The organism is Streptomyces sp. NBC_00536, assembly GCF_036346295.1.
Lineage (GTDB): Bacteria > Actinomycetota > Actinomycetes > Streptomycetales > Streptomycetaceae > Streptomyces.
In genome coordinates this window covers 7488637-7543931 of the sequence record NZ_CP107819.1, presented here as the reverse complement: position 1 = coordinate 7543931, position 55295 = coordinate 7488637, and the positions used below count along the sequence as shown (strand labels likewise).

Sequence of the window (55295 nt, the reverse complement as noted above, 5' to 3'; positions counted from 1 at the left end):
GCGCGGGGCGGTGCGCAGGCCCTTGCCGGTCCGGTCCAGCGCGAGCACCGCGCCGATGGCGGGGAGGGTGTGCGCGAGCAGGAGCAGCGGCTTGCAGAGCGCGGAGAGGCCGTAGCCGAGTCCGGCGAGCAGTTTGTGGCGGCGGAAGCGGTCGCCGAGGTGGCCGCCGGCGAGCCGGACGAGGGCGCTGACCCCGTTGTAGATGCCGTCGAGCAGGCCGAACCCGAGCGGGGAGAGGCCGAGTCCGGCGACGAGGTAGAGCGGCAGGACGGCCGTGACCATCTCCGAGGAGACGTCGGTGATCAGGCTGACCGTGCCGAGGGCGATGACCGTGGGGGCGAGCGCGGCGCGCCGCCCCGGGCTGATGCCCGGGGCGACGGCCGGTTCGGTGGTCACGGCGGGCGCGGGGGTACCGCGGCTGTCCGCAACGTACATCGTCAGCTCGCCCAGATCCCCGTGATGTCATGGGCGGAGGCGGCGTTGCCGGCGTGGGTGGTCAGGCCCGCCAGGCCCTCCAGGGTGCGCAGCACGTCGTAGTGGTTGTAGGTGGTGGCGGAGGTGGAACCGGGGGTCACGGGCTGCCCGTAGAGCACGGTCGGGATCTTGTTGCCCGCGAGGCGGTTGTCCTCGTCGAAGGTGACGACGAGCAGGCTGTTGTGGGTCTTGGCCCAGTCGGCGTAGGCCTTGATGTTGTTCTTGAGCCAGGTGTCACCGGTGCCGACCGAGCAGTCGTGCATGTCGCTGCACAGGTTCGGGACGACGAAGGAGACCTTGGGCAGGGTGGTGTAGTCCGTCGGGAACTGGGCCATCGTCTTGGCCGTGCTCGTCGGGACGTTGGAGAAGCCGAACCAGGGGTTGTGCTTGCGGGCGTACTTGCCGCTGCTGCAGCTGGTGGAGCCCTGGCTGGGGAGGGTCTCGTTGTAGCTGCCCCAGGTCTTGCCGGCGGCTATGAGTTCGGAGGCCAGGTTGGGCGCGGAGCTGAAGCCGGGGGTGTAGCAGCTGTCGTCGGTGATGCCCTGGTTGGAGCCCGAGAAGAGCTGCATGTAGTTGGGCTGGCTGGGGTGGGTGACGCCGAACGACTGGGTGAGGTTGGCACCGCCCGTCGCCAGCGAGTTGATGTAGGGGGCGCTGGAGCTGCCGATGACCTGGTTGTACGCGTGGTTCTCGAACACCACGACGACGACGTGGTCGGGGGCGGGCAGCCCGGCCGCGTGGGCGGGCTGGGCCGCTCCGAGCGAGGTCCACAGGGCGGCGACGGCCGCGGTGAGGCCGATCGCGGACGCGAGGGCGGTGGTGCGGCGGGGCCTTGACAAGGTCATGCCGAACACGGGGGGTACCTCCGACTGAGGGGGGAGTTCTGGGGGCGGCGCGGACGCACCATACCGACGGGCATGTGCAGGGGCCAGAGATCGTGGGCCAACGGAAAACGAACGTGCGCTGCACGCTGGGGGCCGGGTAAGGAAGTGCTCTAGGCGAGATCAAGAAAGTGAAAAATTAGGAACCTGGGGCCTCTGTCGTTCATCCTTCGAACGGAAGAAGACCTCCCCCGCCCCGAGCGGGGCCGCATCAGCCGGAGAGCCCCGCACATGTCGTATTCGCCCGACGGGCAGTACCAGCCGTACCAGCCGTACCCGCCCGAGGGGCAGCGACCCGACGGGCCCTACCAGCAGCAGCAGTCGCAGCAGACCCAGCCGTTGCCGCGCCAGCAGTACCCGCGCCAGGACCAGTACGGGAACCTGGGCCAGCAGAGCCCGTACCCGGGCCAGCAGCAGGGCCAGCAGGGCCAGCGCCAGGACCGCCACCAGAGCGTGGCCCCCGGTGAACTGTGCCCGACCTGCGGGCACGTGGCCCCGGAGGACGGGGGCGAGCGGCGCCGTCCGTCGCGGGTCAAGCGCTGGGTCATCGCCGGCGGCTCGGTGCTCGCGGTGGCGGGCATCGCGGCGGGCGTGATGACGTACTTCGAGATACCCCCGTTCACGGACAAGGGCAGCGCGGTGTCCTTCGGGAAGCCCGAGGGCGGCGACGGCCAGGCGGGCGGCACCCAGCAGGCGGCCAACGCCAAGGCCCTGATGCCGACGGGCCCCAAGGCCGACTTCGCGAACTCGATGACCCTGGACGACGGCACGCACGTGGCCGTCACCACCATCACGGGCAAGAAGTCCGGCTTCAAGGGCAAGGTCTGGGTCTGGGCCCCGAAGGAGTACTTCGACCCGAAGTACGCCAAGAGCGGCTTCCCGGTGATGATCGCCCTGCCCGGTGGCGCCGGATACCCGAACAACTACTGGATGGGCACCGACCTCGGCCTCCAGAAGAGCATCAGCAAGTGGTCCGCGGAGGGCAAGGGCAAGCCCTTCATCCTCGCCATGCCCGTGCTGAACCCGGCGCCCGATGACAACGGGACCTACTGGGACGGATCCGACATTCCGGGTCAGCCCAAGATGGGCACCTGGCTGACCGACGACGTCCCGGACCTGATGCGGGAGAACTTCCGCACCATCAAGTCGCGCGACGGCTGGGCGTTCATGGGCTCCTCCACCGGCGGTTTCGCCGGCCTGAAGGCGGTCCTGAAGTACCCCGAGAAGTTCAAGGCCGTGATCGCCTCCGGCCCGGACATCGTGCCGGACTCGCTGCTCTGGAAGGGGCACGAGCAGGAGAAGGCCGCGAACAACCCGGAGCTCCTGGCCAAGGAACTCATCGCCAAGAAGGGCCCGGACGTCTACCTGGCCTTCCAGGTGGGTGACAACGAGAGCAACAAGAAGACCCTGCCGGATGTGCAGAAGTTCATCGCCACCTACACCAAGGGCCCGATCCACACGAGCCTGCGGGTCATCCCGGGCGGCCAGCACAACGCCAAGACCTATGTGCCGAACATGGGCGAGGGCCCGATCCAGTACATCAGCAAGGTCATGGAAGGACCAGTGGAGTAGCGGCTTCCCGCCGCGCCCGGGCTTCGCCCGCTCCACCCGCTTCACCCATTCCGTCCGCTCCATCCGCTCCACCCGCGCTCTCGTGCTCCGGCCCGCCGAACACCTTCGGCGGGCCGCTGCCGTCCCAGGGGTCCCAGCCCGGGCTGCCGGTGACCGCGAAGCGCACCCAGGCCGCGTGCATCTCGTCGGCGAGCGCCTGCGGCGCGTCGGGTCCGGCCAGCCACGCGGTCTCCGCCACGCCGAGGGTGTCGAAGACGAAGCCCAGCTCCAGCGCGTGGCAGGCGCCGAGCCCGGGCAGGCCGGACGGCCAGGCGAACTCGTAGAGGTAGCTGGGCGCCGCCCGGCGGGCCCCGGCCAGGCGCCGCAGCGGATCGCGCAGCAGCTGGTCGGTGAGGAGCCGGCCCACCAGGTCCGCCGGACTCACCCCGGGCAGCGTCTCCCGCAGTTCCCGCACGGCAAGCCGGTCCTTGCCGCTGCGGTGCCGGGCCAGCGCCACGGCGAGCGGGCCCAGCTGGTCGAAGAGCCGCATCGCGCCGCTGGGGGCCAGCCACAGCCGGTGTTCCTGCGCGGTCCAGCCCACGAGGAGGGGTATCTCCCGCGCCGCCCCTCCGTCGGCGACCGCGTCGAGGGGGTGCTCGGGCAGCGTGTCCGGGTCGGGGACCAGGAAGAAGGCGGGGCCGCCGAGCAGCGGGCTGGAGCGGCGCAGTACGGCGGCCTGGGCGGCGAGCAGCGCCTCGGGTTCCACGGCGGCGAAGGCCGCCGCGGTGGCGGGCACCTTGAGCAGGGAGGCCATCCGGCGGACCATCGGGCGGACCCGGTCGCGGGGGTAGACCTCGGGGGCGCCGCTCTGCAGGACGGCCTGCGCGAAGAGCCCGGCGGCGCGGGGCGCGGCGAGCAGGGCCCCGATGCTGATGGCCCCGGCCGATTCGCCGAAGACCGTGACCCGGTCCGGGTCGCCGCCGAACTCCGCGATGTTGTCCCGCACCCATTCCAGGGCGGCGATCTGGTCCAGCAGGCCCCGGTTGGCGGGGGCGTCGGGGAAGAGCCCGTAGCCGAGAACGCCGAGCCGGTAGTTGGCCGTGACCAGGACCACGCCGTCACGGGCGAAGGCGGAGCCGTCGTAGACGGGCACGGCGCCGGACCCGCGGGTCAGGGCGCCGCCGTGCAGCCACACCATGACGGGCAGCCGCTCGGCCGCCGAGGCTCCGGGCGTCCAGACGTTGAGGTTCAGGCAGTCGTCACCGGGGACCTCGGGATCCGCGAGCAGCGCCGCGAACCGCTGCGGGTAGGGGACCTTGGGCGCGGTCGGTCCGTACGTCCCCGCGTCCCGTACGCCGTCCCAGGCGCCCGGGGGCCGCGGCGCGGCGAACCGCAGGGCTCCGACGGGCGGAGCGGCGTAGGGGATGCCCCGGAAGACCGAGAGGCCGCCCTCGGCCCGCCCTTCGACCACGCCGTGCCTGGTCATCGCCCTGGGGCGGGCTCCCGCTGCGCTCATCGCGTCCTCCTGTATCCGCTCCTGGGCGCACCGTCGCACAGCCACCTACGGGTGACAAGGCGTGACCCGGGGCGGGTCCGGGCGGGTTGGACCCCGGACGGGTGCACCCGCACCGGCCGTTTCCACACGTTCCACACGTTCCCCGAGGGGCGAGACCTCCATGAGCATCCACCACACCATCCGGGCGGCCATCGGGCCAGTGCTGCTGCTGGCCGGAGCCGCCGCCGCGGCGGCGGGAGCCGCGGGCACGGCGCAGGCCGCCGGGAAGGAGTTCCAGTACATCGGCCAGGACGACAAGCCCCACGCGGTACCGGCGCACGCGGGGTGCCACGCGGCGGTGGGCGGCGGGTCCCGGGGCGTGGTCAACAAGACCGGGATGCGGGTCGCGCTGTACCGGGAGCCGGGCTGCAAGGGCGAGCCGGCGGCCTATGTCCTGCCCGGGACGAGCGCGCCCGTAACCGTCTATTTCGCCTCCGTACGGCTGTCCGGGTAGTGCGGACCCCACCAGGTGGCCGCACCGGCCGTGACTCCGGGGCGGTCTTCGCGTTGTACGCCATGTCAAATGCCGCAGATTCTGCGGCGCCCCATTTCTCACTAGGAGATCTTGATGTCGCGTATCGCGAAGGCACTCGTCGTCACCGCTGCCGCCGGTAGCGCCCTGGCCGCCGGCGCCGGTCTGGCAGCGGCCGATGCCAATGCGCACGGTGCGGCGGTCGGCTCCCCCGGTGTCCTCTCGGGCAACCTGCTCCAGGTTCCGGTTCACGTTCCGGTCAACGTCTGCGGCAACACCGTCAACGTGATCGCCCTGCTGAACCCGGCGTTCGGCACCACCTGCGTCAACGCGTCGGGTGGCGGCCACCACACCGAGGGTGGCTACGGCGGCTGACCGCTGCCCACCGCATGACCGATGTGCTGTGAGGAGGGCCCCCGCCGACCGGCGGGGGCCCTTCCTTGCGTCTGCGTCTGCCGAGTGCTGTGGCCGTCAGGTCTCGTAACGGTAGAGGCCGGTGTGCCCCAGCATCTCGCGCGGCGGGATCCCCCAGGGCGGCATCGGCTCGTCCAGGGCGATCACCCGGCCGTGCTGGAGGTCGTACTCCGGCGGCGGGGTCGCGGGCAGGTAGCCGGACGCCGGGTGGCGTTGCTGCCAGCGGTCCCAGACCAGGTCGATGAAGGCGTGGTGCAGCCAGAACACCGGGTCGTTGGGGGCCGTGCCGCCCGTCATGTGGCCGCCGACCCACTGGTGGACCTTGTTGTGGTTGCGCCAGCGCTCGCTCTTGGGCGCGGCCCAGCCCTCCAGCTTGTTGCGGAAGCCGCCCGCCCGGGCGGTGGAGTCCCAGGGGTCGGTGTCGTAGACCGGGTCGTCGAGCGCCGTCATCAGCTCGGCCGCGGTGGGCAGGCCGATGGGGTTCTGCGGGCGGCCGAGGTTGCGGGTGAGGAAGCGGGACTCGGTGACGCCGACGGAGACCGTCCAGTTGCCCCGCGCGTAGGCGAAGGGGCCGGTCATCACCTGGTGGTCGCCGTCCCGGCCGGTGCCGCCGAGGAAGTCCTCCGCCCAGAGCGAGGAGACGGGGCTGGCGTCGGTGGTCCAGTCCCAGTACGGGATGGAGACCCCGGGATCCAGGGCCCGCAGCTGCTTCTCGAACTCCAGCAGGTAGCGCCGGTGCCACGGGAAGAACGACGGTGACATGTGACCGACCCGCAGTTTGCGGTCCCGGTCCGGCACGAAGTACTTGTCGTGGGTCCGCACGAACCCGTCGTAGGTGCCGTTGCGCTTGAGCTCCAGCACGGCGGCCGTGAACCGCTTCTTCTGCGCGCTGGTGAGGTTCTTCTGGTTCTGCCGGGTGTACACGCGGCTTTCCTCCCCTTTCCCGTGGTCCCGATGCGGCTTGTCCCTATGCGGCAGGGTCAGCCGTGGTGCGGGGCGCCCGCCGCGAGCGCCAGCCGGGCGGTACCCAGCTCGTCCACGGCCGCGCGGGCCAGTTCGAGGGGCGTCGCGAAGGACTCGAAGTGGTTGACCCCGCTGAGGTAGCTGCCGTCGGCGCGCCGCATCACGTGCAGGGGCCGCCCGTCGATGTGGACCCCGGCCGGGCCGACGGCGATGTGCCGGCCGCGGTACGTCTCCTCCGTGAGCGGGGCCGGGGTCAGCGTCTGCACGGGACGCCGGGCCCACAGTACGGGCGTCAGCGCGGCCGCGGTGACGGCGGTCACCGCGGCCGTGAAGACCGCGCGCAAGACCGTACGGCGGGACGGTGGGGCGATCGGGCCGGTGGCCGCGTGCATGCGTTCTCCCTCGCTCGGTGGCAGCGCTACAGGGGTCTAACGCCGTGCGGCGGGCGAGGTCACCGCCACCCGGTCCGGGCGGCGGGTCCGGGCGGGTCAGGCGTCGGCGCGCTGGAGCCGGGGCAGGTGGAGGTCACCGAAGACGGCGGCCATCCGCAGGGCGAAGACCAGGCCTGCCGAGACCACGGTCGCCACGGTGGACGGGGCCCCGGTCCAGTGCAGCAGGAGGTAGCAGCCGGCTCCGGCGAGGGCGGCCGTCGCGTAGACCTCCTCGCGCAGCAGCAGCGGCGGGAACTCCCCGCACAGCACGTCGCGCACCACCTCGCCGGTGACCCCGGTCAGGACGGCGAGGATCAGCACGGCGACGGGGGTGACATGGGCGTCGATGGCGGCGCGCGCCCCGATGACCGTGACCACGGCGAGGCCGACGGCGTCGACCACCATCAGCGTGCGCTGCGGCAGTTCCCACCGCCGCAGGTAGAGCATGGTGGCCACGGCGACCGAGGCGATGAGGACCAGGAGCACCCAGTCGTGGGTCCAGTAGAGGGGGTGCCGGTCGAGGATCAGGTCGCGTAGGGTGCCGCCCGAGATGCTGGCGGCGAAGGCGAGTACGAAGCCGCCGAAGGGGTCCATGTTGGCGCGGTGCGCGGCGAGGACGCCGGAGGCCGCGAAGGCGGATATGCCGAGCAGGTAGAGGGCGTGCAGCATGGCGCCTCCTTCACGGGGCGGGCGGGGGCGGTACGGGGGCCGGGGTGATCCGTCGAGGATGCCGGAGCCGCCCGCGGGTCCGCATCGGCCGTTCGGCCACCCCTGGACAGATAGTCTGCGCGCAGATAGTCTGCGTACAGGCAATGACGGCGCACCAGTGGGCACCGATGGACAGCAACCGAGGAGACACCATGTGGGACTACGAGCACACCGTGGAGACCGACGCCCCCGCCGCGGCGATCTGGGCGCTCTGGGCCGACGTACCGAACTGGGGAACCTGGAACGGTGAGATAGAGCGGATCGACTTCGAGGGCCCCTTCGCCGTCGGCGCCGGCATCACCATGACGCCGCCCGGGGACTGCCCCGTGGAGCTGCGCGTCACCGATCTCGTCCCCGGCGAGTCCTTCACCGACGAGGCCCGCGTCGGCGGACTCGTCCTGCGGACCGCGCACACCCTCGCGCCGCTCCCCGAGGGCCGGACCCGTATCGTCTACAGGATGGAGATCACCGGTACGGGCGCCGACGAGGTCGGCCCGCAGATCGGCCCCGGCATCACCGCCGACTGGCCCGACACGATGGCCGCGCTCACCGCGCTGGCCGCCCGGGGCTGAGGCCGGTGCAGCCCGGCGAGAGCCCCGGATTCCTGCTCTGGCACGCCACGCTGCGCTGGCAGCGCGGCATCGCGGCGGCCCTGGCCCCGCTGGGCCTGACACACGTCCAGTTCGTCCTGCTCGCCTGCACCTGGTGGATGAACGGCCAGGGCGAGCGCCCCAACCAGCAGGCCCTCGCCCGGCAGGCGGGCACCGACGTGAAGATGACCTCGCAGGTGCTGCGCACGCTGGAACAGAAGAACCTGATCGCCCGCGAGGTCGACCCGGCCGACACCCGGGCGAAGCGGCTGCACGTGACGGGCCCGGGCGCCGAGCTGGCCCCGCGCGCGATCGCCGCCGTCGAGGAGGTCGACGCGCGGTTCTTCGGCCCGGTCCCGCTCGACGACACCCTCAACCTGCTGGGCCGCCTCGCCCACCCGGCCGGGACCTCCTAGCCCTCCGCGGCCGTCGGCAGCGTCGGCAGCCGTCCGCGACGGTCAGGCCGGGTGCAGCACGGCCGTCGCGATCTCGCGCACGCGGTCGAGGGTGATCCCGGTGCGCTGCTCGACGGCGAGCGGGTGGTCGGTGGGCTCCAGCTCGATGGCGGGGCGGTGGCCGACCGGCCGGGTGTGGGCGTTCGTCTTCAGGTCGATCGTGCCCTCGGAGTACAGCGCGAGTTCGGTGCTGAGCCAGCCGAAGTACGGCTTCTCGGCCTCGCGGCCCTCGGTGTGCCACACCTCCAGCGCGCGGGAGTAGTTGTCCCGGCTCAGCGAGACCCACACGCCCCACGAGAACACGTCGCGGCTGCCGATCACCGGTATTTCGATCAGGCCCTTGACGAAGAAGTGCTGGCCCTTGATAACGCAGTGGTCGGCGGACAGCGTGCTGTCCGGATCGGTCTCGAAGCCGGGGTCCCAGGCATCGGGGGCCGGGGCCGAGTAGCTCAGGGGAAGTTCCGCGTGGTGGTCTCCGCAAGCCGTGCACGTGAAACCGAGATCGTTTGCCATGGCGAGAGCGTAGCGACCATCCCGGCCGGCCCCGTCACCCGATGGCGCCGGCCGTCGTGATCGTCCACCGTCAGACACGGTCAGACGCGATCGGCCGCGATCAGCACGTACTGGAAGGAGCCGTCCTTGTACGAGTTGATGAACGCCTCCTCGATCCCGGTGACCAGGGAGGACGTGGCCCGCAGCTCCCAGTAGGGCAGGGTCTCGGGCGTCAGGTCGATGACCGCCTGCGGTACCAGCCGGTTGTCGGCCATCGCCCGCAGGTACTCCCGGCGCGAGTGGATGTTGCACTCGAAGTGGGCGTTGATCTGGGAGACCCACTTCGAGGGCTGGCCGTAACGCGGGTTCCAGCAGCCGGTGATGGTCACATAGCGGCCGCCGACCTCAAGGATGCGGGAGTGCTCGGCGAAGAGGTCGTGGAGATCGACGTACATGCTCGACTCGTTGTTCCACGAGGCGGCGGCCCGTCCGGTTTCGAAGGGCGTGCCGAGCATGTTGCAGACCCGGGCGCGGACATGGTCCTGGATGCCGAGTTCGCGGGCGCGCTGGTTGCCGAACTCCGCCTGCTTCGCCGACAGGGTGTCGTCACGCCCGATGGTGCCGAGGTGGTCCAGGAGGAGTTCGGCCTGCGCCGATTCCAGCCGGTGCAGTTCGGCGATCAGCCTCTTCTCGTACGCGCTGTCCCCGGTGTCACCGAGGGCGCCGTGGTCGACGTCGCCGAGTAGTGGTTGCCGTCGACCCACACGGCGACGCCGCGCAGGAAGCGCAGCACGCTGGGAACGGGCAGGCGAGGGCCAGGGCGGCGGCTTCGGCTTCGAACTCGTGCATGAGGTCGTTGTGGACCTCGACCGCCTTCAGGTACCCCTCCCGCACGGAGGTGTGCTCCCGGTCGGCGATCACCACGGGCAGGTTCAAGTGCAGTCCGGGACTGGCGAGTTCCTTGGTGTACGAATAAAGGTCGTTGACGATGGTGGTGGCGTTCCCGGCGAGCGCGATGACCCGCTGCATGGCGGGCTGCGCGTGGAGGTCCGCGGGCAGTTCGTAGCCGCCGACCGTGTCGGTGATGGTGGGGCAGGGCCGGAAGTTGTTGAACTGGCGCATCGCCAGGTACTCCCACACCTCGGGCACGTGGTCCGTCTGGGCCCACGCCGCCTCCGCGAGGTAACCGAGGTGCAACCGGGCCATGTCGTGCCGGAACCGGTCGGCCTGGGAGGGCGTGGACTGGCCGAGGAGGTACTCCATCGCGGAGCGGTAAGCGCGCCGCGGAGCGTCCGACTGCAGGGACTCCGCCCACTGCGGCTGGTACTCCTTCGTGGTGTGGAGGGGGTCGAGGGCCGTGTGGGCCAGCAGGAGCCGCCCGCCGAGGCCGATGGGCGAGCCGCCGTGGTCCTCGCAGTAGTAGTCGTCGACCGCGTTCTCGGCGACCATCAGCCGGGTGGCGATCATCAGGTGCTCGACCGTGGGGGCGTCCGGATGGCAGGCGACCATGTAGCGCCCGACGGAGAAGCCGTCGAACTGGTCCTCCCAGTCGTCCGGGTACAGCTCGACCTCGTCCAGCGCCCAGTCCTTGATCCTGCGGCTGACCTCCGCGACGCGCACCGGATCGGGCTCGGGCACCGGGTGGTGGTAGAGGCCGGGGATCGGACGGCCCGCGGCCGGTTCCGGGACGACCGCCGATGCCGGGGGCGCCGGCGGGACGGGCTCCGGGCGCCGGGTCAGGTACAGGCCCGAGGTGCCCACACCGCTCGGGCCGCGCAGGAGCCGTTCCAGGACGGAGGCGGCTCCATCGGGCGCCGGTGCGGGTGCCGGGACGTCCACGGCGAGGGAGTGGAAGCGGGCGCCTGCGAGCACGTGGGCACCGAAGTGAGCCGCGGCGGTGGGCAGGCTCGACTGCAAGGGGGAAGGCCCGGGGTCGGGCATCCGTGACTCCTCGGTGGGGTGGGTGGGTTCAGCCGCTGCTAGTGGTGCCTGCGCGCGATCTGTACGTTCTCCAGCACCCCGAGCGCGTCGGGGACCAGGATCGCGGCGGAGAAGTAGGTGGCGACCAGGTAGGAGATGATCGACCGCTCGTCGATGCCCATGAAGCGGACCGACAGCCCAGGCTCGTACTCCTCCGCCAGGCCCGTTTGGCGCGGTCCGATGACGCCCTGGTTGTCCGCGCCGGTGCGCATGCAGAGGATCGAGCTGGTGTTCTCCTTGGTGATGGGGATCTTGCTGCACGGCAGGATCGGCACCCCGCGCCAGGCGGGAACCTGCTGCCCGCCGAGATCGACGTGGTCCGGGTAGAGCCCGCGGGCGTTGAACTCCCGTCCCACCGCCGCGATCGTCCGCGGGTGGGCGAGGAAGAACTTGGAGCCGCGGCGGCGGCAGAGCAGGTCGTCGAGGTCGTCCGGGGTGGGCGGGCCGGAGTGGGTCTGGATCCGCTGCTTGAAGGAGGCGTTGTGGAGCAGACCGAACTCCCGGTTGCTGATCAGCTCGTGCTCCTGGCGCTCGCGCAGCGCCTCGATGGTGAGCCGGAGTTGCTCCTCGGTCTGGTTCATCGGCTCGTTGTAGAGGTCCGCGACCCTCGTGTGCACCCGCAGCACGGTCTGCGCGAGGGAGAGTTCGTACTCGCGCGGCTCGGGCTCGTAGTCGACGTAGGTGCCGGGCAGTTCGGCTTCAGCAGGGCTTCCTCACCGAACTGTTCGCCGTCGGCCAGTACCGCGACGGCCACCTCGTCCCCGTACTTGCCGACGGAGGTCCGGCTCACCCGGCCGTGGGCGATCAGGTGGACCTGCTCCGCGGCGGCGCCGCGCTCGGCCAGCACCTCGCCGGACCGGAAGTCGCGCTGGACGCACCGGTGCGCGAGCGCGGTCAGCACCTCCACGTCGTCGAAGCCCTTGAGCAGGGCCAGTTCGCCGAGTTCGGCGGGGATCACCCGGACGCGCGCACCGTCCTGGACGAACTCGAAGATTTTTACCTCGATGCAGTGATCTTGGGCCCCGGGGTGTTTGGCCGCCCCGCGGGGGTGTGCGGGAAGCGGGGCGGCCCGGTCCGCGGGGGCCGTCAGTAGGCCATTCCCATCGCAGCCCGCACCTCGGACAGGGTCGCTTCGGCCCGTTCGCCGGCCCGTTCGTTCCCGGCCCGGAGTACGGCTCGTACGTGTGCGCGGTCGCGGGCCAGCTCGATGCGGCGGGCCCGCAGCGGTGCGAGGTGTTCGTTGACGGCCTCGGTGACGGTGCGCTTCAGCGCGGCCGCTCCCCCGCCGCCGATCTCCTCGGCGACCTCGCGCGGGTCGCGGTCCTGGCACAGGGCCGCGAGGAGCAGGAGGCTGGACACCTCCGGCCGACCGTCGGGGTTGTAGGTGATGTGCCGTTCCCCGTCCGTCCTGGCGCCCTTGATCAGCCGGGCGGTCTCGTCCGCGGTCGCGGCCAGGGCGATGGCGTTGCCGCGGGACTTGCTCATCTTGGTGCCGTCGGTTCCCAGCAGGACGGGTGCGGCCGACAGCAGGGCCGCCGGTTCGGGGAACACGGCGCCGTAGCGGTCGTTGAAGCGCCGGGCCACGGTCCGGGTCAGTTCCAGGTGCGGGAGCTGGTCGCGGCCGACGGGGACCAGGTTGGCCTTGCAGAAGAGGATGTCGGCGGCCTGGTGCACGGGGTAGGTGAACATCAGCCCGCTGACCGCCGCTTGCCTCGAATGCGCGATCTCGTCCTTCACGGTGGGGTTGCGGCCGAGTTCGGCGACAGAGACCAGCGACAGGAACGGCAGCATCAGCTGGTTGAGGGCTGGGACGGCGCTGTGGGCGAAGATGGTGGAGCGCCGCGGGTCGATCCCGGCCGCGAGGTAGTCCAGTACCAGGTCCTCGACGTGTTCCTGGAGCCGTTCGGCGACGTCCCGGTCGGTGAGGACCTGGTAGTCGGCGACGATCACGAAGGTTTCCACCCCGAGGTCCTGGAGTTCCACCCGGCCCTTGAGCGTCCCGAAGTAGTGCCCCAGATGCAGCCGGCCCGTCGGCCGGTCTCCCGTCAGCACCCGGAACCCTGCGGGGTTCCGCCGGATCTCCTCGCCCGGTCCCACCGGTGTCGCCTGTGTCGCGTCTGTCGCCTGCGTCGTCGTGTCTGTCACGGTCTGCTCCTGCCGCTCGGTACGGGATCTCGGTACGGGCTCTCCCCAAGGGACCCGGCCGGCTCCGCACACCGCGCGTCACGCGCCGCACATGCGAAAGGGCCGTCCCATGGACGGCCCTCGGAATGTGTCCTGTCAGTGGCCGTCCCTATACGGGACGCCACCAGCACTGACGGGACACGGAAGTGGTCATGCCCCCAACATAGCCCGTCACCCCTGCATTGATCCAGGGCTTTGTGCCCCTTCGAAGGGGACGTCCGACCTCCGCGTCACGAAGTGGGACTGGCGCGGGCCGGTCAGCGCTGGTTCGTGTCCCCGCCCTCCCCGCGCCGGCGGTTGCGGCGGCTGAGGGACCCCACCAGAGCGATCAGGCCGCCGGTGAGGGCCCCGGACACGAGGACGCGCAGCAGGTTTTCCATCGGGTTGCTCCCCTCCGAGCCGGTTCCACCGTCGCTCGGTTCGATGTCTGTATGGCTGAATGGCCGTGCACGGGGACGCTATCGACGGACCGGCACTCTGGCTTGGAAAAATCTGACCTCCGGCCGCCCGCTCACAGGGTGAGGGCGCCCTCCGCCACGCGGGCGGCGGCCAGCAGGCCGGGGGTGGTCCCGGCCAGGGCGCGGAACTCGCGGTTGAGGTGGGCCTGGTCGTAGAAGCCGCAGGCGGCGCTGACCGCGGTGGGGTTCGCCCCCTCGCGGGTGAGTAGTCGCACGGCCCGGTCGAAGCGCAGCACCCGGGCGGACATCTTGGGTGTCAGGCCCGTCTGTTCGGTGAACCGGCGGGTCAAGTAGCCCTGGCTCCAGCCCACTTCGGCCGCGATCCGGGACACCGGGATCGTCCCGTGGGTGCGGGACAACAGCCGCCAGGCGTGCGCCACTTCGGGCGAGGGGCGCGGGCCGCGGTCGAGCCGGACCGACAGCGCGAGGTCCAGCAGGTCGAAGCGGGCCGCCCAGTCGCTGGTGGCCGCCATCTGTTCCACCAGGACGCCGGCCTCGGGGCCGAGGACGTCGCGGAGTTCGACGACCCGGTCGGTCAGCTCGCTCATCGGCAGCGCGAACAGCCGGAACGCACCGAGCGGGGTGAGCTCCAGACGGATCGCCTCCTGCCCGCCGGGGTGGTCACACACCCGGGGGCCGCTCTCCAGACCCGCGACGAGCGAGCCGGTCACCTGGCTGTACGGGCCCGCGTGCCCCAGTCGGCGGATCCCGGCGAACGGCTCCCCCAGGCTGATCAGCACGACGGCCCGGCCCGTGGGCACCAGCCGCACCCGGTAGGGCGAGAGCGCCGCCTCCCAGTAACCGGCATAGCTGTGCACGATCGGACGCAGGTGGGCCGGCCACGGCCGGGTCACCCGCCACCGGCCGCCGCTGCCCACCCGGGACACCACGACTCCCCGGCGGGCAACGCCCGCGCCGACACCCGCGCCCACACCTGCCCTCGTGATCACCGGCACGCCCTCTCCCTCCCGTGGCAACGCGCGTACGGGCATACGGGCTCCAGTGTCACCCCGCCTCCGGGGGGCCGGTGGCGGGCATGGCCGATACCGGTCGATCAGCTGCCGGTCCCTCCCGGGGCGGGCTTGGCGTGCGTCAGGAGGAACTCCGTCGCCCGCGCGATGGCCTCGGTGGAGGTGGCGTGGACGGCCTCGGACTCCTCGTCCTGCCGGTCGGCGCCGGTGGCGGTGTACCACCAGGCGTCGCCGTCCGGGTCGTGGTGGATGACGGCCTCGCCGCCCGCGTACCGCAGCGGGATGGACTCGCTGGTGGCCCGCTTGGCCACCGCGTGGGGCCACTTGAGGCGGGCGGACTGGCGCTTGATGCCGCCCCAGGCCGCACCCAGCTGGGCATAGCTGGCGCCGCTGCGGCCGGCGACGGTGGCGGCGCTCTCCGCCAGCCGGTCGACGGCCCGCTTGGCCTCGTACAGCGAGCGCAGCAAGGAGAGTTGTACGTCGGGCGCGGCGATGAGCGCGGGGTCGAAGGGCTTGCCCGCGGTGCGGTAGGCCAGCGCGCGCGTCGAGATCCGTTCGGCCAGGGGCCGGACCGCGTCGAGCACTTGGTCCTCCATGGCGAACACGTCGTCCTCGGTGGGCTCGCGCCAGGCGGGGTCCACCAGAGTCATGACGGTGCTCCAGAAGCTCTCGTCGTCCTTGTCGGGGGTAGGGATCACTGTCACATCATCCATACGACAAGCCTAACTGCCGAAGCTCCGATCGACAAGGAAAACTGTCACAGGCGATGCAGGGCAGCTGGTCCTGTCGGCAGACCCGCGCCCGGGACCCGTGCGGGGGAGGGATCCGCGAATCGGCAGCGGAGGTGCGGTCCGGTCGCCAGGATGGGGGCATGGACCATGGGGATGTGGGACGGGGCGGGGCACGGCCGATCGTGGTGCGGGTTCCCGTGGAGCCGGTGGAAGCCGCGATGGAGGCCGACGCGGTCGACGCCGTGGCCAGGGTCGGCGAGGTGGTCGTACGCGGCCCGCTGTTCGGGGTGGTGGCGCAGTATCCCGGGGACGCGTCACGGTGGCACGTGGTCGTCGCCATCGTGGACCCCTGCCCCCAGGTGGCGCGCGACGGCCTGAACTCGAAGCTCTGGTTCCGCGCGAAGGACGAGGCGAAGGACCGGGCGGAGCGGCGTGCGCTCCTGGCCGCGGTCGCCCGGCTGGAGAGCGAGCGGGTCGACGAGCTCGATGTGGCCGGGACCCGGTACCGGGTCGTCCGCGCCGAGGAGTACGCGGGCTCGGGCGCGGACGGCATCGAGCCGCCGCGGCCCACCGATCCGGAGCCGCTGGTCCCCGACTGGGTCCGCGGCGCCAGGGCGCCGGAGATCGACGACGCCTTGGTCCTGGACCCGGACGAGCCCGTCCCGCCGACCCAGGCCCTCGAACAGCTGGCCCTGCGCGGCCTGCGCTACACCGGTGCGCGGTTCCCCCAGGGCGTGCTCGCCGACTCGCGGCGGGCGCTGGAGACCCACCCGGACATCCTGGTGCTGCCCCCGACGTTCACCGTGGTGGAGCAGACGAGCGCGCGGAACTGGGAGCCGGTCAGCGGTCCGCACGTCACCGCCCATGAGGCCCGCAAGTCACTGGACTTCAGCCTGACCTGGGCGTGGCCGCGGATGCGCGGGCTCATCTCCACCGACGCCGACATGGGCGCGGACGCCCGTACCCTGACCGCCGGGGCCGAGGCCGAGGCAGGCGCCGCGCGGGGTGCGCGGGGCGCGGAGCTGGCCGTCTACTCGGACGCCGCCGACGCCCTGCGGGCCGGGCGGGTCAACCGGCTGGAGTTCCAGGGCACCGTCTACCGGATCGCCCGCACCCGGCGCCTGCTCCGCTGGGGACCCGACGGCCCCGAGGGTCCCCGCCCCTCCGACGTCAACAGCCAGGAGCCCACCCGGATCCACCTCGCCCTCGACGAGGACGGCAACGTCGTTCCCGAGGAGTGACCCGCCCGGCACTAGTGCTGTGCGAGCAGCGTGCGGCAGTCCGACCAGGCGGGTGGGCTCAGCAGCGGCCGGAGCCGGGTGAACAGGGTGAGGAGTCCGGCGCCCCATGCCTCGCGGAAGGCGGGGTCGATCCGGGCGAGGTCGAGTTCGTTGGCGGCGGTCAGCTCGGCGAAGTCCCGCCGCAGGCGCGGCTGCGGGATGTGGAGGCGGCCGGTGAACCGGTCGCGGAAGGGCCCGTCGCTCTCGGCGAGCGTCGGGTACGTCGCCTGCCGGTCGCACGACGCGTAGAGGTGGACGATGGCTTCGGCCTCCGCGCCGATCACCTCCGCGAGTCCGGCGCGGCGGTCCGGCGGCAGCAGGGCGGTGGGAAACCCGTCGGTGCCGTAGAAGGCGTGGCACAGGCCCGCGAGCTGGAGGGCGGGGCGGGCGCCCCATGCGATGAGCTGTTCCCGGACGCGCTGGAGGTGGACGAGGAGCGTGCCGCCGGGATGGGCGATGTCCGCGGCTCCGAGCGTGCGCAGGAGTGCGAGGGCCCGCTCGGCGGCGGCGTCACCGTCGGGGACAGCGGGTGGAACCGGGGGATCGGGCACGGGAGGGTGTCCTTTCGGCCTGTCAGCGGGGACGGCGGGCGTTGAGGCGGGCGGCCTGGCGCGTCAGGTGGTCGCGTTCCGCGAGGTTGGGTGCCTGGAGGGCCGCTTCGGCGTACAGCCGGGCCGCCGTCGCAAGGTCGCCGTCGCGCTCGTGGAGGTACGCCGCCACCGCGGTGCGGCGGGGCAGCGGGCCCCGGCGGGCGGAGTCGTCCAGCGCGGCGAGCGCCGCCAGCCCGGCGCGCGGGCCGTCGGCCTCGCCGACGGCCACCGCCCGGTTGAGCCGGACGACCGGGCTGTCGGTCAGACCCACCAGCTCGTCGTACCACTCGACGATCTGCACCCAGTCGGTCTCCCCGGCGCTGCGCGCGTCGGCGTGCAGCGCCGCGATGGCGGCCTGGGCCTGGAATTCGCCCAGCCGGTCGCGGGCGAGGGCCGCCTGGAGGATCCCGACGCCCTCGGCGATCATCGCGTTGTCCCACCGGCCGCGGTCCTGCTCGGCGAGCGGCACCAGGCTGCCGTCGGCCGCGGTGCGGCCGGCCCGCCGGGCGTGGTGGAGCAGCATGAGGGCGAGCAGCCCCGCCACCTCGGGGTGGTCGATCACGGCCGCGAGCTGCCGGGTGAGCCGGATCGCCTCTGCGGCGAGATCGAGGTCGCCGGAGTAGCCCTCGTTGAAGACCAGGTAGAGGACGCGCAGCACGGTGGCGACATCGCCGGGCTCGTTGAGCCTGACGCCGGAGACGGTGCGCTTGGCCCGGCTGATCCGCTGCGCCATGGTCGCCTCGGGCACCAGGTAGGCCCGGGCGATCTGGCGGGTGGTGAGCCCGCCCACGGCGCGCAGGGTGAGCGCGACCGCGGACGACGGCGTCAGCGAGGGGTGGGCGCACAGGAAGTAGAGCTGGAGCGTGTCGTCCCGCTCGGGTGCGGGACCGGGCTCCGGCTGCACCTCGACGAGGTCCTCGCGGCGGCGGCGGGCGGTGTCCGCCCGGGTCGCGTCGAGGAACCGCCGCCAGGCGACGGTGACCAGCCAGCCCTTCGGGTCCCGCGGGCTGTCGGCCGGCCACACCCGGACGGCCTCGACCAGCGCGTCCTGTACGGCGTCCTCGGCCGCCGCGAAATCGGCTCCGCGGCGGACGAGGATCCCGAGCACGCCCGGTGTGAGGCTCCGGAGCAGGGCCGCCTCGTTGTTCATTGGAGGGGGCATCGGAGAGGGCACGGGAGGGGTCACGGGAGGCGTCACTCCGTGATGGTGGGCGGCGCGGCCAGGAACGGGCGCACCTCCAGCCACTCGTGGATCGGCTTGCCGCCCGCCCCGGGGGCGGCCGAGAGTTCACCGGCCAGCTCGACGGCGCGGTCGTAGCTGTCGACGTCGATCACCATCCAGCCCGCGATCAGGTCCTTGGTCTCGGCGAACGGGCCGTCGGTGACCGGCGGGCGGCCCTCGCCGTCGTACCGGACGAACGTCCCCTCCGGGGCCAGCGCCTGGCCGTCGACGAACTCTCCGGTGCCTTCGAGCCGGGCCGCGAAGTCCTGCATGTACCGCACGTGGTCCGTGATCTCCTGCGGGGTCCACTGGTTCATGGGGACGTCGTTGACGGCGGCCGGGGCGCCGCGGTAGTGCTTGAGAAGCAGGTACTTGGCCATGGCGTTCTCCTCGGTGCTGGTGCGACCCATTGTGGGCGCCTTCACCACGGGGACGGAGCGGGCCGCGGGTTCTCGACATCGCCGGGCGGAATTTTTTCGCCCCCGGGCTCCCGCCGGGGGCGGGGCCCGGTCACGGTCACAGCGGCAGTTTGAATCCGTCGTGGCTCGCGGCGAAGCCGAGCGATCCGTACAGGCGGTGGGCCTCGGCGCGCCGCTTGTTGCTGGTGAGCTGCACCAGGGTGCAGCCGCGGGAGCGTGCCCGGTCGATGGCCCAGGTGAGCAGGGAGCGGCCGAGACCGGCGCCGCGCCGGTCGGCCCGTACCCGTACCGCCTCGATGAGCGCGCGCTCCTGGCCGTGGCGCCCCAGACCGGGGATGTAGGTGAGCTGGAGACAGCCGACGACCGTGCCGTCGCCCTCGTCCAGGACCACCATCTCGTTGCGTCCGTCGGCGTCCACGGCCGCGAAGGCCCGCTCGTACGCCGCGTCGACCTCGACGGTCCGCGGATCCACCACGGCGTCCTCGTCGGACAGGAGCGCGATGATCGCGGGCAGGTCCTGCCGCGTGGCCGTACGGAAGATCATGACGGAAGCATGCCAGGGGTCCGGGCTCCTGCCGGGGGCGGGGCCCGGTCACGGCGCCAGGTGCCACCACTGGTCGTCGTACTCCTCGCCGCAGGACGTCTGGGCCGCGGGGCGGGATGCCTCCCGCCCCTGCACCATCAGGCACTTGGCGTTGCCGTCCGCGCGCAGCGCGAAGAGGCCCGCGCGGTCGCCGGTGCCCCACAGGAGTTTCCAGCGCTGTCCGTCCCCCTGGGCGGTGCAGGCGAGCAGGCGGACGGGCGCGAAGTTCTCGGAGCCCGTCACGGTCAGGCACCGGCCGCCGAGGCCATCGCGCAGGGTGCGGGTGGCGCCGCCGTCGCGGGTGGCCAGCGTCCAGCTCCGGTCGGCGTCGCCGGTGCAGGTGTCCTGCACCGGTACGGGGTCCTGCGCGGCGCCCGGATCCCGCAGGCACAGCGCGCTGCCGTGGTTGACCAGCCGCCCGGTCAGCACCGACGGATCCGGGCCGGTCGGGTCCGGGCGCGGGGCGGGCGCCGGTGCCGTGTGGACGTCCGGGGTCCCGGTCGGCGCCGCCGCGGACCCGGCGCCCGGGTCGCCGCCGAGGCGGACGGCGATCACGGTGACCGCGCACACCAGGGCGACCGCGCAGGCCGAGAGGATGCCCGTACGGTGCTCGTGGAAGTTGACCTGGAGGTTCCCGCTGCCGCGCTGGACCCCGGCCGGACCGTGGAAGGCGTCCCCGCCGGAGTCCCCGTCCTCGCCGCCCCCGCTCACGGGCGGGAGTCGAACCGGTTCACCTGGACGTTGCGGTCCCCCGACTGGACCGCCGCCGGGCCGTGGAACACGTTGTGCGCGACGCCCCCGGCGGCCGGACGCACCGCCTGCGCCGCCCCGTCGAGGAGCGCGCGGAGTTCCGCCGCGAGCACGGCACGCTCGTCCGGTTCCAGCTCCTCCAGCAGGTCCTCGGTCCGGGTCCGCCAGGCCGCGACGTGCCGCGCCCGCTGCTCGGCGGCGGTGTCCCGCGACCCGCCCCCGTCTCCCCCGGCCGCCGCCAGTTCGGCCGCGGTCCGGTCCAGGCGCGCTAGCTGGGCGGTCTCCGCCTGCCCGGCCCGCTCCCCGTCCCGGCGCCCGTCGCCGCGGCCGAGCAGCCGGGCCAGCCGGTCCCGGAACGCCGTCCAGGCGTCCGTCCCGGCGGCCTGTACGACGGCCGAACCCACCGACGCCGCCAGCGCTGCCATCGCTCCGTCCAGCATGCCGCTCCCCCTCCGCCGTCCCCGCGCAGTGCCGCAACGGTAACCGCGCCCGGCGGCCTGTGTCATCGGCCGGAACGGGGAAACGGTGATCACCGTGCCCGCGATCCGCAACCGCCTGACCCGCCGTCACGGGCCCCGTAAGGTGCGGTGTAGTGATCACAGCGACCACCGAAAGACGGGAGCGGTCGGTATGGGGGGCGAACGCGGTCGGCGGAGCGGGATCGTGGGGTACTGGCGCGCGGTCGAGCTGTTCAGTCCGCAGAAGGTCCCCGGGCTGTCCGTCCGGGAGCGGGTGTACGCGGCCGAGGCGGACCGGCCCATGCCGTGGGAGGCCGGGCACGCGCTGCGGTCCGTGCCCGTGGAGCCGGGGTACGGGTGGCAGCACGTCGTGTACGGCGGGACCTATCCGCTCAGCGCGGTGCGCGACACCCTGCTCGACGTCTTCGGGGAGAGCGACGAGGACCACGACGGCCGGATGGACGGCGAGAGCGCGCTGTTCGCGCTGACCGTGACCGACGAGGGACGGCTGCTGCTGGACTCCCCCGTCTTCTCCACTTGTGCCTGGGCCACCGGCCGCGCCGTCACCCCCGGGCCGGGCGGGCCCGGCTGGCTCGACGGGTTCGCCGAGGAGGCCGAAGCGTGGACCGCACGGGCGGGTGCACTCGGCGAGGCGCACGCCGAGACCCACCCTGATGAGGGCAATGGCGAGGACGACGACGGCTCCGGCCTCGCCGCCGCGGTCGTGAGCGCCCGCGGCCTGCTCGCCTTCACCGACGAACTGGCGCGCGCCTGGGGGGTTTCCGTGGCCCTGGCCCCCGCCGGGGTGCGCGTGCGCAGCGTTCCCGTACGGCTGGACCGGGCGGGCGGCGGCGCGGCCGACGGGGCGGGCTCCGGGGCCGAACAGCAGGACTTCCTCAACAGTTTCATAGCCGCCGACCTCGACCGGGTCGCCCGCGGCCTCGCCTCGCGGGACCCCGGCCGGGGCCTGGCCTCCTACCTCACCCCCGGCTCCGCCTTCGACCGCTCCCGCCGTGTGGACCTGCGGCTGTACCCCGAGGCGGCGCTGGCCGGGGTCACTCCCGAGCGGACACCGGCGGGCCGGTGGCCCGCCGACCCCGGGCACGCGCTCGCGCTGAGCCAGCAGTTCGCCGTCAACGCCATCCACGCCGACCTGGCCGCCGCGGGCGGGGAGACACCCGGGGCCGGGTCCGGGATCTTCGCCGTCAACGGGCCCCCGGGCACCGGCAAGACCACCATGCTGCGCGACTGCTTCGCCGCGGCCGTCGTCGAGCGCGCCCGGCTGCTGGCGGCCCTGCGTCTGCCCTCGCAGGCCTTCGCCGAGCAGGCGCCGTACGTCTGGAAGAGCGGTGACTACACCCGTACGGTCACCCCCCTGCGCCCGGAGTTCACCGGCTTCGAGATGGTCGTCGCCTCCGCCAACAACGGCGCGGTGGAGAACATCTCCACCGAGATCCCCGCCCGCGCCGCGCTCGGCGAGCGGTGGCGGGACGACGCCGACCACTTCGCCGAACAGGCCACCCGTCTGCTGAAGGGCGAGCCCGCCTGGGGCGCGGTCGCCGCGCGCCTGGGCAGCAAGCGCAACCGCCTGGAGTTCGTCAACCGCTTCTGGCACGGCAAGTACCGCCAGAGCGACACCGGCGCCCCGCCGCCGCCCCCGCCGCCCGTCCCCCCGGCGGCCGGACGGCCCCCGCACCCGCGCCCCCGCAATGCCTGGATCGACAGCGGCAGCGGTCTCTCCCACCTCCTGCGGCAGTGGCGCGACACCCCGCAGACCGGCGTGTGGCGCGAGGGCAGGCAGCGTTTCGAGGCCGCGCTCGCCGAGGTCGAGCGGCTGCGCGACGAGCGCGCGGCGGCCGCCGCGGCGCACGCCGGCCGGGACGCGGTCTACGAGGCGCTGCGCCGGGCGCAGGGCGCGGTGGGCCAGGACACCACCGCGGTGGCCCGTGCGCGGGGCGAACTCCCGGCGGCCGAGGCCGCCCTGGCGCGCGTACGGCAGTCCCTGGCGGAGGCCGAGCAGGCGCACGGGGCGCAGCTGGCCCGCCGTCCCGGCTTCACCGTCAGCCTCTTCACGCTGGGGCGGGCCGCGCGCGAGTGGCACGCGGGCGAGGCGGAGGCCGCGCGGACGGTCGCCGCCGCACGGCAGGCGTGCGAAGCGGCGCAGGAGCGGCGCGACGGCGTACGGGCGGCCGTGGAAGCGGCGGCGGAGCGCCTGCGCGCCCGGCAGGAGGCGGCGGACGCGGCGCGCGCCCACGTCGAGCGCGTCGAGCGGACCCTCGGCGCGGCCCGCGCCCGGTGGGCGGGGTTCGTGCCGGAGGAGGCCTGGCTCACCGACGACCAGGTGCGCGAGCGCGCCGCCCCCTGGTCGGACCCGGAGATCACCGCGGCCCGTACCGAGCTGTTCCTCGCCGCGCTGCACCTGCACCGGGCGTTCCTGCGCTGCACCGCCCGCACGATGTACGCCAATCTGATGGCCGCCATGGACGCGGTCACCGGCGCGGTGCCGAAGACGGTGCCCGAGGCGCACCTGCGGGCGGCCTGGCAGAGCCTGTTCCTGCTGGTCCCGGTCGTTTCGACGACCTTCGCCTCGCTCGACCGGGTCTTCGGGCGGCTCGGACCGGAGGCGCTGGGCTGGCTGTTCGTCGACGAGGCCGGGCAGGCGACCCCGCAGATGGCGGTGGGCGGGATGTGGCGGGCCCGGCGCACGGTCGTCGTCGGCGACCCGCTCCAGCTGGAGCCGGTCACGGTCCTGCCGTGGACGGCGCAGCGCGCGCTGCGCGACGACTTCGGGGTGGCGGAGGAGTGGGCGCCGGGGCGCACGTCGGTGCAGCGGCTGGCCGACCGGGCCAACCGCTACGGCACCCTGCTGCCCGCGGAACTGCCCGACGGCGGCCACGAGGTGTGGGTCGGCTCGCCGCTGCGGGTGCACCGGCGGTGCGACGATCCGATGTTCTCCATCAGCAACGCCATCGCCTACGACGGCCTGATGGTCCAGGGGACGGCCGCGGGCGACCGCAAGCCGTACGTCTACCGGCCCGCCAGCAGCTGGGTGAACGTCGTCTCGACGGAGGCGACCGAAACGGACGGGCACTGGGTCCCGGAGGAGGGCCGGGCGCTGCGCCGCGTCCTGGAGCGGCTGCGCGACGAGGGCGGAGTGGACCTGGCCCGGGACGTGTTCGTCATCAGCCCGTTCCGCCAGGTCGTCGCGGGCGCGAAGCGGGCCTGCCGCGACCTGATGCCGCCCGAGCGGGTGGGTACGGTGCACACGACCCAGGGCAAGGAGGCGGACGTCGTCATCCTGGTCCTGGGCACGGATCCGCGCCGCCCGGGCGCGCGGGCCTGGGCGGCCTCCCGGCCGAACCTCCTCAATGTCGCGGTCAGCCGCGCCAAACGCCGACTGTTCGTGATCGGCGACCTCGACGCGTGGCGCGACCAGCGGTTCTTCGCGACCCTGGCGCAGTCCCTGCCGTCCCACACCTGGTAGCCGGGCAGGACGAACCCTCCCTAAGGCGCCGGGAGTTCGGCGAATTCGGCGACCAGGGCGCGGTGGTGGCCCGCCGTGCCCAGGGCCAGCGAGTCGGCCTTGGCCCGCTTGAGGTAGAGGTGGGCGGGGTGTTCCCAGGTCATCCCGATGCCGCCGTGCAGCTGGACGCACTCCTCGGCGGCGCGCACGGCGACCCCGGAGCAGAAGGCCTGTGCGACGGCCACGGCGAGCGGCGCGTCCGGGGCCGAGGTGGCCAGGGCGTCGGCGGCGCCCCGGGCGGCCGCGCGGGCCGAGGCGACATCGAGCCACAGCCGGGCGAGGCGGTGCTTGAGGGCCTGGAAGGAGCCGATGGGCCGGTTGAACTGGTGCCGGGTGCGGACGTGGGCCATGGTCTCCTCCAGGCACCACTGCGCGAGCCCGAGCTGTTCCGAGGCCAGCAGCCCCGCCCCGGAGAGCAGCGCCCCGGCGATCGCGGCGCGCGCGGTGGCGGGGTCCGCGAGCCGGGTGCCGCGGGCCCCGTCCAGGGTGACGGCGGCGAGCGGCCGGGTCAGGTCCAGCGGAACCTGCGGTGCGATACGGGCCTCCGCGGCCGGGACGGCGTACAGCCCGGTGTCCGCGAGCACCAGCAGGACGTCGGCGGCGACCGCGTCGGCGACCGCGGTGACGGTACCGGTGAGCACCCCGTCCCCGGTGTCCCGGACGAGGACGGCGGGCGGCGCGCCGGGGGCGAGGGTGAGCGGCAGGACCGGGACGCACACCCGTGTCCCGGAGGCGAGTTCGGCGAGCAGCCCGGCGACGGCCGGGTGCTGGCAGTCGCAGTCGAGCAGGATCCCGGTGGCCAGGACGGAGCTGGTCAGGTAGGGGACCGGGGCGACGGCCCGGCCCAGTTCCTCCAGGACGACGGCGGCCTCGCGGTGGCTCGCGCCCTGTCCGCCGAGCTTCTCCGGGACCAGCAGCCCGGCCGCGCCGATGCCCGAGGCGAGGGTGGTCCACAGGGCCGGGTCGTAGGGCGCGGCGGTTTCGATGCGCCCGAGGAGGGCCGCGGGGGCGCAGCGGTCGGTGAGCAGCGCGCGTACCGCCGAACGGAGTTCTTCCTCGGTCTCCGAGTACAGCAGGTCGGGGGTGGAGGTCATCGGGCCAGGTCCTTCCAGGCGAGGTCCTTGTCGTCGCGCGGCTCGGCGGGCAGGCCCAGGACGCGTTCGGCGACGATGTTGAGGAGGACCTCGCTGGTCCCGCCCTCGATGCTGTTGCCCTTGGCGCGCAGATAGCGGTATCCGGCGTCGCGGCCGGTGAAGTCGACGAGTTCGGGGCGGCGCATGGTCCAGTCCTCGTACAACAGGCCCTCTTCGCCGAGGAGTTCCACCTCCAGGCCGCTGATCTCCTGGTTGAGGCGGGCGAAGGTGAGCTTCATGCCCGAGCCCTCCGGGCCGGGCGCCCCGGCGGCGAGCTGCTGGCGCAGCCGTTCGCCGGTGAGGCGGGCGACCTCGGCCTCGACCCACAGCTCCAGCAGCCGCTGGTGCAGGGCGTGGGTGCGCAGTGCGGGGCGCTCGCGCCAGGCGGCCGCGACGGGCGCGATCATGCCTCCCTCGCGCGGGATCCGCATGCCGCCGATGGAGACGCGTTCGTTCATGAGGGTGGTGCGGGCGACCTCCCAGCCCTGGCCGACGGCGCCGAGCCGGTGGGCGTCGGGGATCCGTACGCCGGTGAGGAAGACCTCGTTGAACTCGGCTTCGCCGGTGATCTGGCGCAGCGGCCTGACCTCGACGCCGGGGGCGCTCATGTCGCACAGGAAGTAGGTGATGCCCTGGTGCTTGGGCACGGCCGGGTCGGTGCGGGCGATCAGGATGGCCCAGCGCGCGGTGTGCGCGCTGGAGGTCCACACCTTCTGGCCGTCGACGGTCCAGTGGTCGCCCTCGCGCACCGCGCGGGTGCTGAGCGCCGCGAGGTCCGATCCGGCGCCGGGCTCGCTGAACAGCTGGCACCAGACCTCCTCGCCCACCCACAGGGGGCGCAGGAAGCGGCGCTTCTGCTCGTCGGTGCCGTAGGCGAGGATCGTGGGCGCGGCCATGCCGAGACCGATGCCGATGCGCCGCGGGTCGTTGTCGGGGGCCCCGGCGGCCTCCAGTTCGGCGTCCACGGCGACCTGCAGGGCGCGCGGTGCGCCGAGGCCGCCGAGGCCCTCGGGGTAGTGCACCCAGGCGAGTCCGGCGTCGAAGCGGGCGCGCAGGAAGGCGGTGCGGGAGGTGTCGGCGGGCGGGTGGGCGGCGAGCAGCGCGCGGGTGCGGTCGAGGAGTTCCTCGGCGGTGACGGTCACCGGGCACCTCCGTCCAGGGCCGGTACGACGACCAGGCGGCCGGTGGTGACTCCGTCGGCGACGCGCTGGACGGCGTCGGCCGCCCCGGCGAGCGGGACCCGTTCACTGACCAGCGGGCTGATGGCGCCCTCGGCGGCGAGCCGGGTCAGCTCGGTGTGGCAGGCGAGGACCGCCGCGGGGTCCCGCTGCGCGTACAGGCCCCAGTGGAGGCCGACGACCGAGTAGTTCTTGACCAGGGCGTGGTTGAGGGCGGGGGCGGGGACGGTGCCGCTCGCGAAGCCGACGACCAGGATCCGGCCCTCGAAGGCGACGCACTTGGCGGAGGCGGTGTAGGCGTCGCCGCCGACCGGGTCGAAGACGACGTCGGCGCCGCGGCCGCCGGTGAACTCCTTGACCCGGGCGACCAGGTCCTCTGTGTGCCGGTCGATGACCAGGTCACAGCCCAGCTCCTCGGCGACGGCCGCCTTGGCCTTGCCGCCCACGACCCCGATGACGGTGGCCCCGGCGGCCTTGCCGAGCTGGACGGCGGCGCTGCCGACGCCGCCCGCGGCGGCGTGCACGAGGAGGGTCTCGCCGGGCTGGAGCCGGGCCCTGCGGTGGAGGCCGAACCAGCCGGTCTGGTAGCCGATGTGCAGGGCCGCGGCCGCGGCGTCGTCGAGGCTGTCGGGGGCGGGCAGCAGGGCGCGCGCGTCCGCGGTGACGAATTCGGCGAAACCGCCGTGCGGCAGGCTCGGGTTGGCGATGACCCGGCGCCCGTCCTCGGTCTCGCCGCAGATCTCGACGCCGGGGGTGAAGGGCAGCGGCGGCCGGATCTGGTACTGGCCCCGGCAGAGCAGCGCGTCGGGGAAGTTGACGTTGGCCGCGAGCACCCTGAGCTTCACCTCGCCCTCACCGGGCACCGGTTCGGGAATCTCTTCGAGGCGCATGGCCTCACGGGGCTCACCCGGGGTATGTACTCGCCATGCCTGCATCCGGGGCCTCCAGCCGCCGTCGAGGAACCACGCTCCGCGGGCATACTAAGCGGTCGCTTCCCCCGTTGGGAACCGGTGAGCCCCAGCGGGAACCAGTTGGTCCGGTCCGGACCAGCGGCCCGGACCGGGGCGGAGAGCTGGTCGACCAGGTCGTCGAGGCCGCGGCCTTGCGGGGCCGTGGCCATGGTGATCTGGGGTCCGTCGCGCTATCGATGGCCCATGGAGTCCCACGAGAACACCCCGACCGGAACGACCGGAACGCACCCGCCGGGTGGGCCGCCGCCCGTACCGGGTGGGCTGCCCGGGCCGCCGCCGCTCGGCGCCGCCGCGCTCCCGCCCGGTACGTACGCCGGTCAGGTGGTCCTGGTGACGGGCGGCGGCACCGGGCTGGGCAAGGCGATCGCCGCCGAGTTCGCCCGGCTCGGCGCGGACCTGGTGATCGCGAGCCGCCGGGCCGGGCAGCTGAAGGCGGCGCGCGAGGAGCTGGCCGCCGTCCCCGGCGCGGGGCGGGTCACCGCGGCCGTCTGTGACATCCGGGACCCGGAGCGGGTCGCGGAGGTCTTCGACGCCGCGGAGGCCGCGCTCGGGCTGCCCGACGTACTCGTCAACAACGCCGCCGCCAACTTCCCCTGCCCGGCGGAGGACCTCTCCCCCAACGCCTGGCGGGCGGTGGTCGACATCACGCTGACCGGGACCTGGTTCATGACCCGCGAGTTCGGCCGCCGGCACCTGGCCGCCGGTACGCCGGGGTCGATCGTCAGCATCGGCGCCTCGTACGCCTGGACGGGCGGCCCCGGTTTCGCGCACAGCGCGGCCGCCAAGGCGGGCGTGAAGAACCTGGTGGAGACCCTGGCCGTCGAGTGGGGACCGTACGGGATCCAGATCAACGGCCTGGTCCCGGGCCTCTTCCCGCACGCCGACATGACCGGGGACATCCGCGACGGCCTCGACCGGGCGGGTCCCGACGCCAAGGACGCCCGCCAGCCCGCGCTGCGGGTCGGCCTGCCCCGCGAACTGGGCTGGGCGGCCACCTTCCTGGCCTCGCCCTACGCCCGCTTCGTCACCGGACACACGCTCGTGGTGGACGGCGCGAACTGGCAGCGCCGGTCCCTGGTCGGCCCGGAGGTGGTCCCGGTCCGCGAACAGCTGGGCCGCGGGCCCTTCGCGGGGTGACGGGGTAGCGCTCAGCGGCCCTCGAAGTGCGGCGGGCGGCGGGCGGCCTTGGCGGTGTAGCCCTCGCGGCTGTCCTCGGAGGTCAGCGTGAGGGCCGCCGTCATCGCGACCCGGTCCAGGGCGCCCGGCAGCGCCGCGTCGGCGTAGGCGTCGACCGCCCGCTTGATGCCCTGGACCGCGAGCGGGGCGTTGGCCGCGATCTCCGCCGCCAGCGCCCGCGCCTCGGCGTCCAGGGCCTCGCGGGTGGTCACCAGCTGGACGAGGTGGAGCCGCTCGGCCGTCGTCGCGTCGATCCGGCGGCCGGTCAGCGCCAGCATCTTCGCCCAGCCCGCGCCCGCCTCGCGGGCGATCCGCAGGTCGCCGCCCGCGTCCACCGCCACACCGAGCCCGGCTTCCGGCAGGGCGAAGACGGCGTCGTCGGCGGCGACCCGGATGTCGGCCATCAGCGCCAGTTCGAAGCCGAAGCCGAGGCAGTATCCCTGGACGGCGGCGACCACGGGCTGCGGGAGCCGGGCGAGGACGGCGAAGCGCTCGTGCACCCAGCGGATGCCCTCGTAGTAGTTGCGGGTCCGTTCCGCGGGCGAGGCTCCGGTGATCGCCCCGCCGGGGGCGGTGACGTCGATGCCCGCGCAGAAGGCCCGCCCCTCGGCCCGCAGCAGGACCGCCCGCACGGAGGCGTCGAAGCGGATCCGGTCCGCGAGCAGGCCCAGCTGCCGGGTGGATTCCCAGCTCCAGCCGTTGAGCTTCTCCGGACGGCACAGGGTGAGGACCGCGAGTCCGTCGGCGACTTCCAGACGGATGCGTTCCTCACCCTTCGCGATCTCCGTGGACAGAGTGTCGATCACGCCCCGGCTCCCATCTGACGATACGCCAGAATAGGTCCGGCGGGCCGGCCGGGGAAGGGCCGGGAAGGGCCGGGAAGGGTCAGCGCGGGAAGACCTCGAACGCCACCGCGGGACGGCCACCGAAGCGGGGCGCCGCGCGCTCGACGTTCGCCGTCAGGAACCCGCGTACGTAGCTCTCGGGGTCCTCGTCCGTCAGGCCCTCGATGTACGCGCGGTGCTCCAGCAGGGACGCGACGGACCGCTCGAACCCGGGGGCGGCGTCCGCCGCGTGCGTCGGCGTGCTGGAACCGGCCACCGCCACCCAGCGCACCCCGTTCCAGGGCTCCAGCTCCTCCTCGGTGATGAGTTCGGGGAAGATCCAGCGGTTGCCCGCGTCGGCCGCCGCGTCCAGCGTGGCCCGGCCGACCGCCCGGTGGTCGGGGGTGTTCCAGTACCCGCCGCCGCCCTCGCCGCCCCAGGTGTCCCGGTGGTTCAGCGTGATGACGAGTTCGGGGCGGTGGCGGCGGATCGCCGCGGCGATCTCGCGGCGCAGCCGCAGGCCGTATTCGACCACCCCGTCACGGTGGTCGAGGAACTCCACCGCGTGCACGCCGACGACGGCCGCGCTGGCCCGCTGCTCGGCCTCCCGCAGCGCGGCGCACTCCTCGGGCGCGATCCCGTCGATCCCGGCCTCGCCGCGCGTGGCCAGCAGGTAGACGACCTCGCGGCCGCCGTCCGTCCAGTCCGCCACCGCGGCCGCGCCGCCGTACTCCAGGTCGTCCGGGTGCGCGACGACGGCCAGCGCGCGCTGCCAGTCGGCGGGCATGGCTTCCAGCTGATTCGGTGCATCGGTCATGATGCGCACGATAGGCGACGGGACCGGCCGACGGTCCGTCAACCTGACGGACACGGGGGCGACATGACCGGAGCGGGGGCGTGCCTCTCTAGACGGGGGGGCGTACCCCTCTAGACCTCGTCCCGGACCAGGGCGAGCAGACGGTCCAGGACCCGCGGGCCGCCCGCGCGGACCCCGTCGTGCTCGAACTCGTCCGTCACCCAGGTGCGCAGGCCGCGGATCGCGCGGGCGGTGTCCAGCGAGTGGGCGGTGTCCACGTACATGTCGTCGTGGTAGACGGCGGCGGCCACCGGCACCTCGTTCACCGCGAGGCGCGCCCGGTCGTAGAGGGGCTGCCAGCCGGTACGGGCGGCGAGGGCCTCGGCGGTCGCGCGCAGCGGGACCAGCGACGGGTCGGTGGCGAAGTGCCAGGGGTGCACGCTCTCGCCGCTGAAGAGCAGCGGCTCGTCGCCCGCCAGGGTCTTGGCGGCGTCGAAACGGGGGTGCCCGGCGCGGACCCGTTCGGCGGCCCAGGCGGTGGGGGCCGCCGGGTCCTGGGCGTAGATCGCCTCGTGCACGAGCGCGTACAGCGGGTGTCCGGCGAAGGACAGCAACGGCCGCACGCCGTCCAGGAACGCGTCCGAGAGGGCCGGTCCGGCGGGGGTGCGGACGAAGGCGTCCTCCAGGAGGTAGTGCAGCTGATGGCTGCCGTCGCCGGTGCCGAGGAGGATGCCGAGGGACTGGAACGCCTCGGGGGTGAGCGGATGGCCGCCGGGGAGTTCGGTGGGGTGCTCGGCGAGGTGGGCGGCGATGGCGCGGGCGCGTTCGACGTCCATCGGGTACCGGGCGTAGTGGGCCAGGTTCTTGCGCTCGACCCGCGGGACGGCCGCCGCGTAGACCTCGTCGGCGGTGGCGTCGAGGGCCGGGAGACCGCCGGTGATCAGGGCGGCGGCCAGGCCCTCGGGGGCGGTCGACAGGTAGCGGGTGACGCAGAACCCGCCGAAGCTCTGGCCGAGTACGGTCCAGGGCGCGCCGCCGGTGAGGGCCGGGCGGATCGCTTCGCAGTCCCGGACGATCGCGTCGGCGCGGAAGTGCGCGAGGTACTCCGCCTGTTCGGCGGGGCCGCCGCGCAGCGGGAGGGTCTGCCGGTTGGCGGGGGTGGAGCGGCCGGTGCCGCGCTGGTCCAGGAGCAGGACCCGGAACTCGGTCAGGGCCCGCTCCAGCCAGGCCTGGCGGCCGGTGAAGCGGCGGGCGCCGAAGCCGGGGCCGCCCTCCAGGTAGAGCAGCCAGGGCAGCGAGGCCGGATCCTTGCCGCTGGCCACGGCCTCACGGGCGTACAGCTCGATCCGCTCGCCGTCCGGGCGGTCGTGGTCCAGCGGGACCGTGAAGCGGTGGTCGGTGAGGACGACGCCGGGCTGGCGGTAGCTGTGGCTGTGGCTGTGGCTCTGACTGATGGTCACGGACGGATCCCAGGGTCGGTGCGGGTGCGGATGCGGTGGCGGGGTGCCGGTGTCCGTCCTGGCCGCGACGGAGACGGCGGCCGGGCCGAGTCTAGTACGGGCCTACGGGCACCGTCCGGGCCCCGCCGGGAGCGTCCGGCGGCCGGTGCTCGGGGGCCTGACGGTGAGCGGGCGGTGTCCGCCCGGGTGCCACCGGCGGCGCCTCAAACGCCGGCGAGGCTTGAAAGGGACACCCCCCGGACCCCGCCGGAGGCAGACGGCCGCAGTACGCACTCAGGGCCCGGCCATGAGCAGGCAGTGACCGCCCGGGCGCCTCCGGCGGCGCCTCAAACGCCGGCGAGGCTTGAAAGGGACACCCCCCGGACCCCGCCGGAGGCAGACGGCCGCAGTGCACACTCAGGGCCCGGCCATGAGCAGCAGTGACCGCCCGGGCGCCACCGGCGGCGCCTCAAACGCCGGCGAGGCTTGAAAGGGACACCCCCCGGACCCCGCCAGTAACAGGCAGCCGCGATGCACGCCCGGGACCCGGCCAGGAGCAGACAGTGACCGCCCGGGCGCCTCCGGCGGCGCCTCAAACGCCGGCGGGGCTTACATGGTCGGCCCTGGGCTCTGCCCCGGTCCGGATCCGGATCGGGGGCACCCTTTCAGCCTCGCCGGCGTTTGAGGCGCCGCCGGAGGCACCGGAGCGGCTACCGCCTGCTCACGACCGGGCTCCGGGCCCCCGGGTCCCCGGCGCGGATCCCGGCCGGGCGGGGGTCGGCCCCGCCCCGGCACCGGGCCCGGCCACGGGAGGCGGGGTCAGAAGAGGACGACCGAGCGGAGGACTTCGCCGCGTTGCATGCGGGCGAAGGCCTCTTCGACCTCGTCGAGTGCGATGGTCTCGGAGACGAAGGCGTCGAGGTCCAGGCGGCCTTGCAGGTAGAGGTCGATCAGCAGCGGGAAGTCGCGCTCGGGCAGACAGTCCCCGTACCAGGAGGACTTGAGGGCGCCGCCGCGGCCGAAGACATCCAGGAGCGGGAGTTCGAGCTTCATCTCCGGGGTGGGGACGCCGACGAGCACCACGGTGCCGGCCAGGTCCCGGGCGTAGAAGGCCTGCCGGTAGGTCTCCGGGCGGCCGACCGCGTCGATGACCACGTCCGCGCCGTTGCCGCCGGTCAGCGCCTGGACGGCCTTGACCACGTCCTCGGCGGCGCCGTTGACGGTGTGGGTGGCGCCCAGCCCCTTGGCCTGTTCCAGCTTGCGGTCGTCCAGGTCCACCGCGATGATCCGGCCCGCGCCGGCCAGCCGGGCCCCGGCGATGGCCGCGTTGCCCACGCCGCCGCAGCCGATGACGGCCACCGAGTCGCCGCGCCCGACGTTGCCGGTGTTGATGGCCGCGCCGAGGCCCGCCATCACCCCGCAGCCCAGCAGTCCGGCGGCGGCGGCCGAGGCAGCCGGGTCCACCTTGGTGCACTGCCCGGCGGCGACCAGGGTCTTCTCGGCGAAGGCGCCGATGCCCAGGGCCGGGGAGAGCGGGGTGCCGTCCTCCAGGGTCATGGGCTGGGTGGCGTTGTGGGTGTTGAAGCAGTACCAGGGGCGCCCGCGCTTACAGGCCCGGCAACTGCCGCACACGGCACGCCAGTTGAGGATGACGAAATCGCCGGGGGCGACATCGGTGACGCCGGGGCCGACCGCCTCGACCACTCCGGCCGCCTCGTGGCCGAGGAGGAAGGGGAACTCGTCGTTGATCCCGCCCTCGCGGTAGTGCAGGTCGGTGTGGCAGACCCCGCAGGCCTGGACCTGGACCAGCGCCTCGCCGGGCCCCGGGTCGGGCACGAGGATCGTTGTCGTCTCCACCGGCGCGCCCTTGCTCCGTGCGATGACCCCTCGTACGCGATGCGTCACGTCATACCCCACTCTCGTGTGATCCGTCCCGTGCTGCGAACGTACACGGCGGGGCCCTCGCGGGTGACCCGGTGGGGTGGTTGTGTCATGTTTCCGGTCACGGCACCAACTCCGGCGGCAGCGCCTCGCGGAGGGCGACGGTGAAGGCGGCGACGGCCGGGTGGGCGGCCGACCCGCTGCGGAAGGCGATGTTCGTACGCCGCTCCATCGGCAGCCGCGTGAGCAGTACGCCGGGCACCCCCGGCACGCCGGACCGGACCGGCACGCCGAGTTGCGGTACGACGGCCACCCCCTGCCCCGCCGCGACCAGGGCCAGCACGGTCGCGAACTCGTCCACCCGGTGCCGCTCCCTCGGGGTGAAACCGGCGGCCTGGCAGGCCCGCACGGTCATGGCGTGGCAGAGGGTGCCGGAGGTCGCGGTGATCCAGGGGGCGTCACGATGGGCCCGCAGGACCGCGCCCTGATCGGCGGCGGGGGCCGCTGGGGGTACGGGTACGGACTCGGGCGCCGGTTCCGCGAGGTACATCGCCTCCCGGTACAGCGGCTCGCTGTCCAGCCCCGGCTCCGCGGGCCCGGGGACGAAGTCGTACTCGTGGACCAGCGCCACGTCCAGGTCACCGGCGCGCAGGGCGTGCGCGACGGCGGCGGGGTCGGTCTCTCGGACCATCGCCTCCAGGGCCGGGTGGCGCCGGGCGAGGGCGACGAGGGCGGCCGGGACGAGGGCCCGGGTCGCGGTCGGGAAGGCGCCGACGCGCAGCGCCCCCGCCAGCCCGCCACGGGCCTCGGCGAGATCCGCCTCGGCCCGCTCCAGGCGCTCCAGCACCGCTTCGGCGTGCCCGACCAGGCGCTGGCCGGCGGGCGTGAGCCGGACCCGGCGGCCGGTGCGCTCCAGCAGCGCCAGCCCCGCCTCGCGCTCCAGGACGGAGAGCTGCTGGGAGACGGCCGAGGGGCTGAAGGACAGGGCCTCGGCGACGGCGGCGATGGTGCCGCGGCGGGCGAGTTCGCGCAGCAGGCGCAGGCGGCGTACGTCGAGCATCGGCTCAGCTTACGGGTGGGGACGGAAATGCGAACTGGACCCGGGGCTCGGGGCCGGGCCACCCTCGTCCCCATGGCGCAAAACATGACACAGGACATGACTCAGACCCCCCTCCGCGGGATCCACGTACCGCTCGTCACCCCCTTCGACGCGTCCGGGGCCGTCGCCCTGGACGCCCTGGAGGCGCTCGCCCACGAGGTGCTCGCGGCGGGCGCCACCGGCATCGTCGCCCTCGGCACGACCGCCGAGGCCGCCGCTCTCGACGCGGCGGAACGGGACGCGGTGACCGGGGTGTGCGCCCGGGTCTGCCGGGAGCGCGGGGCGCATCTGAGCGTCGGGGCGGGGAGCAGCGGTACGCGGGCGAGCGAGGCCGCGCTGGAGCGGCTGCGGCGGTGGCCGGAGGTCCGGGCCGCGCTGGTGACCGTGCCGTCGTTCGTACGGCCCGCGGCGGCGGGGGTGCTGGCCCACTTCGAGCGGCTGGCGGCGGTCAGTCCCGTACCGCTGATCGTCTACCACATCCCGTACCGGACGGGTCAGCCGCTGGACGCCCCGGCGCTGCGGGCGATCGGGGCGCTGCCCGGGGTCATCGGGGTCAAGTACGCGGCGGGCGCTGTCGACCAGGACGCGGTGGCGCTGCTCGGCGATCTGCCGGAGGGGTTCACGGTCATGGCGGGCGACGACGCGTACGTCTCCCCGATGCTGGCCCTCGGGGCGGGCGGCGGGATCCTGGCCTCGGCCCATCTGGCCACGGACCGTTTCGCCGCCCTCGCGCGGGCCTGGCGGGCGGGCGACGCGGCGGGCGCGCGGGTGCTGGGGCACGCGCTGACGCCGCTGTCGGCGGCGGTGTTCGCCGAGCCGAATCCGGTGGTGCTGAAGGGGGTGCTGCACGCGCAGGGGCGCATCCCGACCCCCGACGTCCGGCTGCCGCTGCTGCCGGCCTCCGCCGCCTCGGTACGGGAGGCGCTGGAAGCGCTGCGCAGGCTCGCGGAAATTCCCTAAGGGGCATGCATGGGCGATTTGCCCTCATGTAGGGTACGGGCGCCGCGCCGGTGATGTGAGTCACGCGGGCGGCGGCGCCGCCACAGCCCCCGGGGCGGCCCCGGAAGGCCGAATTCCGGACGCCGCAATGCCCTTAGGCATTCCCCGCCCCGGCCGGGCGGAAGGAATTCCGTAGATCGGTATCGATATACCGATCACTGCGTGGAATTCAAGCCCTTGTCCATCGCCTCGGCCCTCGCCTACGGTCACCGCAATCCGGGTGGACCGCCAAATCCTGCCGCCGCCCGGGAACCCATCCCACTCACGTACGGCAGGAGCGGGGGAACCAGGTAGGCCGCTGATCCGGATCATCGATCCGGACCGGCTCGGGGTGAAGTCGCACCACTGACACGCACGTATCCGTCATGCCTCACGCATGTCCGGACCGTGCGGAGAAACGGCGCGGCCGGACAGCTCCCGTCCGAACCCGACAGCTCACCTCGCAGGCGACGGAGAGGAATTCGCCATGTCCGCATCGGGCAAGCACCGCCGTCCCAAGACCAGCCCGCTGGCCCGACTGCTCGCTGTCGCGGGCACCGGCGGCATCGCTCTCGCTCTCCCCCTGATCAGCGCTTCCGGCGCCCAGGCGGCGCAGCCGACCGCGACCACGGCCTCCACGACCACCGCGAAGGCCACCGGCGCGAAGGCCACCGCCCCGGCGGCCGCCGCACCGAAATCCTATTCCGTGGTGGCCGGCGACACCCTTTCCAAGATCGCGGAATCGCATTCCGTAAGCGGCGGCTGGAAGAAGCTGTACGAGGACAATCGCTCGGTGATCGGCTCCGACCCCTCGGTCATCCGCCCGGGAATCACGCTGACCATCGGCGGCCCGGCAAAGGCGACTTCGGCGGCGGCCACCGCCAAGACCCTCGCGGCGAGCCGCAATTCCACGGCCGCGGCCGACCGTTCCGCGCGGCCCACGACCCTCTACGCCAACAACCTCGACGGCTGGATCCGCCAGTCGCTGGAGATCATGGCCCAGCACGGAATTCCCGGTACCTACGACGGAATCCACCGCAATGTGCTGCGCGAGTCCTCGGGCAACCCCCTCGCCATCAACAACTGGGACTCCAACGCGGCGGCGGGCATCCCCTCCAAGGGCCTCCTCCAGGTCATCGACCCCACCTTCCGGGCGTACCACGTACCCGGCACGGCGGCCGACTCCTACGACCCGGTCGCGAACATCACCGCCGCCTGCAACTACGCGGCCGCCCGCTACGGCTCGATCGACAACGTCAACAGCGCCTACTGAGTTCCGTTCGGTCCGTTCGGTCCGTTTCCGTCCGGTTCAGCGCAGCCGGTCGGCGAGGGCCGTGAACTGATCCCACGTCGGCTGCGGTGCGCGGGGGTCCCAGACCTTCTGGGCGAGCGCCGCCAGCGGCAGCCGGATCCCGTCGGCGACCTGCGTCTGGGTCTGGGATCCGGCCAGGTCGCACCAGACGGCGAGCCGGGCGCCCAGGATCTGCGCGGCGTAGCCGGCGGGCACCGGCTCGGTGCCGCGCAGCACGAGCGGGGTCCACTGTTCGTAGATGCGGCGCCCGGTCGGGTAGGTGAAGTCGTTGGGCTCGCCGAGGACGTAGTACAGGTACTCGTCGTTGAGGTTGACCACGGGGCGGCCCTCGCGCAGGTACTCCAGGGGCGGCCGGGCCCCGATCTCCTTGCCCGTCCAGTACTCCACTTCGAGGTCCCGCGCGGCCGTGGCGGCGCCCCCGGTGAAGAACCCGTCGTTCCACGCCTTGGGCACGCGTCCCGCGCCGCGGACCACGGCGGCGCGGTCGTTCAGCCAGCCGGTGGCCAGGTCCGACACGCGCGCCCCGGCGCCGTACCGCTTCCGGGCGGCCGCCGCGAGCTGCGGGAAGGAGGCCTGGGGGTCCTTGACCACCAGCGCCTGGTACTCGTCGGCGCCGACGTGCCAGTGCGCTCCGGGGAAGAGCGGCAGGTACTCGCGCAGCAGCTCGTCCACGAGCCGGGCGGCCGCCGGGTCGGATATGTCCACGGCCCCCTTGACGGCCCGGCCGCCCGCGTCCCGCAGCTGGAGGCCGGGGTGGGCCCGCAGGACGGCGCCGAGGTGTCCGGGCGAGTCGATCTCGGGGACGACCTCGATGTGCAGGCTGCGCGCGAGGTTCACGATCCCGCGCACCTCGGCCTGGGTGAGGTGCGGGTCGGAGACGATCTCGGGGTGGCTGACGGACGCGATGCGGAAGGCCTGGTCGTCGGAGAAGTGCAGGCCCAGCTGGTTGAGTTTGAGGTCGGCCATCTCGCGCAGCCGGTCCTCGATCCACGGGGCGGTGAAGTTCTTGCGGGCTATGTCGAGGTTCAGGCCGCGCTGGGGGCGGTCCGGCGCGTCCTTGACCGTGCCCTCACCGATGGATCCGGCGGCGCGGACGGCCTGTTCGAGGGTGCGGGTGCCGTAGAAGACCCCGGCGTCGTCGGGGCCGGTGATGCGGACGCCGCCGTTTCGGACGGTCAGGGTGTACGACTCGGGTACGGGCTCGGCCCCGCCCGCGGGGGCGGCGCCCAGGGCGAGTTCCACGTCTCCGGGCCGGGCCGGGCCGCCGTCTTCGGCGTAGCCGAGCTTCAGGTCCCGGGCGAGCGCCCGGCCCTCGTCGGCGAGGGCGGCCGCGTTCGCGGGGGCGACGAGGACCCGGGCCTGCGGGGCGGGTTTCCAGCCGGGGCCGCGGGCGGGTTCGAAGGTGCGGACGGCCGGGATGGTCTGCGGCGCGGTGGAGAGGGGGTAGCTGCGGGTCGGTGACGGGGCGGGGGCGCTGGACGTCGCCGGGTCCGGGCTGCCGGGGGCCGCCGGTGAGCTCGCGGCGGAGGCCGCGCCCGTACGGCCGCTCGCGGGGGCCGACGTACAGCCGGGCACCGCGAGCGCGGCCACCGCGACGGCGATGGCCGTCGCGGTGGTGCGTATGGCCCCGGCGGTACGTATGTGCCCGGTTCCGCTCGTCTTCCCGGTTCGCGCCATGGTCACCAACCTCCCACCGGGCGGCCCGCTACGCGACCCGGACGGGCGCTTCCGCGGCGGTGGCTCCCACCCCTGCGCCCACCCCGGCGCCCGCCGCGACCACGCGTCCGCTGCGTGCCGTACGGCGCTCCAGGGCTCCGGAGACCAGGGCGAGGACCAGCGCGGAGGCGGCGAGGGCGGCGCCGACCCAGTTCGGGGCGGTCCAGCCGAAGCCGCCCGCGATGACCAGTCCGCCGAGCCAGGCGGCGAGGGCGTTGCCGAGGTTGAAGGCGCCGATGTTCACCGCGGAGGCCAGGGTGGGGGCGCCCGCGGCCTGGTCGAGCACCCGCTTCTGGAGCGGCGGCACGGTGGCGAACCCGAGGGCCCCGATCAGGGTGAGGGTGACCGCCGCCGCGGCCTTGTGGTGCGCGGTCACGGTGAAGAGGGCCAGTACGAGCGCCAGCGCGCCCAGCGTCACGTAGAGCATCGGCATCAGGCGGCGGTCGGCGAAGCGGCCGCCGAGCAGGTTGCCGCCGACCATGCCGAGGCCGAAGAGGACGAGCAGCCAGGTGACGGAGGTGTCGGCGAAGCCCGCGACGTTGGTCATCATCGGGGTGATGTAAGTGACCGCGGCGAAGACCCCGCCGAAGCCGAGCACGGTCATCGCCATGGCGAGCAGGACCTGGACGTTGCGGAACGCGGCCAGTTCGTGGCGGATCCGTACGCCCTCGGGACGCGGCAGGTCGGGGACGAGCCGGGCGATGCCGAGCAGGCCGAGGACGCCGAGCCCGGCGACGATGACGAAGGTGACGCGCCAGCCGAGGTGCTGGCCGACGAGGGTGCCGAGCGGGACGCCGACGACATTGGCGACGGTGAGCCCGGTGAACATCATGGCGATGGCGCCCGCCTTCTTCTCGGGGGCGACCAGCTCGGCGGCGACGACCGCGCCGATGCCGAAGAACGCGCCGTGGGCGAGGGAGGCGAGCACCCGGCCGGCCAGCATGACGCCGAAGGCGGGTGCGAGGGCGGAGAGCAGGTTGCCCGCGATGAACAGGCCCATGAGCAGCATCAGCATGCGCTTGCGGGGGATGCGGGTGCCGAGGACGGTCATCAGGGGGGCGCCGAGGACGACGCCGAGGGCGTAGCCGGTGACCAGGAAGCCGGCGGTGGGGATCGAGACGCCGTAACCGGCGGCGACCTCGGGCAGCAGGCCCATGATCACGAACTCGGTGGTGCCGATCCCGAAGGCCCCGATGGCGAGGGCGAGGAGTGCGAGTGGCATGAGGGGGCCCTTCAGGGGGTGCGCTGTGGGGGCGGGGCGCGACTGTTGCCTTGGCGCCTTACGAGCGTCCACGTTAATTGCACACGCGGGATATTTGCAAGCGCGGGCTATTGCAGACGTGTCCTATTCTGAAGGGGTGCGCGGGCCCCGCGCGTCACGCGAGGAGGACCCCATGACCGCCACGGACGGCGCGCTGACCGCCCTCTCCCAGGGCTGGTGCGCCCTCTCCCTGCTGCACGGCAGGATCGAGACCCACATCGAACGGACGCTCCAGGCGGGCCACGGGCTCAGCGTCCGGGAGTACTCGCTCCTCGATGTCCTCAGCCGGCAGCACGACGGACCCGGCGGGCACCTGCGCATGCACCAGGTCGCCGAATCCGTGGTGCTCAGTCAGAGCGCGACGACGCGCCTGGTCACCCGCCTCGAAGACCGCGGGCTGCTCAGCCGCTACCTCTGCGACACGGACCGCCGGGGCATCTACACCGACGTCAGCGAGGCCGGGCTGGCGCTGCTGGCGGCCGCCCGGGGCGCGTTCGACAGCGCGCTGCGCGAGGCCCTGGACGCGGCTGCCGCGAACCCGGACCTCGCGCCGCTCGTCGCGGCGATCACCGGCCCGGCGACGCGCTGACCCGGGAACTCGGCGACGACGAGGGCTGCGGAGTGGCACTCGCGCCGACCGGACCGCCGGGGGTGGGGCTGCCGCTCGGCACCGGCGGACGGGACACCTGGCCCGAGGGCGTGCTCCGGGATGCCGTGGGGCCCGGGGGCACCGACGCGGACGCGCTACCGGACGGACCCGCCGAGGGAGCGACCGAGGGCTCCCGGGCCGGCCGCTCCACCCCCGGCGTGGGCGTCGGCGAGGGAGCGGGCAGCGACGGCGGGGACGCGGGCGGTACCGGGCGCGGGGTCTGATCGGGCGCGAGGGCGATGTAGCCGACCGCGATCGCCGCGGCCGCGGCCAGTCCGGCCAGGGGCAGCGCGAACCGGCGCGGCGGCAGGAACGACAGCCGCCGCAGGTGCGGGCCGGGGGGATCGGCGGGCCGCAGCCCGCGCACGGTGACCTGTTCGGCGCGCGCCGACAGCGCGGCCCGCAGCCGCCGCTCGACGGGTCGCTCCCCGTCGCCGCCGCCGTCGCCTCCTCCTCCCCCTGCTCCCCCGTCCCCGTCGTCGGTCCCTCCGCCGGAGCCGGGCAGCAGGCGGAACGGTCCGGCTCCCGGGCGGCCGCCGGGACCCGCCGCGGGACCCGCGGCGAAGCCGGAAACGGAGCCGTGGCCGATGGCGGAGCCCGGTCGGCCCGCGCCCCGGTCGAAGGCGCTGCCGTCGTGCGTACCGGCGTTGAACGCGCCGCTGTCGTCGTACGCACCACGGGCGGGGCCGGCCGGGCCGAGGGGGGCCGAGGGGCCGTGACCGGCGCGGATCGTACGGAAGCGGGCGGCGCGGCTCTCGGCCGCGGAGCCGGGGCCCGTGCCGGAGGCCGTGGCGGGGGGCGGGGTGGGCGTGGTCATATCCGGCCTTCCAGGATGCGCTCCAGCGCGTCCAGGGCGCGGCTCGCGTTCGACTTCACCGCGCCCCGGCTGATCCCGAGGGTGGCGGCTATCTCCGCCTCGCTCAGGTCGGCCCAGTAGCGCAGCACGAGCACCTCGCGGCGGCGCGGGGTCAGCCGGCCGAGGGCGGCCAGCACTTCGCGGTGTTCCTCGTCGAGGACCACGTACTCCTCGGCGGACGGTACGTCGGCCTCGGCGGGCGGGGTCCAGGCACGGACCGTACGCCTGCGGCGCAGCACGGAGCGGGCCGTGTTGACGACGGCCGTGCGCAGGTAGCCGAGGGCGTTGTCTATTTCGGTGATGTGTTCGCCGTGGCGCCGGTACAGGGCCGTGAAGGCGTCCTGGACCACGTCCTCGGCGGTGGCCGGGTCGTCCACGAGGAGCACCGCCAGCCGGACCATCCGCAGCCGGTGCGCGTGGTACAGCTCGGTGACCGTGGGCGGCTGGTCGAACGCGTCGCCGTCCGCGCCCGCGAACGCCCCGGCGAACGCCGCCGGGGCGGCCGCCGTGCCCGGGTGCGCCCGCCCAGGGCCCTCCCGCAGGAGCCACCCGCGCAGCGCGCGCAGGACGCGGGCGCCCCGCCCCGCCCGGCCGGAGCCGGGCAGGACGAGGCGTATGTGTGGTGCGGGCCGCAGCGCGGCGGGGTACGGCATGAGCAGGGCGTTCCTCGGGTGGAGCACGTCAGTTGGTCGCGCGGCGCCGTACGGCGTACAGGGTGCCGGCGCCCGCGACGAGGAGCACCGCGGCGCCCGCGCCCATCGCGATCGTGGCCGGGCTGCCGCCAGTATGCGCGAGCTCCGGACCGGCGGGCGAAGAGGGGGAGGCGGACGGCTGGACGCCCGAGGGCGAGGACGGGGAGGCGGACGGCTGCACGCCCGAGCCGGGGGCCTCCACCGACGGGGCGGTGCTGGGCTGCGCGGTCGGGGTGCCGGGGCGGCTCGGCTGGGCGCTCGGGCCGCCGGGGGTGCTCGGCCGGGCGCTGGGAGAGGAGCTGGGGGTGATCGGCCCGGTGCTGGGGACCGCGCTGGCCGAAGGGGCCGGGGCGGCCACACCGGCGGCGTACGCGGGGGCGGCCAGCGAGGCGAGCGCCCCGGCGGCGGCGACGGCGAGGACCGCGCGGCGGACGGCCGGGGCGGTGGGACGGTCGGCGGAGCGGGAAGCGCGCTTGACGATCTTCAAGGTGGTTCTCCACGGTCGGTCGGAGGGCGCGGAATTTCGCCCTTCACCCCCGCACGACGCGCGACCGCCCCCGAGGTTGCCGATGTTCCCGAAAAACTTTTCCCGGGTCTTCAGCGGGTGGGCCGGGAGCGGCGCAGGGCGGCCCCCAGCACCGCGACCCCCTCCTCGATCTCGCTCGCGGGCCCGGCCGCGTACCCCAGCACCAGACCGGGCGGCCCGGGGCGCACCCGGTGCCAGGACAGCGGGTGCACCTTGACTCCCGCGTCGAGCGCGGCGGCGGCGAGGCCGGTGTCCGCGAAGCCGGTGTCCTCGAAGCCGGTGTCCTCGAAGCCGGTGTCCTCGAAGGGCGTGTCGAAGGTGACCGTCAGGTGCAGTCCGGCGGCCGCGCCGTGCACCCGCGCCCCGGGCAGGTGCGTCCCGATGGCCCGGAGCATCGCGTCGCGGCGCGCGCGGTGGCGCCTGCGGACGAACCGCAGGTGGCGCTCCAGTTCACCCGAGGTCATGAGGTGGGCCAGGACCAGTTGGGGAAGGAGCGCGTTCCCGAGGTCGGCGTTGCGTTTGGCGGTGACGACGGCCTCGTGGTGGTGCGGCGGGACGAGGAGCCAGCCCACCCGGAGCGCGGGGGCGAGGAGCTTGGAGACGCTGCCCGCGTAACAGACCCGCTCGGCCAGCAGTGAGCGGAGCGCCGGGACCGGGGTGCGGTCGTAGCGGTGCTCGGCGTCGTAGTCGTCCTCGATGATCAGCCCGTCCTCCTCGGCGGCCCAGCGCAGCAGGGCGCGGCGGCGCTCGCCGTCCAGCACCACACCGGTCGGGAACTGGTGCGCCGGGGTCAGCAGGGCCGCCTTCGCCCCACTGGCGCGCAGGGCGTCGACGCGCAGACCGCCCTCGTCCACCGGTACCGGGACCGTGGTGATCCCCCCGTACTCCAGCTGCTGGCGGGCCCCGAGGGAGCCCGGGTCCTCGAAGGCGATCCGGTCCACCCCGTTCGCCAGCAGCACGGCGCCGAGCAGGCCCAGCGCCTGGGCCACGCCCGCCACGACGATCACCTCACCGGGGTCGGCCCTGATCCCGCGGCTCCGGGCGAGCCACTCCGCGACCGCCGTGCGCAGCTCCGGGGCGCCCTGGGCGTCCCCGTAGCCGAAACCGGACGGGGGCAGGCTGCCCAGGACGGCGCGCTCGGCCCGCAGCCAGGCGGCGCGCGGGAACGCGGCGAGGTCGGGGACCCCGGGCGAGAGGTCGATCCGGCAGGGGGCGGCCCGCAGCGCGCTGACCGCGCCCTCCCGCGCACCCGCCTCGAACAGCGCCCCCGCGGCCGCTCCCGCCGCCGTCCCCGTGGCCTCCCCCGGATCCGTCGCCGTGACGGGCCCGGGCGCCGGCGGGGCGGCGACCACCGTGGTGCCGAGGCGGCCCCGGCCCGCCACCTGGCCCGCTTCGGCGAGGCGCTGGTAGGCCTCGGTGACGACCCCGCGCGCGACGCGCAGTTCCTCGGCCAGCACCCGGCTCGCGGGGAGGCGGCTGCCCACCGGCAGGCGGCCGTCCGCGATCGCCTCCCGCAGCCGGTCGGCCAGCCACTCGGTGCGGCAGCCCGGCGGCGCCTGGCCGATGTCGAGCTGGAGGAAATCGGAGCCGAGGGCCACCGGGGCGGGGGCCGTGTCCCCGGCCGCTTCTTTGGACCTCTGGACCTGGACATCTTTGGACCTGCTCATGAGTCCATTCTCCGCACACAGTGGACATCATGAACACCACGCCCCATCCGGCCCCGGCTCCTTCCTCCGGCGACCGCTCCCTCTCCGGCGACCGTTCCCGCTCCGCCGTCCGCTCCCTCGGCCCCGGTGTGCTCGGCATGGCGCTGGTCGGCACCAGCGTCAACGTCTCCCGCACGCTCACCGACGCCCCCCTCTTCACCGCCCAGGCCGTCCGGTACGCCGCGGCCGCCCTCGTCCTGCTGGCGCTGGCCCGGGCCGCCGGGGCCCGGCCGGTGTGGCCGCGCGGGCGGGAGTGGCTGTGGCTGGCGGGGCTCGCGGGAAGCGGGCTGGTCGTCTTCAACATCGCGGTCGTGCGCGGGGTCGCGCACGCCGAGCCCGCCGTCATCGCCGTCGCCGTGGCCTGCGTACCCGTACTCCTCGGGGTGATCGGTCCGGTGCTGGAGCGGCAGCGGCCCAGCCGTCAGGTGCTGCTGGCCGCGCCGGTCGTCGTGGCGGGGGCCGTTCTGGTGCAGGGGACCGGGCGCACCGATGCGACCGGGGTGGCGTGGGCGACGCTGGCGCTGGCCTGCGAGGCCGGGTTCACCCTGCTGGCCGTGCCGGTGCTGCGGCGGCACGGCGCGTGGGGCGTGTCCGTCCACTCGGTGTGGCTGGGGGCGCTGATGTTCCTCGTCCTCGCGGTGGCCACGGAACCGGCGTCCTCCCTCACGGCCCTGGACTCCCGGCAGTGGGCGGCGGTCGGGTACCTGGCCGCCCTGGTCACGGCCGCGGCCTTCGTGCTCTGGTATTCGACGGTGGCCGCCGTCGGCGCCGGGCGGGCCGGTCTGCTGACCGGTGTGGCCCCGCTCTCGGCCGCGGCGGGCGGTGCGCTCACGGGCGGCGGCGTACCGGGAGCGGCCGTCTGGGCCGGGCTGGCCGTCGTGGTCGGCGGGCTGGTCCTCGGACTGCGCCCCCGGCGGACGTCCGCGCCGCGGACCGCACCGGCGGCCACACCCGACCCTGCGCCGAGGGCCGTGCCCGAAGCGAACCCCGACTCGGCACAATGGGCCGCGTCGGGCAGCTGACCGGAAGGGGAACACGGTGGAGGACGGCGCGGTGCAGGCGGACGGCTCGGTGGAGGCGGACCGTACGGTTCGGATCGAGCGTGCCGGACCGGTCTTCACGGTGATCCTCTCCCGGCCCGGCTCCCGCAACGCCGTGGACGGTCCCACCGCCGGCCGACTGGCCGCCGCCTTCCGTGAGTTCGAGGCCGACCCGGACGCCTCGGTCGCGGTCCTGTGGGGTGAGGGCGGTACGTTCTGCGCGGGCGCCGACCTCAAGGCCGTCGGCACCGGGCGCGGCAACCGGGTCGAGGCCGAGGGGGACGGTCCGATGGGTCCCACCCGGATGCGCCTGGGCAAGCCCGTGATCGCGGCGGTCGCCGGGCACGCGGTGGCGGGCGGGCTGGAGCTGGCCCTCTGGGCGGACCTGCGGGTCGCCGAAGAGGACGCGGTCTTCGGGGTGTTCTGCCGCCGCTGGGGCGTGCCGCTGATCGACGGCGGTACGGTCCGGCTCCCCCGGCTGATCGGCGAGAGCCGGGCCATGGACCTGATCCTCACCGGGCGGGCCGTCCCGGCCGCCGAGGCGCATGCCATCGGGCTGGTCAACCGCCTGGTGCCGAAGGGCCGTTCGCGCGAGGCGGCGGAGGAACTCGCCCGGGAGATCGCCGGGTTCCCGCAGCTGTGCCTGCGCCACGACCGGCTGTCGGTGCTGGAGCAGCACGGCCTGGCCGAACGGGAGGCGCTGGCCGCCGAGTTCCGGCACGGCCTGGTCCCGCTGGCGGCCGGGGAGACGGGCTCCGGGGCGGCCCGTTTCGCCTCGGGGGCGGGCCGCCACGGCTCGTTCACCGACTGAACCGACCCTTGCGGCCCCCACATGCACAGGGCATGAAAAACATGTGACAGGGCCCGGCCGTTTGTTCTCCGGCGGCCCCGGGCGGGTGAGAGTGAGGTGGTCGGCAGGACCGCGACCAGGAAGGCCACCCGTCATGTCCACACCCCCCGGAGCGCCCGTCCCCGACGGCCCGCCCGCCGGTACGTTCCACCTCGCCGTCGCGCTCGAAGGCGCCGGCGCCCACCCGGCGGCCTGGCGCGAACCGGGGTCACCGGCGCGGGAGTTGGTCACCCCGGGATATTGGGCGGGCCTGGTCGCGGAGGCCGAGCGGGGGCTGCTGGACTTCGTCACCTTCGAGGACGCGCTGGGCCCGCCGCCCTCCTCCCCCACCGGCCCGGACGGCCGCACCGACCGGGTGCGCGGGCGGCTCGACGCGGTGCTTACGGCCGCCCGGGTGGCGCCGCTGACCCGGCACATCGGGCTGCTGCCGACCGTGGTCGCGACGCACACCGAGCCGTTCCACGTCTCGAAGGCGATCGCGACCCTCGACTACGTCAGCGGTGGCCGGGCGGGGCTGCTAGTCACGGTGTCCGGGCGGCCGGACGAGGCCCGTCACTTCGGCCGCCGGACCTTCCCGAGGGGGCCCGCCGACAGCCCCGACGGCCTGGGGTCGGCGCTGCGCGCGGAGCTGCTGGACGAGGCCGCCGACCACGTCGAGGTGGTCCGTCGGCTGTGGGACAGCTGGGAGGACGACGCGGAGATCCGCGATGTCGCGAGCGGCCGGTTCGTCGACCGCGGCAAGCTGCACCACATCGGCTTCGAGGGCAGGCACTTCAGCGTCAAGGGCCCGTCGATCACCCCGCGTCCGCCGCAGGGGCAGCCCCTGGTCGGCGCGTCGGCCCGGGTGGGCGCGCCGCCCCGGCTGCTCGCCGAGGCCGTCGACCTGGTGTTCCTCGCCCCGCGCGACACGGAGGAGGTCCGCACGCTCACCGACGGGATCCGCGCCGCCCGGTCGGCCGCCGGGCAGCCGGAGGGGACCGGCCGGGTCTTCGCCGACCTGGTGGTGTTCCTCGACGAGAGCGCCACGGCGGCCACGGCCCGGCTGCGCCGCCTCGACGCGCTCGCGCAGGAACCGTACGCGCCCGGCACCCACGTCTTCGCGGGGACGCCCGCCCGGCTCGCCGCCCTGCTGACGGAGTGGCACCGGCGGGGCCCGGACGGTTTCCGGCTGCGGCCCGGCGTGCTCTCCCACGACCTCCCGGCGATCACCCGCGGCCTGGTCCCGGAACTGCGGCGGCGCGGCGCGCTGCGGACCGCGCGTCCGGGCGGCACTTTCCGCGACCTGCTGGGGCTCGCCCGCCCGGCCAGCCGGTACGCCGCCCGGTACGCCACCACCCGACCCGGAAGGACGACAGCACCGTGAGCACACCGAACAGGCCGAGCGGGCCGAACAGGCCGGACCGGCCGCGCAAGCAGATCCACCTCGCGGCGCACTTCCCCGGCGTCAACAACACCACCGTCTGGAGCGATCCGGCCGCGGGCAGCCACATCGAGTTCAGCTCGTTCGCGCACTTCGCGCGCACCGCCGAACGCGCCAAGTTCGACTTCATCTTCCTCGCCGAGGGTCTGCGGCTGCGCGAACAGGGCGGCCGGATCTACGACTTGGACGTGGTCGGGCGGCCCGACACCTTCACCGTGCTGGCCGCACTGGCCGCCGTCACCGAACGGATCGGCCTGGCCGGGACCATCAACTCCACCTTCAACGAGCCGTACGAGGTGGCCCGCCAGTTCGCCTCCCTCGACCACCTCTCGGACGGCCGCGCCGCCTGGAACGTGGTCACCTCCTGGGACGCCTTCACCGGCGAGAACTTCCGGCGCGGCGGCTTCCTCGCCCGCGAGGACCGCTACTCCCGGGCCCGGGAGTTCCTGGCGGCCGCGCACACCCTCTTCGACTCCTGGACCGGTGACGAGATCCTCGCCGACCGGGAGTCCGGGGCCTTCCTGCGGGATGCCGGGGCGGGGGCCTTCGCGCACCGGGGGCGGCACTTCGACATCGCCGGACACTTCGACGTACCGCGCAGCCCGCAGGGCCGTCCGGTGATCTTCCAGGCCGGGGATTCGGAGGAGGGCCGGGAGTTCGCGGCCTCCGACGCCGACGCCGTCTTCAGCCGGCACGGCACCCTGACGGCGGGCCGGGAGTTCTACGCCGACGTCAAGGGCCGCCTCGCCCGGTACGGGCGGACCCCCGACCAGCTGCTGATCCTGCCCGCCGCGACCTTCGTCCTCGGCGACACCGACGCCGAAGCCGTGGAACTGGCGCACGAGGTGCGGCTCGCGCAGGTCAGCGGGCAGACCGCGATCAAGTTCCTGGAGCACGTGTGGAACCGCGACCTGTCCGGCTACGACCCGGACGGGCCGCTGCCCGACATCGACCCGGAACCCGGTGAGAACACCGTCGCGCTCGGGCGGGCCAGCGTACGGATGCACCGGGATCCGCTCACCGTCGCCAAGGAGTGGCGGGAGCTGGCGGCCGCGCGGAACCTGTCGATCCGGGAGCTGGTCATCGAGACCACCGGCCGCCAGACCTTCGTGGGCTCCGCGGCGACGGTCGCCGACGCGATCGACTCGCTCGTCCAGCAGGACGCCGCGGACGGGTTCATCCTCGTCCCGCACCTGACGCCGACCGGGCTCGACGTCTTCGCCGACACCGTCGTGCCGCTGCTCCAGGAGCGCGGCGCGTTCCGGACCGAGTACACGGGCAGCACCCTGCGCGACCACCTCGGCCTGCGCACGCCACCGCCCGCCGCCGCGCCCGCCGCGGTTGCCACCCCCGCCCCCGCCACGGTCTAGGAGAGCGCGACCATGCCCGGTATTCCGCTCGGGGTCCTGGACCTCGTACCGATCCCGTCCGGCTCCACGGCCGCCAAGGCGCTGCGCGCCAGCATCGACCTGGCGCGGCAGGCCGAAGAGTTCGGGTACGCCCGCTACTGGTTCGCCGAACACCACCTCAATCCGGGGGTGGCCGGGGCCTCGCCCGCCGTCGTGCTGGCGCTGACCGCGGCGGCGACCTCCACCATCCGCCTCGGCTCCGGCGCGGTGCAGCTGGGGCACCGCACGGCGCTGTCGACCGTCGAGGAGTTCGGCCTGGTCGACGCCCTGCACCCGGGGCGCCTGGACCTGGGCCTGGGCCGCTCGGGCGGCCGCCCGCCGGGCCCGCCGGACGGCGCCGCGCCCGCGGAGCCCGCCGCGGCCGGTCACCGTACCGGCAACGGGCTGCTGATCCCGCCGGGCTTCTCCTTCGCCTCCCTGGCCGGGCATCCGCGCGTCGCGCTCGCCCAGCGGCTGCTGCTCCTGCCCGGGGCGCGGCCCCAGGACTACGACGAGCAGGTCGGCGACGTCCTCGCGCTCCTGCGGGGCGAGTACCGGTCCCCCGACGGCATCGAGGCGCACGCCGTCCCGGGCGAGGGGGCCGACGTACAGGTGTGGATCCTGGGCAGCAGCGCCGGGCAGAGCGCGGAGACGGCGGGCCGCAACGGTCTGCGGTTCACCGCGAACTACCACGTCGCCCCGGCCGGGGTGCTGGAGGCGGCCGAGGCGTACCGGGCCGCGTTCAAGCCCTCGGACGAGCTGGAGCGGCCGTACGTGAGCGTCTCGGCGGACGTGGTCGTCGCCGGGGACGACGCGAGCGCCCGCGAACTGGCCGCCGGGTACGCGCCCTGGGTCCACGGCATCCGGACCGCGGCGGGCGCCGTCCCCTACCCCACGCCCGCCGAGGCCCGGGCGCTCACCGCCGACTGGACCGGGGCCGATCACGCGCTGGTCGCCGACCGGCTCGACACCCGCTTCGTCGGCTCCCCGGGGACGGTCGCCGACCAGCTCGGCATCCTCCAGGAGGCCACCGGGGCCGACGAGTTGCTGATCACCACCATCACCCACGGCCACGCCGACCGGGTGCGCTCCTACCGGCTTCTCGCCGAGGAGTGGCACCGCCGCTCCGCCTAGGAAGTCACAGCCAGCCCTGGCGGCGGGCGGAGCGTACGGCCTCCATCCGGTTGCGGGTGCCGGTCTTGCCGATGGCGGCGGACAGGTAGTTGCGTACGGTCGACTCCGACAGGTGCAGCTTCGCCGCGATGTCGGCGACGGTCGCGCCGTCCGCGGCGGCGTTCAGCACGTCGCGCTCGCGGGCGGTCAGCGGGTTCGGGCCCGCGCTCAGGGCGGCCGCGGCGAGCGCGGGGTCGATGACCGTCTCCCCGGCCAGCACCCGCCGGATCGCGGCGGCCAGCTCCTCCACGGGCCCGTCCTTGACGAGGAAGCCGCCCGCTCCGGCTTCCATCGCCCGGCGCAGGTAGCCGGGGCGGCCGAAGGTGGTGAGGATCAGGACCCGGGTGCCGGGGCAGCGGGCGCGCAGTTCGACCGCGGCGTCGAGGCCGCTGAGACCGGGCAGTTCGATGTCGAGGAGGGCCACGTCGGGGCGGGAGGCGAGGGCGACGGGGAGGATCTCGTCCCCGGCCGCGACCTGGGCGACGACCTCGATGTCCTCCTCCAGCCCGAGCAGCAGCGCCAGGGCGCCCCGCATCATCCCCTGGTCCTCGGCCAGCAAGACCTTGATCATCGTCTGCTCCTCAGCCCGTGCTCTCGTCGACCGGGAGTTCGGCGACGACCCGGAAGCCGCGGCGCGGGGCCGGTCCGCCCCGCAGGGTCCCGCCCGCCGCCGCGAGGCGCTCGGTGAGCCCGGTCAGCCCGCTGCCGGGCGCCGTCGAGCCTACGCCGCCCCCGTCGTCCGTGATCACCAGCCGGACCCGTTCCGCGCTTCCGTCCACCTCGATCGAGCAGTGCGCGGCGCCGCTGTGCCGGATCGCGTTGGTGACCGACTCCCGGACCACCCAGCCCAGCAGCGCCTCGGTCTGCGGGGTCAGCGGCGGACCCGACCGGTGGACGGCGGGCTCGATCCCGGCGGCGGTGAGCGCCGCGCGGGCCCGCTCCAGCTCGTCCGCCAGGCTCGATTCGCGGTAGCCGGTGACGGCCTCGCGGATCTCGACGAGCGCCTGCCGTCCGATCGATTCGATGTCGCCGATCTGGGCCAGGGCCGCGTCCATGTCGCGCGGGGCGATCCGGCGGGCCGCCTCCGACTTCACCACGATCACCGACAGGGTGTGCCCGAGCAGGTCGTGCAGGTCGCGGGAGAAGCGCAGCCGCTCCTGTTCCACGGCGCTACGGGCCAGCTCCTGCCGGGTCTCGCGCAGCTCGGCCACCGTCTCGGACAGGGCGAGGATCGCCGCGGTCACCATTCCGGAGAGGAAGGTGCCGTAGAGGATGGCGCTGACCCCGCCCCATCCCTCGTGCCGCCAGGCGACCGCGCCGGCCACCAGGCTGATGCCGAGCATCACCGGGCCGAGGCGGCGGCCCCGGACCACCGCCCCCGTGGCCAGGCCCAGCAGCGGGAAGAAGAACAGCCAGCTGTCGCCGTAGGCGAAGGCCAGGGCGAAGGTCACGGCGCCCAGCGCGGCCAGGCTGATCCGGGTGCTCAGCGCCTCCCGTTTGCCGGGGGCGAAGGAGCGGAACACCACGCTGATGTAGAGGGAGTTGAAGACCAGCAGGCCCAGGCCGCCGATCCACGGCTGGGGGGTCTGCCCCTGGAGGAGGTTGGAGACCGCGCCCATGCCCATCAGCAGCCAGGGCAGCAGGGTGAAACCGTTGGGCGCGCCCATCGGGCCGCGTTCGCGGTAGGTGGCGGGCGGGGCTGTCTTCGTCATGCCCCCACCGTAGGGACCGGGCCCGGCCGGACGGCAGAGCCGCCCGTACGGACCCGGATGGTACGAATGTCACTGCCGGGGGTCACCCGGCGGTGTCACCGCGAGGCATCCTCTGCCGGGTCAGCAGCGGCGCAGGTCCTGGGTGAGGGTTCCCTGCGCGCTGGCGACCGTGCGGTCGTAGCAGCCGTCGGAGCCGGTGAGCCGGTAGCGCTCGGTGCTGGTGCCGACCGCGTGGCGCTGATCGCGCGGCACGCCCGAGGTGTAGGCGGCGTCACCCGTGTAGCGGTCGTCCAGCCGCGACCAGGACAGCCGGGTGCCGTCGTCGCGCACGGAGGCGGTGTCGGCCCGGTCCCCGAGGGAGATGACCGTGCGCAGCCGGTTGTCCGTACCGAGGGTGGTCTCGCCGTTCATGCTGTAGGCGCGCCGGGTGCTGGTGGTGGTCCGCCCGCTGGTGACGCTTTCGTCGTCCGACCAGTCGGCGGCGAGGGCGTCCTGGTTCTCCCCCTCGGTCCAGCGGTGCGCGGAGGTACTGGCCAGGGTCCGGGTCACGGTGGTCGTGACGCGGCCGTGCGAGGTGTTCAGGTATCCGGCGGTGGTGAGCCGGTGGCCGCCCTTGGCGTCGACGCGGTTCTGCGAACCGGGCGTGAAGACGGTGGAGTTGGCCGGTTCGCTCTGCTCGGCGCGGGTCAGCGCGCCGGTCACCACGGCGCGGCCCGGGTCCTGCCAGAGCAGCAGGTTGGCGGGGGTGCTCCAGCCGCTCTGTCCGGCGGGGACGCCCGCGACGGAGACCTCGACGCGGTGCGCGAGGCCGTCGTTGAGCAGGGCGGCGAAGGGGGTGAGGTCGTAGACGACGGGCTGCACGTCGAAGGCGCGGGGCGCGGGGGTGACGTACCAGAGGAAGGGGTTCGACCAGCCGCCGGTCCACACGGTGGGGAACGGGGCGGCTATGCCGGCGAGTTGGCCGTCCACGGCGATGCGCACCTCGCGGTGGGGGCCCTCGGCCGCCTTGCAGGAGTAGGGGGCGGCCTCCGGGGTGGCCAGGTACCAGAACTCCTCGCAGCCGCCGCCCGAGCCGGTGGCGTACACCTCGGCGAGGATGCGCTCGGTGTTGCGCGGGGTGGTGAGCGTCGGGGAGGTGAGCGGGAGGACCCGGTCGGGGACGGTGGCCGGGCGGGCCGTCCGGCCGTGCTCGGCGGCGTAGAAGGTCAGGGTCACCTTGACGTCGATGACTCCGGTGTAGGTGTCGTCGACGACATTGCCGATGAGCATCTCGACCGGCTGCGGGGTGCGCAGGGTGGGGCTGTAGCGGGTGACGTCCTTCTCGACGGACCAGGTGATGCCGTCGGGCGAGGGCTCGGGGGTGGAGGTGCGCAGGACCTCGACGCCGCCGACGGAGAGGTGGCCGAGCCGGTCGAACTGGCGGCCCTTGACCTTGCCGTCGAGGCGGAGCACCACCTTGCTCCAGGAGGTGCCGCACCCGGTGGGGGGCGTGTAACTGCCCTGGTACGGCGTGAAGTCGCGGAACTGGGCTTCGGCGAGGGTGACTTCGCAGGAGCGGGTGGCCGGCTTCGCGACGGGCGGGGCGGCCGTGAGCGGGTCGTGCCAGTCGGTGCCGAACTCGGCGGGCGGGGTGGCGGTGGCCTGCGCCCGGGCGCCCTGGGCGGCCGGGGTGTCCGGCGCGGCGGCGGCCGGGCCCGCGCCGGACAGGGCGGCCGCCGCGAGCACGAGGGCGCCGAGCGCGCCCATGATCTTGTGTCGTCTCATGGCCGGGTAGTCAAGCGCGGGGCGGGGCGGACGCGCCAGGGCCGCGGCGGATTTCTGGCGCGTTCGCGCCGGTCAGCTCCCGGCCGGCACGACCACCACTCCGTCGTCGTCGCAGTGGACCGTGTCACCGGGGCGGAAGGTGGCGCCGTCGAAGGTGAGCGTCCCGTCCACGGTGCCCGCGCCGGTCTTGCCGCTCTTGCGCGGGATGGTGCCCAGCGCCTTGACGCCGAGGTCGAGGCCGCCGAGGGCCACACTGTCGCGGATCGCGCCCCGGATCACCAGCCCGGCCCAGCCGTTGCGCGCGGCCGCGCCCGCGATCAGGTCACCGACGAGCGCGGTGCGCAGCGAGCCCGCGCCGTCGACGACGAGGACGGCGCCGTCGCCCGGGCCGTTCACCAGCTCGCGCAGCAGGGCGTTGTCCTCGTGGCAGGACAGGGTCCGCACCGGTCCGGCGAAGGCGCGGCGCCCGCCGAACTGCCGGAACTGCGTGCCGCAGATCTCCAGCCGCTCGCCGTGCTCGTCGTACAGGTCGGCGGTGGGGACGGGGGTGACGGTCATGGCGGTTCACTGCTCCTCGGTGGTACGGATCGCTGCACACGGACAGGGCGTCGGGACGGGCATCGCCGCCGGTCAGCCAGGGTAGGCGGTACGGTCCCGGGCGCACCGGCGGGGGCGGCGACGGCCGGGGCTACGGGTAGCCCGCCTCCGCCCGGCCCGAGTCCGCCGAGAGGTCGAGGCGGCCCGGTGCGGCCGGGTCCGCGAGTCCCCGTGCCACCTCCAGGCTCCCGGCGCCCACCCGGCTCGTCACCTGGAAGCGGGTGGCGACGGGCACGGTGACCGCGACCTTGCCCGAACCGGTGCGGGCGGTGATCCGGTCCGGCGGGGTGAGGAAGCGGGCGACGGCCGAGCCCGTCCCGGAGCGGATGTCGGCCTCCGGCGAGGTGAGGGCGGTGGCCTCCAGGGAGCCGGAGTCGACGACGGCCCGCAGCGGGCCGCGCAGCGCGGTGAGGCGCAGCGTTCCCGAGTCCGTCCGCAGGTCGACGGCGCCGCCGAGGCCGCTGATGTCGACCTTCCCGGATCCGCCGGTCACCTTGACCGGGATGCCCGCGGGGACGGTCACGCCCAGGTCGATCATGCAGCCGAGGCCCGCGCCGAGCGCGGTGTCGACGCCCGGGCAGTGCGGTGTCAGCCGCAGGGTGCCGCCGAGCCAGCTCTCCTCGATCTCGGGCCGCCCCAGCGACCAGCGGACGGCGGCGCGGTAGACCACCCGCTGGTCCGCGCGGGGGCTGACGGTCACGGCCGCCTCACCGGCGTCGATCTCCAGTGCGGTGACCGGCCGGTCGGCGCTGGTGCCGCTCAGGGTCCCGCTCTCGCCGGCCCAATGGTGGCTCCAGGCCCACCAGGCGCCCGGGGCGACGACGAAGACGGCGCTGAGCGCGGCGGCCACGGTCCACGCGGTCCGGTGCCGGGGGCGCGGGTGCGGGCGCCCGGCCGCGTGCTCCGTACCCGCGGCGCCCGCCGCGTCCTCGCGGCTCACGGGGATCCGTCCAGGAAGCGGAGGACCGCGAGGACCCGGCGGTGGTCGCCGTCGGCCTGCGGCAGGTCGAGCTTGGCCAGGAT

At 74.2% G+C, this 55295-nt stretch carries 54 protein-coding genes, 2 pseudogenes and 1 riboswitch (2 of these 57 only partly in view); of the genes and pseudogenes, 16 read left to right on the top strand and 40 right to left on the bottom strand.

The features are described from left to right. On the bottom strand, positions 1-435 hold the 5' portion of the coding sequence (locus OHS33_RS32260; RefSeq protein WP_330333946.1) for an MFS transporter. It extends 924 nt beyond the left edge of the window; 435 of the gene's 1359 nt are visible here — the first part of the coding sequence; the start codon lies at positions 433-435; the stop codon falls past the left edge of the window. Positions 436-437: 2 nt separating this feature from the next. Beyond that, positions 438-1319 (bottom strand): alkaline phosphatase family protein, encoded by an 882-nt coding sequence (locus OHS33_RS32255; protein ID WP_330333945.1) that lies wholly within the window; start codon positions 1317-1319, stop codon positions 438-440. A gap of 267 nt (positions 1320-1586) precedes the next feature. Here OHS33_RS32255 and OHS33_RS32250 point away from each other — a divergent pair, with 267 nt between their 5' ends. Next, on the top strand, positions 1587-2927 hold the full coding sequence (locus tag OHS33_RS32250; RefSeq protein WP_443065377.1) for an alpha/beta hydrolase: 1341 nt from the start codon (positions 1587-1589) through the stop codon (positions 2925-2927). Here OHS33_RS32250 and OHS33_RS32245 read toward each other — a convergent pair. After that, complete coding sequence (locus OHS33_RS32245) at positions 2905-4422, bottom strand: carboxylesterase/lipase family protein (RefSeq protein ID WP_330333944.1); 1518 nt, start codon at positions 4420-4422, stop codon at positions 2905-2907. The genes OHS33_RS32250 and OHS33_RS32245 overlap by 23 nt on opposite strands. Positions 4423-4582: 160 nt before the next feature. Here OHS33_RS32245 and OHS33_RS32240 point away from each other — a divergent pair, with 160 nt between their 5' ends. Both OHS33_RS32240 and OHS33_RS32235 read left to right on the top strand, forming a co-directional pair. After that, positions 4583-4915, top strand: coding sequence for a hypothetical protein (locus OHS33_RS32240; RefSeq protein ID WP_330333943.1), 333 nt, complete (start codon positions 4583-4585; stop codon positions 4913-4915). A gap of 114 nt (positions 4916-5029) precedes the next feature. Next, entirely contained in the window at positions 5030-5308 is a 279-nt protein-coding gene (locus tag OHS33_RS32235) for a chaplin (protein ID WP_330333942.1), read from the top strand. Positions 5309-5404: 96 nt separating this feature from the next. On the opposite strand, the gene OHS33_RS32230 is transcribed toward OHS33_RS32235, so the two are convergent. The 3 genes from OHS33_RS32230 to OHS33_RS32220 all read right to left on the bottom strand — a co-directional run bounded on the left by OHS33_RS32230 (position 5405) and on the right by OHS33_RS32220 (position 7410). After that, positions 5405-6271 (bottom strand): tyrosinase family protein, encoded by an 867-nt coding sequence (locus tag OHS33_RS32230; RefSeq protein WP_330333941.1) that lies wholly within the window; start codon positions 6269-6271, stop codon positions 5405-5407. 56 nt (positions 6272-6327) lie between these two features. Beyond that, complete coding sequence (locus tag OHS33_RS32225) at positions 6328-6702, bottom strand: tyrosinase family oxidase copper chaperone (protein WP_330333940.1); 375 nt, start codon at positions 6700-6702, stop codon at positions 6328-6330. Between the two features lie 96 nt (positions 6703-6798). Then, positions 6799-7410, bottom strand: a complete 612-nt coding sequence (locus OHS33_RS32220) for a trimeric intracellular cation channel family protein (protein ID WP_330333939.1) — start codon at positions 7408-7410, stop codon at positions 6799-6801. A gap of 191 nt (positions 7411-7601) precedes the next feature. On the opposite strand from OHS33_RS32220, the gene OHS33_RS32215 reads away from it, so the two are divergent. Continuing rightward, the gene (locus OHS33_RS32215; protein WP_330333938.1) at positions 7602-8021 is read left to right on the top strand and encodes an SRPBCC family protein; all 420 of its coding nucleotides are present in this window, start codon (positions 7602-7604) and stop codon (positions 8019-8021) included. 5 nt (positions 8022-8026) lie between these two features. After that, positions 8027-8455, top strand: a complete 429-nt coding sequence (locus tag OHS33_RS32210; protein WP_330333937.1) for a MarR family winged helix-turn-helix transcriptional regulator — start codon at positions 8027-8029, stop codon at positions 8453-8455. Positions 8456-8497: 42 nt separating this feature from the next. On the opposite strand, the gene OHS33_RS32205 is transcribed toward OHS33_RS32210, so the two are convergent. The 8 genes and pseudogenes from OHS33_RS32205 to OHS33_RS32170 form a co-directional block, all read right to left on the bottom strand. Beyond that, on the bottom strand, positions 8498-9007 hold the full coding sequence (locus OHS33_RS32205) for a DUF2199 domain-containing protein (protein WP_330333936.1): 510 nt from the start codon (positions 9005-9007) through the stop codon (positions 8498-8500). Between the two features lie 80 nt (positions 9008-9087). Next, positions 9088-9750: an SAM-dependent methyltransferase gene (locus tag OHS33_RS32200; protein WP_330333935.1), complete on the bottom strand. Its 663-nt coding sequence runs from the start codon at positions 9748-9750 to the stop codon at positions 9088-9090. After that, a pseudogene (locus tag OHS33_RS32195) lies at positions 9666-10927 on the bottom strand (family 2 encapsulin nanocompartment cargo protein terpene cyclase). Before OHS33_RS32195 ends, OHS33_RS32200 begins: the two are co-directional and overlap by 85 nt. A 38-nt stretch (positions 10928-10965) precedes the next feature. After that, positions 10966-11954: pseudogene (locus OHS33_RS32190) on the bottom strand (family 2B encapsulin nanocompartment shell protein); the annotation flags it as partial. 98 nt (positions 11955-12052) lie between these two features. Then, positions 12053-13063 carry a tryptophan--tRNA ligase gene (gene trpS, locus OHS33_RS32185; protein ID WP_330335289.1) on the bottom strand — a complete coding sequence of 337 codons (1011 nt, stop codon included), beginning with the start codon at positions 13061-13063 and terminating at the stop codon, positions 12053-12055. Between the two features lie 344 nt (positions 13064-13407). Further along, positions 13408-13530, bottom strand: a complete 123-nt coding sequence (locus OHS33_RS32180) for a hypothetical protein (protein ID WP_330333934.1) — start codon at positions 13528-13530, stop codon at positions 13408-13410. Between the two features lie 131 nt (positions 13531-13661). After that, positions 13662-14558, bottom strand: coding sequence for a helix-turn-helix domain-containing protein (locus OHS33_RS32175; RefSeq protein ID WP_330333933.1), 897 nt, complete (start codon positions 14556-14558; stop codon positions 13662-13664). A gap of 104 nt (positions 14559-14662) precedes the next feature. Next, positions 14663-15292 (bottom strand): hypothetical protein, encoded by a 630-nt coding sequence (locus OHS33_RS32170; protein ID WP_330333932.1) that lies wholly within the window; start codon positions 15290-15292, stop codon positions 14663-14665. Between the two features lie 158 nt (positions 15293-15450). Between OHS33_RS32170 and OHS33_RS32165 the strand changes: the two genes are divergently transcribed. Next, positions 15451-16551 carry a DUF5954 family protein gene (locus OHS33_RS32165; RefSeq protein ID WP_330333931.1) on the top strand — a complete coding sequence of 367 codons (1101 nt, stop codon included), beginning with the start codon at positions 15451-15453 and terminating at the stop codon, positions 16549-16551. Between the two features lie 11 nt (positions 16552-16562). On the opposite strand, the gene OHS33_RS32160 is transcribed toward OHS33_RS32165, so the two are convergent. From OHS33_RS32160 to OHS33_RS32135, 6 genes are all read right to left on the bottom strand, one after another. Next, positions 16563-17141 carry a DUF6817 domain-containing protein gene (locus tag OHS33_RS32160; RefSeq protein ID WP_330333930.1) on the bottom strand — a complete coding sequence of 193 codons (579 nt, stop codon included), beginning with the start codon at positions 17139-17141 and terminating at the stop codon, positions 16563-16565. 22 nt (positions 17142-17163) lie between these two features. Beyond that, entirely contained in the window at positions 17164-18330 is a 1167-nt protein-coding gene (locus OHS33_RS32155; protein ID WP_330333929.1) for an RNA polymerase sigma factor, read from the bottom strand. Positions 18331-18374: 44 nt separating this feature from the next. Further along, positions 18375-18782, bottom strand: a complete 408-nt coding sequence (locus OHS33_RS32150; protein ID WP_330335288.1) for a YciI family protein — start codon at positions 18780-18782, stop codon at positions 18375-18377. Between the two features lie 136 nt (positions 18783-18918). Then, positions 18919-19365, bottom strand: coding sequence for a GNAT family N-acetyltransferase (locus tag OHS33_RS32145; RefSeq protein WP_330333928.1), 447 nt, complete (start codon positions 19363-19365; stop codon positions 18919-18921). Positions 19366-19413: 48 nt separating this feature from the next. Further along, the gene (locus tag OHS33_RS32140; RefSeq protein ID WP_330333927.1) at positions 19414-20115 is read right to left on the bottom strand and encodes an RICIN domain-containing protein; all 702 of its coding nucleotides are present in this window, start codon (positions 20113-20115) and stop codon (positions 19414-19416) included. After that, the gene (locus tag OHS33_RS32135) at positions 20112-20594 is read right to left on the bottom strand and encodes a hypothetical protein (RefSeq protein ID WP_330333926.1); all 483 of its coding nucleotides are present in this window, start codon (positions 20592-20594) and stop codon (positions 20112-20114) included. Before OHS33_RS32135 ends, OHS33_RS32140 begins: the two co-directional genes overlap by 4 nt. 223 nt (positions 20595-20817) lie before the next feature. Between OHS33_RS32135 and OHS33_RS32130 the strand changes: the two genes are divergently transcribed. Further along, positions 20818-24096 carry a DEAD/DEAH box helicase gene (locus tag OHS33_RS32130; protein WP_330333925.1) on the top strand — a complete coding sequence of 1093 codons (3279 nt, stop codon included), beginning with the start codon at positions 20818-20820 and terminating at the stop codon, positions 24094-24096. Positions 24097-24116: 20 nt separating this feature from the next. On the opposite strand, the gene OHS33_RS32125 is transcribed toward OHS33_RS32130, so the two are convergent. From OHS33_RS32125 to OHS33_RS32115, 3 genes are read right to left on the bottom strand one after another with little or no spacing between them, the layout of a single operon-like run. After that, positions 24117-25247, bottom strand: coding sequence for an acyl-CoA dehydrogenase family protein (locus tag OHS33_RS32125; protein ID WP_443065483.1), 1131 nt, complete (start codon positions 25245-25247; stop codon positions 24117-24119). Continuing rightward, complete coding sequence (locus OHS33_RS32120; protein WP_330333923.1) at positions 25226-26410, bottom strand: acyl-CoA dehydrogenase family protein; 1185 nt, start codon at positions 26408-26410, stop codon at positions 25226-25228. The genes OHS33_RS32125 and OHS33_RS32120 overlap by 22 nt, the downstream gene beginning before the upstream one ends. After that, positions 26407-27381, bottom strand: coding sequence for an NADPH:quinone oxidoreductase family protein (locus OHS33_RS32115; protein WP_330333922.1), 975 nt, complete (start codon positions 27379-27381; stop codon positions 26407-26409). Before OHS33_RS32115 ends, OHS33_RS32120 begins: the two co-directional genes overlap by 4 nt. Before the next feature lie 219 nt (positions 27382-27600). Here OHS33_RS32115 and OHS33_RS32110 point away from each other — a divergent pair, with 219 nt between their 5' ends. After that, positions 27601-28554 (top strand): SDR family oxidoreductase, encoded by a 954-nt coding sequence (locus OHS33_RS32110; RefSeq protein WP_330333921.1) that lies wholly within the window; start codon positions 27601-27603, stop codon positions 28552-28554. Positions 28555-28565: 11 nt separating this feature from the next. On the opposite strand, the gene OHS33_RS32105 is transcribed toward OHS33_RS32110, so the two are convergent. The 5 genes from OHS33_RS32105 to OHS33_RS32085 form a co-directional block, all read right to left on the bottom strand. Beyond that, entirely contained in the window at positions 28566-29399 is an 834-nt protein-coding gene (locus OHS33_RS32105; protein WP_330333920.1) for an enoyl-CoA hydratase/isomerase family protein, read from the bottom strand. Between the two features lie 79 nt (positions 29400-29478). Continuing rightward, positions 29479-30234 (bottom strand): PIG-L deacetylase family protein, encoded by a 756-nt coding sequence (locus OHS33_RS32100; RefSeq protein WP_330333919.1) that lies wholly within the window; start codon positions 30232-30234, stop codon positions 29479-29481. A gap of 110 nt (positions 30235-30344) precedes the next feature. Beyond that, positions 30345-31673 (bottom strand): alpha/beta fold hydrolase, encoded by a 1329-nt coding sequence (locus tag OHS33_RS32095; RefSeq protein ID WP_330333918.1) that lies wholly within the window; start codon positions 31671-31673, stop codon positions 30345-30347. Positions 31674-32471: 798 nt separating this feature from the next. Then, the gene (locus OHS33_RS32090) at positions 32472-33557 is read right to left on the bottom strand and encodes an S-(hydroxymethyl)mycothiol dehydrogenase (RefSeq protein ID WP_330333917.1); all 1086 of its coding nucleotides are present in this window, start codon (positions 33555-33557) and stop codon (positions 32472-32474) included. A 97-nt stretch (positions 33558-33654) separates the two neighbouring features. Further along, the gene (locus OHS33_RS32085; RefSeq protein ID WP_330333916.1) at positions 33655-34593 is read right to left on the bottom strand and encodes a LysR family transcriptional regulator; all 939 of its coding nucleotides are present in this window, start codon (positions 34591-34593) and stop codon (positions 33655-33657) included. Positions 34594-34689: 96 nt separating this feature from the next. Here OHS33_RS32085 and OHS33_RS32080 point away from each other — a divergent pair, with 96 nt between their 5' ends. Further along, entirely contained in the window at positions 34690-35592 is a 903-nt protein-coding gene (locus OHS33_RS32080) for a dihydrodipicolinate synthase family protein (RefSeq protein ID WP_330333915.1), read from the top strand. 288 nt (positions 35593-35880) lie between these two features. After that, a riboswitch (cyclic di-AMP (ydaO/yuaA leader) is annotated at positions 35881-36093 on the top strand. A 4-nt stretch (positions 36094-36097) separates the two neighbouring features. After that, positions 36098-36883, top strand: a complete 786-nt coding sequence (locus tag OHS33_RS32075; RefSeq protein ID WP_330333914.1) for a LysM peptidoglycan-binding domain-containing protein — start codon at positions 36098-36100, stop codon at positions 36881-36883. 36 nt (positions 36884-36919) lie between these two features. Here OHS33_RS32075 and OHS33_RS32070 read toward each other — a convergent pair whose 3' ends face one another. Beyond that, positions 36920-38599, bottom strand: coding sequence for a beta-N-acetylhexosaminidase (locus tag OHS33_RS32070; protein ID WP_330333913.1), 1680 nt, complete (start codon positions 38597-38599; stop codon positions 36920-36922). 28 nt (positions 38600-38627) lie between these two features. Beyond that, a complete protein-coding gene (locus tag OHS33_RS32065; RefSeq protein ID WP_330333912.1) occupies positions 38628-39860 on the bottom strand; it encodes an MFS transporter in 1233 nt (410 codons plus the stop codon). A gap of 172 nt (positions 39861-40032) precedes the next feature. Here OHS33_RS32065 and OHS33_RS32060 point away from each other — a divergent pair, with 172 nt between their 5' ends. Beyond that, positions 40033-40488 carry a MarR family winged helix-turn-helix transcriptional regulator gene (locus tag OHS33_RS32060; RefSeq protein WP_330333911.1) on the top strand — a complete coding sequence of 152 codons (456 nt, stop codon included), beginning with the start codon at positions 40033-40035 and terminating at the stop codon, positions 40486-40488. Here OHS33_RS32060 and OHS33_RS32055 read toward each other — a convergent pair. The 4 genes from OHS33_RS32055 to pdxR form a co-directional block, all read right to left on the bottom strand. Beyond that, positions 40466-41365, bottom strand: coding sequence for a hypothetical protein (locus OHS33_RS32055; RefSeq protein WP_330333910.1), 900 nt, complete (start codon positions 41363-41365; stop codon positions 40466-40468). The two genes, OHS33_RS32060 and OHS33_RS32055, sit on opposite strands and share 23 nt — an antisense overlap. Further along, the gene (locus tag OHS33_RS32050; RefSeq protein WP_330333909.1) at positions 41362-42057 is read right to left on the bottom strand and encodes an RNA polymerase sigma factor; all 696 of its coding nucleotides are present in this window, start codon (positions 42055-42057) and stop codon (positions 41362-41364) included. The genes OHS33_RS32055 and OHS33_RS32050 overlap by 4 nt, the downstream gene beginning before the upstream one ends. Before the next feature lie 28 nt (positions 42058-42085). Beyond that, the gene (locus tag OHS33_RS32045; protein ID WP_330333908.1) at positions 42086-42583 is read right to left on the bottom strand and encodes an LAETG motif-containing sortase-dependent surface protein; all 498 of its coding nucleotides are present in this window, start codon (positions 42581-42583) and stop codon (positions 42086-42088) included. Positions 42584-42693: 110 nt separating this feature from the next. Next, positions 42694-44289, bottom strand: a complete 1596-nt coding sequence (gene pdxR, locus OHS33_RS32040; RefSeq protein WP_330333907.1) for a MocR-like pyridoxine biosynthesis transcription factor PdxR — start codon at positions 44287-44289, stop codon at positions 42694-42696. Between the two features lie 29 nt (positions 44290-44318). Here pdxR and OHS33_RS32035 point away from each other — a divergent pair, with 29 nt between their 5' ends. From OHS33_RS32035 to OHS33_RS32015, 5 genes are all read left to right on the top strand, one after another. After that, entirely contained in the window at positions 44319-45350 is a 1032-nt protein-coding gene (locus OHS33_RS32035) for a DMT family transporter (RefSeq protein ID WP_330333906.1), read from the top strand. A 16-nt stretch (positions 45351-45366) separates the two neighbouring features. Then, entirely contained in the window at positions 45367-46179 is an 813-nt protein-coding gene (locus OHS33_RS32030; RefSeq protein ID WP_330333905.1) for a crotonase/enoyl-CoA hydratase family protein, read from the top strand. A gap of 133 nt (positions 46180-46312) precedes the next feature. Then, positions 46313-47581, top strand: coding sequence for an LLM class flavin-dependent oxidoreductase (locus tag OHS33_RS32025; protein WP_330333904.1), 1269 nt, complete (start codon positions 46313-46315; stop codon positions 47579-47581). Beyond that, the gene (locus tag OHS33_RS32020) at positions 47578-49008 is read left to right on the top strand and encodes an NtaA/DmoA family FMN-dependent monooxygenase (protein ID WP_330333903.1); all 1431 of its coding nucleotides are present in this window, start codon (positions 47578-47580) and stop codon (positions 49006-49008) included. Before OHS33_RS32025 ends, OHS33_RS32020 begins: the two co-directional genes overlap by 4 nt. Positions 49009-49020: 12 nt before the next feature. Further along, positions 49021-50160 (top strand): LLM class flavin-dependent oxidoreductase, encoded by a 1140-nt coding sequence (locus OHS33_RS32015; RefSeq protein ID WP_330333902.1) that lies wholly within the window; start codon positions 49021-49023, stop codon positions 50158-50160. A 4-nt stretch (positions 50161-50164) separates the two neighbouring features. On the opposite strand, the gene OHS33_RS32010 is transcribed toward OHS33_RS32015, so the two are convergent. The 6 genes from OHS33_RS32010 to OHS33_RS31985 all read right to left on the bottom strand — a co-directional run. Next, complete coding sequence (locus OHS33_RS32010; RefSeq protein ID WP_330333901.1) at positions 50165-50770, bottom strand: response regulator transcription factor; 606 nt, start codon at positions 50768-50770, stop codon at positions 50165-50167. A gap of 10 nt (positions 50771-50780) precedes the next feature. Further along, the gene (locus OHS33_RS32005; RefSeq protein WP_330333900.1) at positions 50781-51911 is read right to left on the bottom strand and encodes a sensor histidine kinase; all 1131 of its coding nucleotides are present in this window, start codon (positions 51909-51911) and stop codon (positions 50781-50783) included. A gap of 120 nt (positions 51912-52031) precedes the next feature. Continuing rightward, positions 52032-53675 carry a peptide-N4-asparagine amidase gene (locus tag OHS33_RS32000; protein WP_330333899.1) on the bottom strand — a complete coding sequence of 548 codons (1644 nt, stop codon included), beginning with the start codon at positions 53673-53675 and terminating at the stop codon, positions 52032-52034. A 72-nt stretch (positions 53676-53747) separates the two neighbouring features. After that, the gene (gene rraA / locus OHS33_RS31995) at positions 53748-54233 is read right to left on the bottom strand and encodes a ribonuclease E activity regulator RraA (RefSeq protein ID WP_330333898.1); all 486 of its coding nucleotides are present in this window, start codon (positions 54231-54233) and stop codon (positions 53748-53750) included. 130 nt (positions 54234-54363) lie between these two features. After that, positions 54364-55212 carry a hypothetical protein gene (locus OHS33_RS31990; protein ID WP_330333897.1) on the bottom strand — a complete coding sequence of 283 codons (849 nt, stop codon included), beginning with the start codon at positions 55210-55212 and terminating at the stop codon, positions 54364-54366. Continuing rightward, a protein-coding gene (locus OHS33_RS31985; RefSeq protein WP_330333896.1) for a response regulator transcription factor crosses the window boundary here: on the bottom strand, positions 55209-55295 show its 3' portion. The gene runs 567 nt beyond the window's last position; the window shows 87 of its 654 coding nt (coding positions 568-654); its start codon lies beyond the right edge, outside the window; the stop codon is at positions 55209-55211. Before OHS33_RS31985 ends, OHS33_RS31990 begins: the two co-directional genes overlap by 4 nt.

Coding starts and splice junctions, on each gene's coding strand:
- OHS33_RS32025 (WP_330333904.1), top strand. CDS start 46,313: ATGTCCACACCCCCCGGAGCGCCCGTCCCCGACGGCCCGCCCGCCGGT.
- OHS33_RS32245 (WP_330333944.1), bottom strand. CDS start 4,422: ATGAGCGCAGCGGGAGCCCGCCCCAGGGCGATGACCAGGCACGGCGTG.
- OHS33_RS32115 (WP_330333922.1), bottom strand. CDS start 27,381: ATGCAGGCATGGCGAGTACATACCCCGGGTGAGCCCCGTGAGGCCATG.
- OHS33_RS32080 (WP_330333915.1), top strand. CDS start 34,690: ATGACTCAGACCCCCCTCCGCGGGATCCACGTACCGCTCGTCACCCCC.
- OHS33_RS32100 (WP_330333919.1), bottom strand. CDS start 30,234: ATGACCGATGCACCGAATCAGCTGGAAGCCATGCCCGCCGACTGGCAG.
- OHS33_RS32085 (WP_330333916.1), bottom strand. CDS start 34,593: ATGCTCGACGTACGCCGCCTGCGCCTGCTGCGCGAACTCGCCCGCCGC.
- OHS33_RS32005 (WP_330333900.1), bottom strand. CDS start 51,911: ATGACGAAGACAGCCCCGCCCGCCACCTACCGCGAACGCGGCCCGATG.
- rraA (WP_330333898.1), bottom strand. CDS start 54,233: ATGACCGTCACCCCCGTCCCCACCGCCGACCTGTACGACGAGCACGGC.
- OHS33_RS32055 (WP_330333910.1), bottom strand. CDS start 41,365: ATGACCACGCCCACCCCGCCCCCCGCCACGGCCTCCGGCACGGGCCCC.
- OHS33_RS32220 (WP_330333939.1), bottom strand. CDS start 7,410: ATGCTGCACGCCCTCTACCTGCTCGGCATATCCGCCTTCGCGGCCTCC.
- OHS33_RS32000 (WP_330333899.1), bottom strand. CDS start 53,675: ATGAGACGACACAAGATCATGGGCGCGCTCGGCGCCCTCGTGCTCGCG.
- OHS33_RS32135 (WP_330333926.1), bottom strand. CDS start 20,594: ATGCTGGACGGAGCGATGGCAGCGCTGGCGGCGTCGGTGGGTTCGGCC.
- OHS33_RS32110 (WP_330333921.1), top strand. CDS start 27,601: ATGGAGTCCCACGAGAACACCCCGACCGGAACGACCGGAACGCACCCG.
- OHS33_RS32010 (WP_330333901.1), bottom strand. CDS start 50,770: ATGATCAAGGTCTTGCTGGCCGAGGACCAGGGGATGATGCGGGGCGCC.
- OHS33_RS32255 (WP_330333945.1), bottom strand. CDS start 1,319: ATGACCTTGTCAAGGCCCCGCCGCACCACCGCCCTCGCGTCCGCGATC.
- OHS33_RS32145 (WP_330333928.1), bottom strand. CDS start 19,365: ATGATCTTCCGTACGGCCACGCGGCAGGACCTGCCCGCGATCATCGCG.
- OHS33_RS32240 (WP_330333943.1), top strand. CDS start 4,583: ATGAGCATCCACCACACCATCCGGGCGGCCATCGGGCCAGTGCTGCTG.
- OHS33_RS32170 (WP_330333932.1), bottom strand. CDS start 15,292: ATGGATGATGTGACAGTGATCCCTACCCCCGACAAGGACGACGAGAGC.
- OHS33_RS32235 (WP_330333942.1), top strand. CDS start 5,030: ATGTCGCGTATCGCGAAGGCACTCGTCGTCACCGCTGCCGCCGGTAGC.
- OHS33_RS32075 (WP_330333914.1), top strand. CDS start 36,098: ATGTCCGCATCGGGCAAGCACCGCCGTCCCAAGACCAGCCCGCTGGCC.
- OHS33_RS32050 (WP_330333909.1), bottom strand. CDS start 42,057: ATGCCGTACCCCGCCGCGCTGCGGCCCGCACCACACATACGCCTCGTC.
- OHS33_RS32180 (WP_330333934.1), bottom strand. CDS start 13,530: ATGGAAAACCTGCTGCGCGTCCTCGTGTCCGGGGCCCTCACCGGCGGC.
- OHS33_RS32065 (WP_330333912.1), bottom strand. CDS start 39,860: ATGCCACTCGCACTCCTCGCCCTCGCCATCGGGGCCTTCGGGATCGGC.
- OHS33_RS32015 (WP_330333902.1), top strand. CDS start 49,021: ATGCCCGGTATTCCGCTCGGGGTCCTGGACCTCGTACCGATCCCGTCC.
- OHS33_RS32155 (WP_330333929.1), bottom strand. CDS start 18,330: ATGAACAACGAGGCGGCCCTGCTCCGGAGCCTCACACCGGGCGTGCTC.
- OHS33_RS32035 (WP_330333906.1), top strand. CDS start 44,319: ATGAACACCACGCCCCATCCGGCCCCGGCTCCTTCCTCCGGCGACCGC.
- OHS33_RS32060 (WP_330333911.1), top strand. CDS start 40,033: ATGACCGCCACGGACGGCGCGCTGACCGCCCTCTCCCAGGGCTGGTGC.
- OHS33_RS32205 (WP_330333936.1), bottom strand. CDS start 9,007: ATGGCAAACGATCTCGGTTTCACGTGCACGGCTTGCGGAGACCACCAC.
- OHS33_RS32165 (WP_330333931.1), top strand. CDS start 15,451: ATGGACCATGGGGATGTGGGACGGGGCGGGGCACGGCCGATCGTGGTG.
- OHS33_RS32250 (WP_443065377.1), top strand. CDS start 1,587: ATGTCGTATTCGCCCGACGGGCAGTACCAGCCGTACCAGCCGTACCCG.
- OHS33_RS32150 (WP_330335288.1), bottom strand. CDS start 18,782: ATGGCCAAGTACCTGCTTCTCAAGCACTACCGCGGCGCCCCGGCCGCC.
- OHS33_RS32070 (WP_330333913.1), bottom strand. CDS start 38,599: ATGGCGCGAACCGGGAAGACGAGCGGAACCGGGCACATACGTACCGCC.
- OHS33_RS32225 (WP_330333940.1), bottom strand. CDS start 6,702: ATGCACGCGGCCACCGGCCCGATCGCCCCACCGTCCCGCCGTACGGTC.
- OHS33_RS32215 (WP_330333938.1), top strand. CDS start 7,602: ATGTGGGACTACGAGCACACCGTGGAGACCGACGCCCCCGCCGCGGCG.
- pdxR (WP_330333907.1), bottom strand. CDS start 44,289: ATGAGCAGGTCCAAAGATGTCCAGGTCCAGAGGTCCAAAGAAGCGGCC.